The organism is Streptomyces sp. SAS_270, assembly GCF_052543295.1.
Genome location: NZ_JBMNDS010000010.1, coordinates 115343 through 173013, shown reverse-complemented (window position 1 = coordinate 173013; position 57671 = coordinate 115343). Strand labels below are relative to the sequence as shown.

The 57671-nt window shown below is 69.5% G+C and carries 44 protein-coding genes and 4 pseudogenes (1 of these 48 cut by a window edge); 23 read left to right on the top strand and 25 right to left on the bottom strand.

The genetic code is table 11. The features are described 5' to 3' along the window. Both ACN6LB_RS10050 and ACN6LB_RS10045 read left to right on the top strand, forming a co-directional pair. A protein-coding gene (locus ACN6LB_RS10050) for an APC family permease (RefSeq protein ID WP_445025500.1) crosses the window boundary here: on the top strand, positions 1–1535 show its 3' portion. 514 nt of this gene lie to the left of the window's left edge; only the last 1535 of its 2049 coding nucleotides appear in the window; its start codon lies off the left edge, out of view; the stop codon is at positions 1533–1535. Positions 1536–1610: 75 nt separating this feature from the next. Further along, entirely contained in the window at positions 1611–2939 is a 1329-nt protein-coding gene (locus ACN6LB_RS10045) for a class I SAM-dependent RNA methyltransferase (protein ID WP_445025499.1), read from the top strand. Positions 2940–3484: 545 nt separating this feature from the next. Here the strand turns inward: ACN6LB_RS10045 and ACN6LB_RS10040 are convergent. From ACN6LB_RS10040 to ACN6LB_RS10015, 6 genes are all read right to left on the bottom strand, one after another. Next, a complete protein-coding gene (locus ACN6LB_RS10040; protein WP_445025498.1) occupies positions 3485–4414 on the bottom strand; it encodes an alpha/beta hydrolase in 930 nt (309 codons plus the stop codon). A gap of 42 nt (positions 4415–4456) precedes the next feature. Continuing rightward, a complete protein-coding gene (locus ACN6LB_RS10035) occupies positions 4457–6163 on the bottom strand; it encodes a CocE/NonD family hydrolase (RefSeq protein WP_445025497.1) in 1707 nt (568 codons plus the stop codon). A gap of 35 nt (positions 6164–6198) precedes the next feature. Next, positions 6199–6951 (bottom strand): SDR family NAD(P)-dependent oxidoreductase, encoded by a 753-nt coding sequence (locus tag ACN6LB_RS10030; RefSeq protein WP_445025496.1) that lies wholly within the window; start codon positions 6949–6951, stop codon positions 6199–6201. Positions 6952–7020: 69 nt separating this feature from the next. Then, entirely contained in the window at positions 7021–7791 is a 771-nt protein-coding gene (locus ACN6LB_RS10025) for an SDR family NAD(P)-dependent oxidoreductase (protein WP_445025495.1), read from the bottom strand. Between the two features lie 2 nt (positions 7792–7793). Continuing rightward, positions 7794–8990: an acyl-CoA dehydrogenase family protein gene (locus ACN6LB_RS10020; RefSeq protein WP_445025494.1), complete on the bottom strand. Its 1197-nt coding sequence runs from the start codon at positions 8988–8990 to the stop codon at positions 7794–7796. A 54-nt stretch (positions 8991–9044) separates the two neighbouring features. Further along, on the bottom strand, positions 9045–10691 hold the full coding sequence (locus ACN6LB_RS10015) for an AMP-binding protein (RefSeq protein ID WP_445025493.1): 1647 nt from the start codon (positions 10689–10691) through the stop codon (positions 9045–9047). Between the two features lie 176 nt (positions 10692–10867). On the opposite strand from ACN6LB_RS10015, the gene ACN6LB_RS10010 reads away from it, so the two are divergent. After that, positions 10868–11725, top strand: a complete 858-nt coding sequence (locus tag ACN6LB_RS10010; RefSeq protein WP_445025492.1) for a response regulator transcription factor — start codon at positions 10868–10870, stop codon at positions 11723–11725. Between the two features lie 254 nt (positions 11726–11979). Here ACN6LB_RS10010 and ACN6LB_RS10005 read toward each other — a convergent pair whose 3' ends face one another. The 5 genes from ACN6LB_RS10005 to ACN6LB_RS09985 form a co-directional block, all read right to left on the bottom strand. Further along, positions 11980–13473: a long-chain-fatty-acid--CoA ligase gene (locus ACN6LB_RS10005; protein WP_445025491.1), complete on the bottom strand. Its 1494-nt coding sequence runs from the start codon at positions 13471–13473 to the stop codon at positions 11980–11982. 200 nt (positions 13474–13673) lie between these two features. Continuing rightward, positions 13674–14741 (bottom strand): oligopeptide/dipeptide ABC transporter ATP-binding protein, encoded by a 1068-nt coding sequence (locus ACN6LB_RS10000; protein ID WP_445025490.1) that lies wholly within the window; start codon positions 14739–14741, stop codon positions 13674–13676. After that, entirely contained in the window at positions 14738–16654 is a 1917-nt protein-coding gene (locus ACN6LB_RS09995; protein ID WP_445025489.1) for a dipeptide/oligopeptide/nickel ABC transporter permease/ATP-binding protein, read from the bottom strand. The genes ACN6LB_RS10000 and ACN6LB_RS09995 overlap by 4 nt, the downstream gene beginning before the upstream one ends. Next, positions 16651–17589 carry an ABC transporter permease gene (locus ACN6LB_RS09990; RefSeq protein WP_445025488.1) on the bottom strand — a complete coding sequence of 313 codons (939 nt, stop codon included), beginning with the start codon at positions 17587–17589 and terminating at the stop codon, positions 16651–16653. Before ACN6LB_RS09990 ends, ACN6LB_RS09995 begins: the two co-directional genes overlap by 4 nt. A gap of 28 nt (positions 17590–17617) precedes the next feature. Further along, the gene (locus ACN6LB_RS09985) at positions 17618–19207 is read right to left on the bottom strand and encodes an ABC transporter substrate-binding protein (RefSeq protein WP_445025487.1); all 1590 of its coding nucleotides are present in this window, start codon (positions 19205–19207) and stop codon (positions 17618–17620) included. A gap of 285 nt (positions 19208–19492) precedes the next feature. Here ACN6LB_RS09985 and ACN6LB_RS09980 point away from each other — a divergent pair, with 285 nt between their 5' ends. Then, positions 19493–20518 carry a LacI family DNA-binding transcriptional regulator gene (locus ACN6LB_RS09980; RefSeq protein ID WP_445025486.1) on the top strand — a complete coding sequence of 342 codons (1026 nt, stop codon included), beginning with the start codon at positions 19493–19495 and terminating at the stop codon, positions 20516–20518. Between the two features lie 8 nt (positions 20519–20526). Here the strand turns inward: ACN6LB_RS09980 and ACN6LB_RS09975 are convergent, their stop codons facing one another. The 4 genes from ACN6LB_RS09975 to ACN6LB_RS09960 all read right to left on the bottom strand — a co-directional run bounded on the left by ACN6LB_RS09975 (position 20527) and on the right by ACN6LB_RS09960 (position 24702). Further along, positions 20527–21474 (bottom strand): carbohydrate kinase family protein, encoded by a 948-nt coding sequence (locus ACN6LB_RS09975; RefSeq protein ID WP_445025485.1) that lies wholly within the window; start codon positions 21472–21474, stop codon positions 20527–20529. Positions 21475–21564: 90 nt separating this feature from the next. Beyond that, on the bottom strand, positions 21565–22401 hold the full coding sequence (locus ACN6LB_RS09970) for an alpha/beta fold hydrolase (RefSeq protein ID WP_445025484.1): 837 nt from the start codon (positions 22399–22401) through the stop codon (positions 21565–21567). A gap of 145 nt (positions 22402–22546) precedes the next feature. Beyond that, entirely contained in the window at positions 22547–23536 is a 990-nt protein-coding gene (locus ACN6LB_RS09965) for an alpha/beta hydrolase (RefSeq protein ID WP_445025483.1), read from the bottom strand. Positions 23537–23574: 38 nt separating this feature from the next. After that, positions 23575–24702, bottom strand: a complete 1128-nt coding sequence (locus ACN6LB_RS09960; protein WP_445025482.1) for a serine hydrolase domain-containing protein — start codon at positions 24700–24702, stop codon at positions 23575–23577. A gap of 165 nt (positions 24703–24867) precedes the next feature. Between ACN6LB_RS09960 and ACN6LB_RS09955 the strand changes: the two genes are divergently transcribed. The 3 genes from ACN6LB_RS09955 to ACN6LB_RS09945 all read left to right on the top strand — a co-directional run bounded on the left by ACN6LB_RS09955 (position 24868) and on the right by ACN6LB_RS09945 (position 28477). Then, positions 24868–25887 (top strand): LacI family DNA-binding transcriptional regulator, encoded by a 1020-nt coding sequence (locus tag ACN6LB_RS09955; protein WP_445025481.1) that lies wholly within the window; start codon positions 24868–24870, stop codon positions 25885–25887. Between the two features lie 186 nt (positions 25888–26073). Then, complete coding sequence (locus tag ACN6LB_RS09950) at positions 26074–27375, top strand: MFS transporter (protein WP_445025480.1); 1302 nt, start codon at positions 26074–26076, stop codon at positions 27373–27375. A gap of 124 nt (positions 27376–27499) precedes the next feature. Then, on the top strand, positions 27500–28477 hold the full coding sequence (locus ACN6LB_RS09945) for a glycosyl hydrolase family 32 (protein ID WP_445025479.1): 978 nt from the start codon (positions 27500–27502) through the stop codon (positions 28475–28477). Positions 28478–28486: 9 nt separating this feature from the next. Here the strand turns inward: ACN6LB_RS09945 and ACN6LB_RS09940 are convergent. After that, positions 28487–29140 (bottom strand): annotated as a pseudogene (locus ACN6LB_RS09940) (recombinase family protein); the annotation flags it as partial. A 367-nt stretch (positions 29141–29507) separates the two neighbouring features. On the opposite strand from ACN6LB_RS09940, the gene ACN6LB_RS09935 reads away from it, so the two are divergent. The 5 genes and pseudogenes from ACN6LB_RS09935 (at position 29508) to ACN6LB_RS09915 (ending at position 32664) form a co-directional block, all read left to right on the top strand. Then, the gene (locus ACN6LB_RS09935; protein ID WP_445025478.1) at positions 29508–30224 is read left to right on the top strand and encodes a DUF998 domain-containing protein; all 717 of its coding nucleotides are present in this window, start codon (positions 29508–29510) and stop codon (positions 30222–30224) included. A 302-nt stretch (positions 30225–30526) separates the two neighbouring features. Continuing rightward, positions 30527–30652 (top strand): annotated as a pseudogene (locus ACN6LB_RS09930) (helix-turn-helix domain-containing protein); the annotation flags it as partial. A 205-nt stretch (positions 30653–30857) separates the two neighbouring features. Beyond that, positions 30858–31145, top strand: a pseudogene (locus ACN6LB_RS09925) (transposase family protein); the annotation flags it as partial. 109 nt (positions 31146–31254) lie between these two features. Next, positions 31255–31431, top strand: a pseudogene (locus ACN6LB_RS09920) (DNA-binding response regulator); the annotation flags it as partial. 421 nt (positions 31432–31852) lie between these two features. Next, positions 31853–32664 (top strand): IS5 family transposase gene (locus ACN6LB_RS09915; protein WP_445025507.1). Its coding sequence is split into 2 segments (ribosomal slippage): positions 31853–32189 and positions 32189–32664, totalling 813 coding nucleotides; the frame shifts between segments, so codons are not numbered across the junction. 22 nt (positions 32665–32686) lie between these two features. On the opposite strand, the gene ACN6LB_RS09910 is transcribed toward ACN6LB_RS09915, so the two are convergent. After that, complete coding sequence (locus ACN6LB_RS09910) at positions 32687–32983, bottom strand: DUF2750 domain-containing protein (protein WP_445025477.1); 297 nt, start codon at positions 32981–32983, stop codon at positions 32687–32689. 419 nt (positions 32984–33402) lie between these two features. On the opposite strand from ACN6LB_RS09910, the gene ACN6LB_RS09905 reads away from it, so the two are divergent. Both ACN6LB_RS09905 and ACN6LB_RS09900 read left to right on the top strand, forming a co-directional pair. Then, positions 33403–34026 (top strand): pentapeptide repeat-containing protein, encoded by a 624-nt coding sequence (locus tag ACN6LB_RS09905; RefSeq protein WP_445025476.1) that lies wholly within the window; start codon positions 33403–33405, stop codon positions 34024–34026. Between the two features lie 92 nt (positions 34027–34118). Further along, positions 34119–36263 carry a hypothetical protein gene (locus ACN6LB_RS09900; protein WP_445025475.1) on the top strand — a complete coding sequence of 715 codons (2145 nt, stop codon included), beginning with the start codon at positions 34119–34121 and terminating at the stop codon, positions 36261–36263. Positions 36264–36355: 92 nt separating this feature from the next. On the opposite strand, the gene ACN6LB_RS09895 is transcribed toward ACN6LB_RS09900, so the two are convergent. From ACN6LB_RS09895 to ACN6LB_RS09885, 3 genes are all read right to left on the bottom strand, one after another. Next, the gene (locus tag ACN6LB_RS09895; RefSeq protein WP_445025474.1) at positions 36356–37093 is read right to left on the bottom strand and encodes a nucleotidyl transferase AbiEii/AbiGii toxin family protein; all 738 of its coding nucleotides are present in this window, start codon (positions 37091–37093) and stop codon (positions 36356–36358) included. 11 nt (positions 37094–37104) lie between these two features. Then, the gene (locus ACN6LB_RS09890; protein ID WP_445025473.1) at positions 37105–37473 is read right to left on the bottom strand and encodes a hypothetical protein; all 369 of its coding nucleotides are present in this window, start codon (positions 37471–37473) and stop codon (positions 37105–37107) included. Positions 37474–37986: 513 nt separating this feature from the next. Then, entirely contained in the window at positions 37987–39132 is a 1146-nt protein-coding gene (locus ACN6LB_RS09885) for an RICIN domain-containing protein (RefSeq protein ID WP_445025472.1), read from the bottom strand. A gap of 771 nt (positions 39133–39903) precedes the next feature. Here ACN6LB_RS09885 and ACN6LB_RS09880 point away from each other — a divergent pair. Further along, positions 39904–40581 carry a TetR/AcrR family transcriptional regulator gene (locus ACN6LB_RS09880; protein ID WP_445025471.1) on the top strand — a complete coding sequence of 226 codons (678 nt, stop codon included), beginning with the start codon at positions 39904–39906 and terminating at the stop codon, positions 40579–40581. Positions 40582–40604: 23 nt separating this feature from the next. On the opposite strand, the gene ACN6LB_RS09875 is transcribed toward ACN6LB_RS09880, so the two are convergent. After that, positions 40605–42086, bottom strand: a complete 1482-nt coding sequence (locus tag ACN6LB_RS09875) for a long-chain-fatty-acid--CoA ligase (RefSeq protein ID WP_445025470.1) — start codon at positions 42084–42086, stop codon at positions 40605–40607. A gap of 339 nt (positions 42087–42425) precedes the next feature. On the opposite strand from ACN6LB_RS09875, the gene ACN6LB_RS09870 reads away from it, so the two are divergent. From ACN6LB_RS09870 to ACN6LB_RS09860, 3 genes are all read left to right on the top strand, one after another. Next, positions 42426–43763: an extracellular catalytic domain type 1 short-chain-length polyhydroxyalkanoate depolymerase gene (locus ACN6LB_RS09870; protein WP_445025469.1), complete on the top strand. Its 1338-nt coding sequence runs from the start codon at positions 42426–42428 to the stop codon at positions 43761–43763. Continuing rightward, positions 43763–45088 (top strand): SGNH/GDSL hydrolase family protein, encoded by a 1326-nt coding sequence (locus ACN6LB_RS09865; protein ID WP_356139808.1) that lies wholly within the window; start codon positions 43763–43765, stop codon positions 45086–45088. The genes ACN6LB_RS09870 and ACN6LB_RS09865 overlap by 1 nt, the downstream gene beginning before the upstream one ends. A 98-nt stretch (positions 45089–45186) precedes the next feature. Beyond that, a complete protein-coding gene (locus ACN6LB_RS09860; protein ID WP_445025468.1) occupies positions 45187–45813 on the top strand; it encodes an RraA family protein in 627 nt (208 codons plus the stop codon). 31 nt (positions 45814–45844) lie between these two features. On the opposite strand, the gene ACN6LB_RS09855 is transcribed toward ACN6LB_RS09860, so the two are convergent. The 3 genes from ACN6LB_RS09855 to ACN6LB_RS09845 form a co-directional block, all read right to left on the bottom strand. Beyond that, complete coding sequence (locus tag ACN6LB_RS09855; protein ID WP_445025467.1) at positions 45845–47569, bottom strand: hypothetical protein; 1725 nt, start codon at positions 47567–47569, stop codon at positions 45845–45847. 115 nt (positions 47570–47684) lie between these two features. Next, entirely contained in the window at positions 47685–48104 is a 420-nt protein-coding gene (locus tag ACN6LB_RS09850) for a TOBE domain-containing protein (RefSeq protein ID WP_356139806.1), read from the bottom strand. A gap of 56 nt (positions 48105–48160) precedes the next feature. After that, positions 48161–52231, bottom strand: a complete 4071-nt coding sequence (locus tag ACN6LB_RS09845; protein WP_445025506.1) for a molybdopterin-dependent oxidoreductase — start codon at positions 52229–52231, stop codon at positions 48161–48163. Between the two features lie 323 nt (positions 52232–52554). Here ACN6LB_RS09845 and ACN6LB_RS09840 point away from each other — a divergent pair, with 323 nt between their 5' ends. The 4 genes from ACN6LB_RS09840 (at position 52555) to ACN6LB_RS09825 (ending at position 55361) form a co-directional block, all read left to right on the top strand. Next, positions 52555–52989: a cell division protein SepF gene (locus tag ACN6LB_RS09840; protein ID WP_356139804.1), complete on the top strand. Its 435-nt coding sequence runs from the start codon at positions 52555–52557 to the stop codon at positions 52987–52989. A 118-nt stretch (positions 52990–53107) separates the two neighbouring features. Further along, entirely contained in the window at positions 53108–54262 is a 1155-nt protein-coding gene (locus tag ACN6LB_RS09835) for an AAA family ATPase (protein WP_445025466.1), read from the top strand. Next, entirely contained in the window at positions 54259–54591 is a 333-nt protein-coding gene (locus ACN6LB_RS09830) for a nucleotide pyrophosphohydrolase (protein WP_356139802.1), read from the top strand. Before ACN6LB_RS09835 ends, ACN6LB_RS09830 begins: the two co-directional genes overlap by 4 nt. Before the next feature lie 296 nt (positions 54592–54887). Beyond that, the gene (locus tag ACN6LB_RS09825) at positions 54888–55361 is read left to right on the top strand and encodes a DUF6099 family protein (protein ID WP_356139801.1); all 474 of its coding nucleotides are present in this window, start codon (positions 54888–54890) and stop codon (positions 55359–55361) included. 555 nt (positions 55362–55916) lie between these two features. On the opposite strand, the gene ACN6LB_RS09820 is transcribed toward ACN6LB_RS09825, so the two are convergent. After that, the gene (locus ACN6LB_RS09820) at positions 55917–56105 is read right to left on the bottom strand and encodes a hypothetical protein (protein WP_445025465.1); all 189 of its coding nucleotides are present in this window, start codon (positions 56103–56105) and stop codon (positions 55917–55919) included. A gap of 238 nt (positions 56106–56343) precedes the next feature. Between ACN6LB_RS09820 and ACN6LB_RS09815 the strand changes: the two genes are divergently transcribed. After that, positions 56344–57267, top strand: a complete 924-nt coding sequence (locus tag ACN6LB_RS09815; RefSeq protein WP_445025464.1) for an LLM class F420-dependent oxidoreductase — start codon at positions 56344–56346, stop codon at positions 57265–57267. Positions 57268–57671 lie beyond the last annotated feature (404 nt).

Sequence of the window (57671 nt, the reverse complement as noted above, 5' to 3'; positions counted from 1 at the left end):
TCTTCGCGATCCCGACGTACGTCTTCGTGGCGGGCGTCTTCATCATGATCGCCTGGGGCGCGTTCCGCGGGCTCGTCCTCGACGACACCATGCGCGCGCCGACCGCCGACTACCACATCAAGGCCGAGCACGAGGGGCTCGCGGGCTTCGCCCTCGTCTTCCTGCTCCTTCGCGCCTTCTCCTCGGGCTGTGCCGCGCTCACCGGCGTCGAGGCGATCTCCAACGGCGTGCCGGCCTTCCGCAAGCCCAAGTCGAAGAACGCCGCCTCCACGCTGGCGGCGATGGGCCTGCTCGCCGTCACCATGTTCTGCGGCATCATCGCCCTCGCCATGACGACCAAGGTCCGGATGGCCGAGAACCCGGCCACCGACCTGATCCACAACGGCGTCGCGATCGGCTCCGACTACGTACAGAACCCGGTGATCTCACAGGTCGCCGAGGCGGTCTTCGGCAAGGGCAGCTTCCTGTTCATCGTCCTCGCCGCCGCCACCGCGCTGGTCCTCTTCCTCGCGGCCAACACGGCGTACAACGGCTTCCCGCTGCTCGGCTCGATCCTCGCCCAGGACCGCTATCTGCCCCGCCAGCTGCACACCCGCGGCGACCGCCTCGCCTTCTCCAACGGCATCGTGCTGCTCGCGGGCGCGGCGACCATGCTCGTCGTCATCTACGGCGCCGACTCCACACGCCTGATCCAGCTCTACATCGTCGGCGTGTTCGTCTCCTTCACGCTCAGCCAGACCGGCATGGTCCGGCACTGGAACCGCCACCTGGCGACGGAGAAGGACCAGGCCAAGCGCCGCCACATGGTCCGCTCCCGGGCCATCAACGCCTTCGGCGCGTTCTTCACGGGCCTCGTCCTGGTCGTCGTCCTCGTCACCAAGTTCACGCACGGCGCCTGGGTCGCCCTGCTGGGCATGTGCATCTTCTACGCGACGATGACCGCGATCCGTAAGCACTACGACCGCGTGGCCGAGGAGATCGCGGCCCCCGAGGGCCCGAGCGACGACAGCGTCCGCCCCTCCCGGGTCCACTCGGTCGTCCTGATCTCCAAGATCCACCGGCCGACCCTGCGGGCCCTGGCCTACGCCAAGCTGATGCGCTCGAACACCCTGGAGGCGCTCACCGTCAACGTCGACCCGGCGGAGACCAAGTCGCTGCGCGAGGAGTGGGAGCGGCGCGGCATCGACGTACCGCTGAAGGTCCTCGACTCGCCCTACCGCGAGATCACGCGGCCGATCATCGAGTACGTGAAATCGCTGCGCAAGGAGTCCCCGCGCGACGCGGTGTCCGTGATCATTCCCGAGTACGTGGTCGGCCACTGGTACGAGCACCTGCTGCACAACCAGAGCGCGCTGCGGCTCAAGGGTCGCCTGCTGTTCACCCCGGGCGTCATGGTGACGTCCGTGCCCTACCAGCTGGAGTCCTCCGAGCGCGCCAAGCTGCGGGCCCGCAGGCGCCAGGAGTGGAACGCGCCGGGTGCGGTGCGCCGGGGACCCGCGGAGGAGCGGGCCAAGGAGCACAGCGCGAAGCATTGAGGGGTGCCGTGAGCACGTAGACTGGTGGGCTGTTGTCCGGCCGTTCCCCCTTCTCTTTCCTGGAGTCACCCCACCATGCAGGCAGAACCGAAGAATTCGCTGGTGGGGGAGGAGTACGAGGTCGAGATCGGCCCCGTCGCCCATGGCGGGCACTGCATCGCCCGTACCGACGAGGGCCAGGTCCTCTTCGTCCGGCACGCGCTGCCCGGCGAGCGGGTCGTGGCGCGCGTCACGGACGGCGAGGAGGGCGCGCGCTTCCTGCGCGCCGACGCCGTGACGATCCTGACGCCGTCCAAGGACCGGGTCGAGGCTCCCTGTCCGTACGCCGGTCCGGGCCGCTGCGGCGGCTGCGACTGGCAGCACGCGAAGCCGGGTGCGCAGCGCCGCCTCAAGGGCGAGGTCATCGCCGAGCAGCTGCAGCGGCTCGCCGGTCTCACCCCCGAGGAGGTGGGCTGGGACGGCACGGTGATGCCCGCCGAGGGCGACAAGCTCCCGGCCGGCGAGGTGCCCGCATGGCGTACGCGCATGCAGTACGCGGTGGACGCCGACGGCAACGCCGGACTGCGTCGCCACCGCTCGCACGAGGTCGAGCCGATCGAGCACTGCATGATCGCCGCGCCGGGCGTCAGCGAGCTGGGCATCGAGGAGCGCGACTGGTCCGGCATGCAGTCCGTCGAGGCGATCGCCGCGACGGGCTCCCAGGACCGCATGGTGATCCTGGAACCGCGGCCCGGCGCCCGCCTCCCCTTGGTCGAGCTCGACAAGCCCGTCTCCGTGATGCGCGTCGAGGAGCACGACGGCGGCATCCACCGTGTCCACGGCCGCGGGTTCGTGCGCGAGCGCGCCGACGGCCGTACGCACCGGGTCGGCAGCGGCGGCTTCTGGCAGGTCCACCCGATGGCCGCCGACACCCTCGTCAAGGCCGTCATGCAGGGCCTGCTGCCGCGCAAGGGCGAGATGGCGCTCGACCTGTACTGCGGCGTCGGCCTCTTCGCCGGCGCCCTCGCCGACCGCCTCGGTGACAAGGGCGCGGTCCTCGGCATCGAGTCCGGCAAGCGCGCCGTCGAGGACGCCCGCCACAACCTCGCCGCCTTCGACCGCGTCCGCATCGAACAGGGCAAGGTCGAGGCGGTCCTCCCGCGCACCGGCATCACCGAGGTCGACCTGGTCGTCCTGGACCCGCCGCGCGCCGGCGCCGGCAAGAAGACCGTGGAACACCTGTCCGCCCTCGGCGCCCGCCGCATCGCCTACGTCGCCTGCGACCCGGCCGCGCTGGCCCGGGACCTCGGGTACTTCCGGGACGGCGGGTACAAGGTGCGGACGCTGCGGGCGTTCGATCTGTTTCCCATGACGCATCATGTGGAGTGCGTGGCGATCCTTGAACCGGTCGCGAAGGGCCTCTGACCTGCGACTTTGCGCGTGCGCAGTATGTGCGGTGTGGGCGTTACGGGCGATATCTTGACGCCGAAATGACGCTCGTGACGCTCATTTGACGCTCGTTCTGATGGGGTGTCAGGTGTTTTGTGGCTGGTCAGGGTGTGGACACCAGGCCAGTGTGGCGAGGCGCTGGGGGAGGGTGACGCTGAGCGGCGTCGCTGATCCGCTCGTGCCGAACGGCAGCAGGCTCTTTGTCTGCTTGCGGGCCTGCTTGCCGTCCTTCTGACCTGCGGCTCAGAGGTGGATCGTCTCCTGAGGGAGACGAGTTGGTGCGGTCCGCTGCTGGATGTTGGTGTGCCCGTGGCCGCGCGGCCACGGGCGCGAGACTGCCTGGTCGCCGTCGGCCAGTGATGGCCTTACGGAGTACCAGCTCCGCGAAGGCTGAGCGGGCCGGACAAGCGCTCAGGCCGCTGAACTGCTCGGTGAGCCGGGCGTCCCCTCATTGCGCACAAGCATGAAGGAGTTCGGCATCGGTCGGGTCGATCAGTTCTTCTTGCGAGAGGGGCTGACGGTCAACTGGACGGGTCGACTCGCTGTTGACTCCTTATCCAGGTTGCGGCCTTGTGTAGCGCCTCTTCCGCTTCAGGGAACACGCCGACGTGGAACTGGAAAACGTGAAATGCGTCATCCCAGATCTCGAGTTCCACAGAAACGCTGGCCTGCTCGGCCTTCTTGGCGAATCGTTTCGAATCGTCGAGCAGCATCTCCCGATCGCCTACTTGGATGAGCAGCGGGGGGAGCCCGTGCAGCTCGGCGTACAACGGGCTGACGTTCGGATCCTTTACGTCTTCGCCGCCTTGCAGGTAGTGCTGGGTGACGAAACCCAATGTTTCGCCTGTCATCATGGGGTCGGTATCCCTGCGGGTGCGTATGGATTCACCCGTTGCCGCGAAGTCGAGTGCGGGAGAGATCAGGTAGGCGGCGCGGGGAAGAGGCCGGCCTTCGTCGCGCAGTCGGATCAGCAGCGCTGCCACGATCGTTCCGCCGGCCGAGTCCCCGGCGAGGACGATGGCCTCCGGGTCGGTGCCCATGCTGTCGATCAGCCAGGTGTAGGCCGTGACCGCGTCATCGATCGCGGCGGGATATGGGTGCTCGGGCGCGAGCCGGTAGTCGATGCTGAGGGCCCGCAGACCGGCATGTATCGCCAGAGTGGAGACGATCCGTCGATGAGTGGTCGGCGAGTTCTGGATGAAACCGCCGCCGTGGAAGTACAGGAGTGTCCGAGCGTCGTCGCTCTTCAGCCCGGCGGGTGTCGTCCATTCCGACGGAACGCCCCCGGCCGACGTCTCGGTTATCTCCACGCCTTCGACTTCGGGGAAGCTGGCGAGGTAGCCGGTCGTGGCGCGCCGTATTTCCTCCACCTCCGGCATGGGCATGCCCGCGAGTTGCGCCTTGGCCTCCATCAACGACGAGACCACGCTTTTCAGTTCTGGGCTCGTCATCTATCCACTCCGTTTCGATAGGGGGCTTCTTAGCCGTTGCTGTCACGTCGAGGTGACGATCGGCAGGATCACGCGGCTGGGGTATTCAGGCCCGATCCGCAGCGTGTTGGTGGCGGCTACGGCGTCGTCGAGCGATTCGGTCGCGATGTCTCCGCCGGTGTTGGTGTTGCGGTCGTAGCGCGGGAAGTTGCTGCTGGAGATGTCGACCCGGATCCGGTGGCCGGGCAGGAAGACGTTCGCGGTGGCGGCCATGTCGATGGTCACCTCGTACACGGTGCCCGGCACCACCGGCTCGGGCATGGCCAGGCTCTTCCGGTAGCGCAGGCGGACGATGCCGTCGCAGAGGCCGATCGCTCGACCGTCGGGGTGGACGTCGATCAGGCGTGCGGTGAAGTCGGTGTCGCGGGCGTCGGTCGAGACGAAGAGTGTGGCCGACACGTGGCCGATTACCTCGACGGGGTGTGCCAGGGGGGCCGTTGCGAAGGACAGGACGTCGGGGCGCTCTTCGTCGCCGGCGTGATCCGACGGTTGGTAGGGAGCGGAGAGCCGTGACAGATCGCCGTGGCGTACGGGGTCTCTCGGGTCGTATACGTAGCTGTGCCGAATGTCCTGCGCGGGCGACAGAGGGGTGAGGAGGCCGTCATCGAGGTAGTAGGCGGCATCGCGGGTTCCGGGGAACGGCCAGGCATCCGCTTCGCGCCATTCATCCGTACCCATCACGAAGATCCTGACCCGGGGCGCTGGTTGCTGGGCGCGAGCCGGTTCGGAGGTGAGCCAGCGGTCGAAGTGCGCGAGGTGTTCCCCCGTGATGTCGGCTGCCTGGCCTGAGCCGCCGAGTCCGAAGTCCCGGTCCGGGAAGTGCGCGTTCATCTGCAGGTCGAAGTGGTCCCAGGGGCCGATGAGTAGGCGGGAGCCTTGGCGGGCATCGTCCGTGGCCGCCTCGTGCTGGAACCGGCGGAAGTCGCTGAGCAGTTCGGCGAGAAAGAAGTCGTACCAGCCGCCGATCATCAGCGCGGGTGCGGTCATGCGGTGGATGCGGAGGGAGAGATCGCGGGCCTCCCAGAAGCCGTCCATCGAAGGATGGGTGACGAACTCCTGGAACCAGAGGACCCGGCCGAGGGCAGGGTGGGAGGCGAGTGGTGCCGCCTCGGCCACGGCCGATCCGTCGACCACGAGCGAGGACAGCTCGGCCAGCTTCGCGGGATCCCCTTGGCCCCGCCGCATGCTGCGCACCTCGTCTGCCGCCTCCATCATCGCCGCCCAACCGGAGGCGATGGTCGGCGAGTAGGCACCTCCTCGGCTGTAGGTGGTGCCGCGGTACCAGTTCATGGCCGACATCATCGGGACGATCGCCTTGAGGGCGGGATGGCCGCTGCCCGCCGCGGCCCACTGCGTCATCCCCGAATAGGACGGCCCGTACATGCCCACGGCGCCGTTGGACCATGGCTGGCCGACGATCCACTCAAGCGTGTCGAACCCGTCGTCCGTCTCATCGACGAGCGGCACGAACTCACCCTCGGAGCCGTGGGTTCCGCGGCATTCGACCCAGACGACGGCATAGCCCGCGTCGAGGAAGGCGACGAGGCTGGGGATCGCACCGCCGTTGCCGGCCCAGGGCGATGCGGTGATGCCGTACGGGGTGCGTATCAGCAGGGCCGGGGCCTGCCCGGACGAGGGGCGGAACACGATGGCGGACAAGGCGGTACCGTCCCGCATCGCGATGGTCGACTTCTCGTAGAGATGACTCACAGGTCGCTCCGGGGGTGTTCATGCGGAGGTGATGGTCAGCGGATGAGTACGCCGCCGTCCACGACGACATCGGTTCCGGTCACGTAGGCGGATTCGTCGGAGGCGAGGTACAGCACGGCGTAGGCGATGTCATCGGGGGTTCCGATGCGTTTGAGCGCGGCCCGTTCCTCGATCGTTCTGCGGGAGTCCTCGGGTGAGGGATCGACATGGCGGCGCATCGCGGGCATCGCGCCGGGGAAGACGTTGTTGGCGCGGATGCCGTGGGCGCCGTACCGGCCGGCCACTGCGCGGGTCACACCGGCGAGACCCGCCTTGCCCGCGGTGTATCCGAAGTGGCCGGAGTCCAGGGCCGCGAGGGCCACCACAGAGCTGATATTGACGATGGAGCCGCCGCCGCGCTCGATCATGCTCGGCACGGTGGCCTGGATGCCCAGGAGCGGGGCCTGGAGGTTGATGTCGAGCATCTGGCGCAGCACGGCGTCGTCGTACGGGTCGTCAGTGATCGTGCTGCTGAGCCCGGCGTTGTTGACGAGGATGTCGATGCCGCCATAGAAGCTGTTCGCGTGGTCGACGATCCTGCTCCAGCTGCGCCGCTTGGTGATGTTGCACTCGATGAAGTTCGCCTGCCCACCTGCGGCGGCGATGTCGGACTCCAGTTGCTGCCCGCCTTCGGAAGCTATCTCGGCGTTGACGACACGTGCCCCCTCCGCAGCGAATACCCGGCTGATCGCCGATCCGAGGCTCCCGGTCCCCCCGGTCACGATGGCGACTTTGTCCTTCAACCGCATGGTGCCCTTCCTGTTCCAGCTCGGTGGTGCGCGGATGGACTTGGTCTGGATGCGCCGGTCAGGCGACGGTCACCGTGGGGCCATGCGGATCGCGCCGTCGAGGCGGATGACCTCGCCGTTCAGCATCGGGTTCTCGGTGATGTGGCGGGCCAGTGCCGCGAATTCGGACGGGTCGCCGAGGCGGGCGGGGTGGGGCACCTGCTGGCCCAGCGAGTCACGGGCTTCCTCGGGGAGGCCGGCCATCAGTGGGGTGTCGAAGAGGCCCGGCGCGATCGCGACCACCCGGATTTGGTGCCGGGCCAGTTCGCGGGCGAGTGGCAGGGTGAGCCCGGCGACGCCGGCCTTCGAGGCGGCGTAGGCGGGTTGGCCGACCTGTCCGTCGTACGCGGCGACGGAGGCTGTGGCGATGAGCACCCCGCGTTCGCCGTCCACGCTCTGCGTCTCCGCGATGCGGTGAGCCGCGAGTCGGAAGACGTTGAAGGTGCCGGTCAGGTTGATGTTGACGACGCGGGCGAAGTCGTCCAGAGGGAGCGGCCCGCTCCGGGTGAGCATGCGGCCGGGTGTCGCAACTCCCGCGCAGTTCACGACCGTACGCAGCGGTGCGGTCTCGGCAGCGGTGTCCACGGCCGCTTGGACGGCGTCGGTATCGGTCACGTCGCAGGGGACGAAGCGCACGGTGGGGCCGATGGCGGCGAGTTCGGCCGCGACGTCCTTTCCCGGAGACGAGGGGAGGTCGGCGATCACCACGTTCGCTCCGGCGCGCAACAGTTCGGCGGCGGTCGCGCGGCCGAGGCCGCTGGCGCCTCCGGTCACGAGGGCGGCGGTTCCGTTGAGATGCATGGTCAGTTCCCTTCGGGGGTGATGAGGTGAGCGGCGGGGCCTCGGCGGCCGCGGGCGAGTTCCCGGCTGATTACCAGGCGCTGGATCTGGTTGGTCCCTTCGAAGATCTGCATGACCTTCGCCTCGCGCATGTACCGCTCCACCGGGAAGTCCCGGGTGTAGCCCGCCCCGCCGAACACCTGGACGGCGTCGGTGGTGACCCGCATCGCGGCCTCGGTGGCGACGAGTTTGGCGATGCTGGCCTGGCGGCTGTACGGCAGACCGGCGTCCTTGCGCCGCGCCGCTGCCAGCAGCGTCGCGCGGGCGGATTCGACGGCGGCGTCCATGTCGGCGAGCAGGAACGCCAGCCCTTGGTGGCCGATGATCGGCCGCCCGAACGACTCGCGCTCCTTGGCGTAGGCCACGGCGTCGTCCAGTGCGCCCTGGGCCAGGCCGACGGCGACGGCCGCGATGCCCAGCCGGCCCGCGTCGAGACCGGCGAGCGCCATGGGTAGGCCCTGGCCCTCCGTGCCGATCCTGCGCTCCGCCAAGATCCGTACGTCGTCGAAGCGCATGGTCGCGGTGGCCTGCGCCGTCAGGCCCATCTTGCGTTCCGGAGGGTCGGCTGACAGGCCCGGCGCGTCGGCCGGGACGAGGAAGCAGGAGATGCCATGGCTGCGGTCGTCGCTGGTGCGCGCCATGACGGTGTAGAAGTCGGCGTGACCTCCGTGCGTGGTCCACGCCTTCTCACCACGCAGCACATACCCGTCTCCGTCGCGTACGGCGCGGGTGCGCATCGCGGCTGGGTCCGAGCCGGCGTGGGACTCCGACAGGCAGTACGCACCCAGCAGTTCGCCACCGAGCATGTCCGGCAGCCATCGCCCGCGCTGGTCGTCCGTGCCGTGGTGCGTCAGCGCGAAACAGGACAGCGCGTGCACGCTCACGCCGACGCCGACGCTGGCCCAGCGCGCTGAGATCTCCTCGAGCACCTGAACGTAGACCTCGTACGGCATTCCGGCGCCACCCCACCGCTCGGGGAAGGGGAGCCCGAGCAGCCCGGCGCGGCCCAGGGTGCGGAACACGTCGCGCGGAAACCGCTCGGCGGACTCGTCCTCGGCGGCTCGCGGAGCCAGTGCTTTGTCCGCGATCGCCCGGGTCAGCTCCAGGAGTTCGGCCGCCTCCTCGGTCGGCAGCAGTCGGGACACGGGGGCGTGGGACATGGGGTAGACCTCCACGGAACGGAACGGACGGAACAAGGGTGTGCCGAAGACGGGTCAGGACTCGCGGAGCTCCCGGGCCCGCTGCTCACGGAGCAGGAACCGCTGGATCTTTCCGCTGGGAGTCTTGGGGAGCCGGTCGACGAAGTGCACGGTCCGGGGATAGGCGTGCGCGGCGAAGGTGCGCTTGACCAGGAGCTGCAGCTCCTCGGCGAGAGCGGCGTCGCCCGTCGCCGCGTCGCGCAGCACGACGTACGCCTCAAGGACCTCGCCACGCAGCGCGTCCGGCACCCCGACGACGGCGGCTTCGACGACATGCTCGTGCTGCACCAGCACGCTCTCGACGTCGAACGGGCCGATGCGATACCCGGCCATGATGATCACGTCGTCGTCGCGGGCGGAGAAGAAGAAGTTGCCATCGGTGTCCCGGAGACCCGCGTCGCCCGTGAGGTACCAACGGCCGTCGGCACTGAAGCGCTCGGCGGTCTTCTCCGGCGCCTCCGCGTACCCGGAGAACCACAGCAAGGGGCTACTGGTGGCGTCGATCGCGACGCGGCCCAGGGTGTCCGGCGGCGCGGGCTCATCTCGGTCGTCGTGGAGCACCTCGGCCGACCAGCCGGGCAGCGGCCTGCCCATCGAACCGGCCGGAACCGAGGCCCGTACGGCATCGGCCCAACCGCCCACGATCACCATGCCGTGCTCGGTCTGCCCGTAGTGGTCGCGTACCGCCACCCCCAGGGTCTGCTCGGACCAGGAGACGACCTCCGGCGTGAGCGGCTCACCGGCCGAGGAGGCCCGCCGCAGCCGTACGCCCTCCGCAGCAGGGGCCGAGGCGGCCCTGAGACTGCGGTAAACGGTGGGCGCGGCTGTGAAGTTGGTGACGCCGAAGGCGTGGAGCACCTGCCAGGTGAGGGCCGGGCTGAAGCCCGCATGCAGCAGCAGACTCCGGGTGCCGGCGGCCAGCGGGCCGAGGACGGCGTAGTACAGGCCGTACGCCCAGCCGGGATCGGCGGCGTTCCAGAACACGTCGTCCGGGCGCACGTCGAGCCCGAACTCCAGGTACGCCTGGAAGGAGGCCAGTGCCTTGACCGGCACGGGAACACCCTTCGGCGCGCCCGTCGTGCCGGACGTGAACAACTGCACCAGAGGACCGTCGCCGCCGACCGCGACCGCCTGTCCCTGCGGCTCACTGCCGGTGTAGCGAGAGAGCAGACCGGCGAGGGAGAGGTCGATCGCGTCCGTGGTGTCACCGGCGACCACGGTCAGCCAGGGCGGTTCGGCCGGCATGTCGTCGCCGGGCGCGAGCTTGGCGCGTTGGTCGGCGTCGACCACGACGGCTTTCGCGCGGCCGGCGTCGAGCCGGAGTGCGATGGCGGGCGGGGCGAACGCCGTGAACAGCGGAAGGTGTACCGCGCCCCGCCGCCAGATGCCCAGAAGTGCCACGACCAGGTCGGCGGACTTGCCCATCAGCGTGGCCACCGCGTCCCCGGGCTCGACACCCAGATCGGCCAGCGCGGCGGCGAAGCGGGCGGACTCCCGGCGCAGTTGCCCGTAGGTGAGGTCCTCGGCGGAGAGGTCCGCGTCCACGACCGTGAAGGCCACCGCGTCCTCGGGATGACGGTCGCACAGCAATTCAGCGGCGCAGGCGTCCGGTGATGCGTAGAGATCGAGCAATTCCCGCACCCGGCGCTCCGGCGCTGCCACAGGACCAGGGTTCTCCTGCACATCAGCGGAATGACCCTGAGAGGTCATAACAATCCACTTCCTTTCTTGCCTACAGGGACTATTGCGGTGGCGTTACCCCGGCTTAAGCTGCGCGTTGCGGTCATATGCTGCGCGTTACGCTCGGCGCCGACTACCCCCGGAAAGGGGCAAGCGCAATGCACCCCAGCACGGACACCTCGCTGCGGCCCGACGACGGGGACGCGTTCCGGCAGACGCTGCGGGCGCTCCACCAGCGCTCGCGCTTCCCGGTCGTCTTCGGAGGCCAGGTGCGGGGGAACCTGCTGAACCTTTCGCAGTTCGTCGGTGCCCGTACTCCGGCGCTGCGCGGCCTCGACGTCCGCACGGAAGCCGGCCTCGGCGGACGGGTCCTGGCCAGCGCGCGGCCGGCCATCGTGGCCAACTACGGGGCGGACGAGTCGATCACGCACGACTACGACGCCCCGGTGCTCGCGGAGGGCATCCGCTCCGTCGTCGCCGTACCCGTCGTCGTAGCCGGTGCCGTGCGCGGCGTGCTGTACGGCGCCACGCGGGGCGCAGCACCCCTCGGGGACCGGGCGACGGACGAAGTCATGGGCGCGTCACGGCACTTGGCCGGTGAGGTCGCGGTACGGGACGAGGTCGACCGGCGCCTGAACCTGCTGCGCGTCGCGCAGAGCGAACCCGCCGGGGAACGGTTCACGGTCGAGGAGATCCGCGAACTCCACGCCGAACTGCGGCTGATCGCCCAGGCCGTCGAGGACGACGAACTCCGCGCCCGGCTGGGAGCAGCATCCCGGCGCCTGGCCGCTCTCGGCACAGCACCGGAGCCCGAGCCGGTCACACCGCTGTCCCCCAGAGAACTCGACGTGCTCGCCCAGGTCGCCCTTGGTTGCACCAACGCAGAAGTCGGTCGACGCCTCGGTCTCCGGGCCGAGACCGTCAAGGCGTATCTGCGCAGCGTGATGCGCAAGCTCGACGCTCGCACACGCTTCGCCGCGGTGGTCACCGCGCGACGGCAGGGTCTGCTGCCGTAGGGGCGTCGGCGACGAGACGGACGTCCCGGGGGCCGCATGGCCTGACCCAGTCACGGCAGGTGGCGCGGCGGGGCCGACGGTGAAGATCTCCGACGGCGTCGCTGCGTGGGAGATGCTCACACGGTTGTGTAGTTGGTGCCTGCACGAAGGAAATCGAGGATGCCGACAGATTTCCCACGATGGATACATCAGTAGCTACGCCTTTTTGGCTCTTGCGATGACCCGCATTCGCCTCGGAGCACCAAGTGCGCCCATCAGTTGACCGATACCGAGATCTCCCGCTTCAAGATTTTCCCGCTCGGTCCCATTGGCAGCGCATCCACCAGCCACAGATGGCGCGGGTATTTGTAGGGAGCCACCCGTTCCTTGACGAAATGCTGAAGTTCATCGGTTGTGGCCGAGGTTCCCGGGCGCAGGACGATTGCCGCCGCCACTTCCTCGCCCAGCCGTTCGTCGGGCACCCCGAGGACGGCGGCGAGGGCCACGGCGGGATGCTCGTTCAGGACCTCCTCGACCTCGCGCGGGTAGACGTTGTAGCCGCCGCGGATGACGAGGTCCTTCTTGCGGTCGACGATGTAGAGGTAGCCCTCGTCGTCCTGCCGGGCCAGATCGCCGGTCCGAAGCCAGCCGTCGGGGATGGCGGCGGCGGTGTCTTGGGGGCGGTTCCAGTAACCCTTCATCAAGTTCGGTCCACGCACCGCCAGTTCACCGACCTCGCCCAGTGCCACGTCCTGGTCGTCATCGTCGAGCAGTCGAACCTCGACGTCGCGGATGGGAGTGCCGATTGAGCCGGGCTTGCGCGGCCGGTGGGGCTGGTTGAAAGTGACCACCGGGCTGGTCTCGGACATGCCGAATCCCTCCAGCACCATGCAGCCGAAGCGTCGTTCGAAGCCGTGCAGAACCTCCACCGGCAAGGAGGCGCCGCCCGATATGCACATGCGCAGGCCGGACACGTCCGCATCCGCGGTGTCCGGACACTGGAGCAGAGCCGCGTACATCGTGGGCACGCCCTGGAAGACCGTTGCCCGGTCGCGGGCGATGATGTCGAGCACCGACTGCGCATCGAAGCGGGGGACGAGGGTGAGCAAGGCGCCGCTGTGCACCGCGGCGTTCATCGTGCAGACCTGTCCGAAGATGTGGAACAGCGGCAGGCAGCCCACGAAGACGTCCTGAGGTGTCGCCTGCTGCACATCAACGGCGTTGACCTCGGTGTTGTGACGCAGCCCCGCGTGTGTGAGGGCGGCCCCCTTGGGGACGCCGGTGGTGCCCGAGGTGTAGAGCAGCACAGCGACATCGTCTTCGGCCGTGGCAGCAACCTCGTGGCGCGGCTCCTGTTCCGTCAGCAGGGAGTCGAAGGCGGCGGGCTCGACCACGAATCGGCGAACACCGGCGGCGGCAGCGCCCTGGCCGCCCTCGCCCGGGGCCAGGTGCCACTCGACGAGCAGGACAGCACCGGAGTCACGCAGCTGGTACTCGGTCTCGCGTGCCTTGAGCAGCGGGTTCATCGGCACCACGATCCCGCCTGCGCGCAGGATGCCGTAGTAGAGGACCACGAACTCGGGCACGTTCGGCAGCATCAAGGCGACCCGGTCGCCGTCCCGCAGCCCCTGAGCACGCAGCAGTGCGGCGGTCTGCGCGCTCAGCCGGTCCAGTTCGGCGTAGCTGGTGACCGCCGTACCCAGCCGGAGCGCGGGTCGCTCGGCATACCGGCTCGCCGTCCGAACCAGGAATTCCGCCAGATTGGTCATGATGCCTCCTTGCGCTCATGCTCTGTGATGCTTACGAAGTCGCCCGTACTGCGGGGCTTGAGTCGTTGCGGGTTCAGGACGATGAGCGTCGCCCCGAAGACCGTGGAGAGTGGCCGGCGACCGCGGTGATCAGGTCATCACGGATCCAGGCGCGAAGATCTCCTCGACCACGGCGCCCCGGTCTGCTGGTGGATGTCGTATTAGCCAGGCCGATGCAAAGCGCTGGAAGTCGGCGGTCCACAGGCGGCGTTCGGGGACTGGGCCAGTGAGGCGCTGTCGGGAATCTCGCGTTGCCATTCCGGGTAACGATGACAGGCCACGATCCGCCCGTCGGCCAGCGTGCGGGCCTCCGGTCGGGTATCTCGGCAGCGTTGCTGGGCGAACGGGCAACGGGCGGCGAATGGGCAGCCATTCGCCGACTGCGGCTCGGCGCTGGCAGATTCACCTGCCGCGGTGCTCGCGCGGCGTTGCCGTTGCGCGGTGGGGTCGGCCACCGGGGCGGCGAGCAGAAGTGCACGCGTGTAGGGGTGGGCGGGTTCGCGGGTCACCAGGCGGGTGGACCCGGCTTCCATGACCTGACCCCGGTACAGGACCGTGACGTCGTGGCAGATGTGCCGGACGACGGACATGTCGTGCGAGATGAACAGGTAGCCGACACCGTGCGCGTCCTGGAGGTCGGCCAGGAGGTTGAGGATCTGGGCCCGGACCGACAGGTCCAGAGCGCTGACGGACTCGTCACAGATCACCAGTTGGGGCTCGGTCATCAGGGCGCGGGCGATGGAGATGCGCTGGCGTTGTCCTCCTGAGAAGTCACGCGGGTACTTGACGGCGGCTGCCGGGTCCAGACCCACGTCCTCCAGCATCCTTGCCATACGACGCGCGATGACATCCCGGGAGCGGATGCCCTGGGCCCGCATCGGCTCGGCCAGGCTGCGGCCGACGGTGTAGGAGGGGTTGAGGGAGTTGTTGGGATCCTGGAAGACGGCTTGCAGGGAGCTGCCGAGTTTCCTTCTGTCCGTCGGTTTCAGGTGGGTGGTGTCTCGGCCGAGCAGGCGCACGCTGCCGGACTGCGTCGGGACGAGGCCCAGCACGGCCTTGGCGAGGGTGGACTTGCCCGATCCCGACTCGCCCACGAGCCCCATGGTCGTGCCGCGCGGGACGGTCAGGCTGACGTCGTCCAGGGCTCGCAGCAGCGGGTCGCGGCGCCTGCGCCGAAAGCCGACGCTGATGTTGCGTACGTCCAGGAGCGGAGGCTGTTCCTGGGTCATCGTGGTAGTGCTCCTTCCCGGACGAGGTCCTCGGTACGGATGCAGCGGGCGGCGGTGCCGTCATCGATCTGCACCAGCGGAACGGGTCCGCGGGTGCACTGCTCGCGCGCGTGGGCGCATCGGCCGGAGAACCGGCAGCCGGACGGCCAGGCCCCGGGGGGCGGCACCCGGCCCGGCAGCGTGGGCAGCCGCGTCCCCTCCTCCGCGGTGCTCGGGTCGGCGGCCAGCAGTGCCGCGGTGTAGGGGAAGCGAGGGGTGCGGAACAGCCGGTCGACACCGGCCTGTTCGACGACCTCGCCTGCGTACATGACGACGGCCCGGTCGGCGATGTCGGCGACGACCCCCCAGTCGTGGGTTATCAGCAGGATCGCCATGCCGGTGCTCTGCCGCAGTTCGCGCAGCAGGGCGAGGATCTCGGCCTGCACGGTGACGTCGAGCGCGGTCGTCGGTTCGTCGGCGATCACGAGTCGCGGCCGGCCGGCCAGGGCGAGGGCGATGTTGACGCGTTGCGCCATGCCACCGGAGATTTCATGCGGATACGCGGTGAGGACCCGGTCGGCATCGAACAGCCGGACCTGGTGGAGCAGTTCGACAGCTCGCGCGTGTGTCTTTGATGCGGAGCTCCGTTCGTGGTGGCGGATGACTTCCTTCAGGTGGCTGCCGATCGTGTGGGTGGGGTCGAGGCTGCCGAGGGCGTCCTGGGCGACGTAGGCGATGCCGGAGCCGCGGACGGCACGGTAGGCCCTGGGCCCGCCGTCCACGAGGTCCGTACTGTGAAAGAGAACCTCGCCACCCGAGACATGCACGCCGTCTGGCAGCAGCCCGAGCACCGCCAGGGCGGTCATGCTCTTGCCGCAGCCGGATTCCCCGACGAGCGCCACGGTCTCCCCGGCGCCGATGGCGAAGGTCACGTCGCTGACCAGGGTGGTGTCGGGGCCGGCCGTCACGGTGAGTTCCCGGACATGCAGCAGGCTGTCGTCCGGCTGTGACTCGGCTGGTTCCTGCCGCGTCGTCTTCGTGCCATGGCCGTCTGCCTTCGCCTTCGAGCGCCGACGTGGAACGGAAGGCGTTCGTACGCCGACTGTTTCGTCACGGATGGAGTCGCCGAGCACGCCGAAGGCCAGGACGGTGAGGGCGATCACCACACCGGGCGGAACGAGCTGCCACCCGCTGGTGGTGATGACGGCGGCGGCCTGGCTGATCATCTCGCCCCAACTCGCCCGGTCGCCGCCGGACATGACGCCGAGGAAGGAGAGCGCGGCCTGAAAGCCGAGGCCGACGCCCGCGAACACCGATGCCTGAGCGAGGACCGGGCCGAACACCCGGCGCAGCACGTGGCCGCTCATGATGCGCACCGGGCGCACTCCGGCGACTTGGGCAGCGGTGATGAACAGTTCCTCGCGCACCACGAGGGTGGTGCCTCGCACGAGCCGTAGGAGACCCGGTGCGCCGAGCACACCGAGGCTGACCATGGCGGCGGTGGAACTGGAGGAGGAGACCCCGAGCACCACCAGGACGATGATGATCGCGGGAACGCCGATGACCAGTTCCGCCGCCCGGCTGATCGCGGTGTCAAGGCGGCCGCCCCGGTATCCGGCCAGGATGCCGAGCGGCACGCCCACCAGCAGGAACACCGTCAGTGCGATGAGCGTGTTCGTCAGCGCGGGGTCGATTCCGTACAGCAGGCGGCTCAGTACGTCGCGGCCCACCGTGTCCGTGCCGAGCCAATGTGCACCGGAGGGGCCGCTGAGGACGGTGCTCAGGTCCTGTTCCTCCGGTGGATACGGTGCGATCACGGAGGCGAGCAGTCCGGCCAGGACGAGCAGGGCCAGGTACGTCGCTGCCACGGTACCCAGCGGTTGTCGGCCGGCGAGGCGGCGCAGGCGCTCCAGGTTCATCGACTTCGGCGTCATGACGTGCGCACCCTCGGGTTGACGAGGTGGTAGGCGACATCGACGAGCAGGTTCACCGCGATGACGATCACCGTGAAGTACACGACGACTCCTTCGATCAGTGGCAGGTCGTGGGAGGCGGTCGCCTGGACGGCGGTGCTCCCCAGGCCGGGGATGGCGAAGATGGTCTCGACGGCCACGGTCCCGCCGAGCGCGCCGACGAACACCGTGCCGATCACCGTCAGGATCGGCACCGCTGCGTTCTTCAGCGCGTGCCGGTAGACCACTGTCCGTTCCGGGATGCCGGCCGCGCGCAGCGTCCGTACGAAGGGCTGGTCGAGTGCGGTCGCCACGGCGTCGCGGCTCTGTTTGGCGATGACGGCGGTGGCCGGGACGGCCAGGGTGACGACCGGCAGGACCAGGGAGTTCAGCCACGCCGTCGGATCCTCGGGCAGCGGTACGTAGCCCGTGGGTGGGAAGAGCGGCAGCTGCACCGCGAAGAGCATGACCAGCACAAGGCCCAGCCAGAAGTCGGGAAGGGCGAGGCCGATGACCGAACCCGACGTGACCACTTTGCCCAGGGTCCCTCGCTGTGCGCCGCGTACTCCCAGCAGCATCCCGATGATGGCGGCGACGAGCGTGGAACCGATGATCAATGATAGTGACGGCGCGAGCCGGTCGTTGAGTTGAGCTGTCACCGGCTGCCGGTTGATCAGTGAGGTGCCGAAGTCGCCCTGCAGCGCCTTGACCAGCCAGCTCCAGTACTGCGACCACAGGGGCTGGTCCAGACCCAGTTCGTGCCGGGCAGCCTGCACCTGGGCCGCGGTGGCGTTCTGCCCCAGCAGGGAGCGGGCGGCATCGCCCGGCAGGAACGCCACGAGGACGAAGGAGATCATTGAGGCCACGAGCGCCAGCGGCACGGCCCAGGCCAGTCGGCGCAGGACGAGTCTCAGCATCGCTCACCTCTGTTCACGCGCGGGATCATCAGTGCCCCGGGCGGAGGTCGGTGAGCCAGGGAACTCCGGAGTTGGCCGTCGTGGCCGCCAGGCCGGTGAGCCCCTTGGCGTGGTAGTAGCTCAGTGGCGCGCCCACGACCGGAAGTGCCCATGCCTGGTTCACGAGGCGGGCGTTGATCTGCTTCTGCAGCCCGGCGCTGTCCTTCTCGTCCGCTGCGAAGTAGCGCTTGTACAACGCGTCGAGCTGGGCGTCAGAGGTGTGGAAGGGGTTGAACGGGCCCTGCGGGTTGACATATCCGGTGTGCAGCGTGGCCATGTTGGCCAGGCCGTAACCGACCGCGGTCGCCGGGTACTTGCCCGACGTCATGGCGACGAAGTAGTCGTTCGCGCTCGCCTTGGTGGTGATCTTGAGTGTGACACCGACCTTCGCGAGCTGACCGGAGACGGCCTGCACCATCTTGTCGAGCCCGACAAGATTGGCGCTGAGCACGGGAAGCGTGAAGCCGTTCGGGTATCCGGCCTCGGCCAGGAGGCGCTTGGCCCGCTTCGGGTCGTACGGATCGGCGGCGTCGAGGGACGCGTCGTACCCGGCCTGCCCGGGGAGCGCGTACTGGCTGAGGGTCAGCTTCTCGTTGCCGTACAGCGCCTTGGCGATGGCCTTGCGGTCGACCGCGTCGTTCAGTGCCTGCCGCACCCGGACATCGCCCAGCGGCTTGCTCAGTTTGCCCTTGCGGTCCACCAGGTTGAGCCCGGTCAGCGCCTGCGGCGGGGCCGTGACGGTAAGTCCGGCGCCCGCGGCCGCCTGCAGCGTGGTGGCATCGCCGAGCGCGGCCTGGACCTGCCCGGCCCGCATCGCCTGGATCATCGACGACGAGTTGGGGATGACCCGGATCGTGACCTCCTTCCAGTGCTGCCGGCCCTTGTTCCAGTAGTGCGGGTTACGGACGAAGGTGTAGTGGTCCGCGGCGACCGTCCGGCCGGCGTCCAGCATGTACGGGCCGGCTCCGGCCGTGCCGTTGTCGAGTGAGGCGGGCTTACCGACCGCCTTCGGGCTGGCGATGTTCCCCGCGCCGAACGCCTGGGCGAAGCAGAACGTCAGGTTGGGATCGGAGGCGCCCAGTTCGAGCCGCACGGTCAGAGGCCCGGTGACCTCGATGGACTGCACATTGGCCAGCATGGCGGCCGTGGAGCCGCGCTTCTCAGACCTCTCGTAGTCCAGGTACGTCTTCAAGGCCTTGGCGTCGAGGGCTGTGCCGTCGCTGAACTTGACGCCCTTGCGCAAGGTCAGCGCGTAGGTGCGGTTCCCCTTCCCGATGTAGCCCCACTTGACCGCGAGACCGGGGCCGAAGCTTCCGTCGCCTCGCATGACCACCAGCGGGTCGTACGCCCACTGGTAGAAGGAGGTGTAGGCGGGGTCACCGACGCCGGGGTTGAGACTGGGCGGCGACGTGGGGGAGCCGAAGGTGAGCGCCTCACCCAAGCTCTGGGCACTGCCCTTCGAGGATGCGCCCCCGGAGCAGGCGGTGAGGACCAGTGCCGCGGCGACAGCTGCGGCGAGTGCCGCGCTGCGGTGCGGCCGGACGGCCGGGATGATGCGATGGAACAGAGGGTCGGGCACGTTCTTCTCCAGGCGGCTCAGGAGTGCATCGATTTAGCGCGAGAAAAGTGCGTCTGAGTGGCCGGCATGTTCAACCGGCGGCAGGACGAAGGGGGTTGCTCGCACGAGCACGCACGAGGCGTTCACGGCTCCACGAGCTTGTGCCGCTTCCCACGGTGGCGGGTACGCGGTGTACGGTGCTTAAAGGTTTTAGCAGGATGCTCCACAATGGATGCGCTGTCTACCCCCGAAAGAGGGGCGTCGATGATGCCGACCGGACGACGCACGTCACAGATGGAGGAACACATGCCCAAGCCGCGGGTGACGCTGGCCGACGTGGCCCGGCGCGCCGGTCTGTCCACGACCGCGGTCTCTTTGGTGCTGAACAAGCGGAAGGGCACACGCCTGTCCGAGGACGCACGGCAGCGTGTCCTCGCCGCCGCCGAGGAACTGGGCTACCGCCCCAACGCCATGGCACGCAGCCTGCGCACCCGCAAGAGCGCCACCATCGCCTTCGTGTCGGACACGGTCGCCACCACGCGTTTCGCCGGGGACATGATCCGCGGAGCCCTCGACGCCGCACGGGACCAGGGCCATGTGCTGCTCATCGCCGAGACCCAGGGTAACGCCGACCTCGAGCGGGAGGCGATCGAAGCGATGCTGGACCGCCAGGTCGACGGCGTCGTCTACGCCGCCATGTACAGCCGAAGGCTCTCGGTTCCTCCGGAGCTCCTGGCCCATCCCACGGTGCTCCTCAACGCCACCTCAGACGACCCGCTGGTCTCCGTACTGCCGGCGGAGGAACAGGCGGGGCACACCGTGGCCACCGCGCTGGTCGATCACGGGCACCGGCGGCTCGCCGTCATCGGGCGATCGCAGGCGAAGGAACGTGACCCGAGCGATTCGATCGCGGCGGGACTGCGACTGCGCGGCATCCGACGGGCTCTCGCCGACCGGCGGCTGCGACTCATCGCCTCCGCGCACACCGAGGAATGGGAGCCGTCGGACGGCTACCAGGCCATGACCGCACTGCTGGAGCGCCCCAACCCTCCGTCGGGCATCGTCTGCATGAACGACCGGCTGGCGCTCGGCGTCTATCAGGCGGTGGCCGAGGCAGGGCTGCGTATCCCGGCTGATGTCTCGGTCGTCTCCTTCGACGACGACCCCCTCGCCGCCTGGCTCCGCCCCGGCCTCACCACAGCCGCCCTGCCCCACGAGGAGATGGGGCGTCTGGCCGTCCAACTGGTCCTCGACCCCGATCCCGGTCCGGGCGTGCGCTGGGTTCCGATGCCGCTGCGTGAGCGGGCGTCCATCGGCGCCGCGCGGCCCTGACGGATGTGTCAGTCGCCTGTACGGGGCGGCGTCGCACCGGCCACGGAGCAGGTCAGGGCCGCGATCCGGGCAGCGTAGGTGCAGGCGTCGGTGAGGTCTTCCAGGCTCAACTTGTCGAGTCTGCCGCCGAGTTGGCCGAGCGCCGCGAGGCGATGGAGCAGTCCGGCGGTGAAGGAGTCCCCTGCTCCGACGGTGTCGACGACGTCGACCGGTGGGGCGGGGACTGTGACGCGGCTGCCGTCGAGGGAAGCCAGGGCACCGTGTGGGCCGCGGGTGATAACGACAAGAGGTGCACCGGCGGCGTGCCAGGTGTCGCACGCTTCCTCGGGAGTGGCGCCGGGCAACAGGTGGGCCAGGTCGTCCTCGCTGAGCCGGAGGATATCTGTCAGTTCGCACCACCGGGCCATGCGTTCGCGGTAGAGGGCCGGCGGCACGAATTGGGGGCGGACGTTGGGATCGAGGGACACGGTCGCCTGCATCCGTGCCCTGGCCAGAAGGTCCTCGATCGCGCTGCCGCCGGGCTCACGTATCAGCGCCAGGGATCCGGTGTGCAGGCAGACGGTGTCGTCGTCGAGGGCCGGGGCGAGCTCGTCGGTGGTCCACTGCCAGTCGGCGGCGCCCTCGGCGTAGAAGGTGTAGGTGGCCTGGCCGGTCTCGTCGAGGGCGGCGACGGCAAGCACGCTGGGTTCCGGTGCGCTGACGCTTCGGCTCAGGTCGACTCCGGCCTGGAGCAGGCGATTGCGGAAGAGGTCACCGAAGATGTCGTGGGAGAGCCGGGCGTGAAACCGGGTCGGAGTGCCAAGTCCGGCCAGGGTCACGGCCGTGTTGGCGGGGCCGCCTCCGGGCAGGGCGCGCAGGGCGAGTTCATCGGGTCCAGGCCCGGCAGGGTCGGTGAAGACGTCGGCCACGCACTCGCCGAGGACGGTGACACTGCCCGGGATGTCGATACGGGTCATGGTGCTTGCTCTGTTTCTGTGGTGAGGCACTCGTGGCCGAATCGCCGTTGTGCGGTTCGGTGGAGCCTGGTGGCTCGGTCGCCGAGGGCCTCAGGCCCTTCGCTCCGCGCTGCTCCGGTGGGCGGTGTCGCTGATGAGCCGCACGAACTGCGGCCACAGTGCCGGGTTGATCTCGTGTCCCAGGCCGGGGAACACGTGCAGCTCCGCGGTGCCGACTGCTTCGGCGATGGCGGTGGAGGCAGCGGGGTCGATGAGCAGGTCCGCGTCACCGGTGACGACCGTGACGGGCCCAGCGAGTCCACGTCGTAGTGCCGGGAGGCGGTCCGGCGCCTCCTGAATGGCCGTCATCTGAAGGACGTCGTCACCGAAGTACGAATCGCGCTCCGCCGCTTCCTCAGCGAGGGCCCGCAACCAGTCGGTGTCCTGGGGGTAGCCGCTGGAGGCGCACAGCGCGTTGGCTTCGAGGAATCGCTCGACCCTGTCCTGCCGGGTGAGCGGGCCGGCGGGTGCAATGTGGAGCGCCTCCGCGACGTCCTTGATGAAGGACGGGTTGGGGGCGGTGTAGAAGAGCGTGAGCGAACGCACCGACTTGGGCCAGTGGAGGGCAAGTTCCTGCGCGATCATGCCACCCATCGACTGCCCGACGATGTGGGCGGAGTCCAGGCCGAGCGCATCGATGAGGCCGGCCACATCCTGCGCCATGTCCCGCAGGGTATAGGCCCGGTCGAACCGGTCGGAGCGCCCGGCGTCACGGTTGTCCATGCGTACGACGTGGAAACCCTGCTCCACCAGGAGAGCGCAGAACTCCTCGCGCCACCCGATCATTTGGGCGCCCAGGCCCTCGATGAGGACCAACGGGGCGCGTCCGGTGTCCCCGAACGTGTCGTAGAACAGTCGCGTTCCGTGGGCGGTGGATATGTGGGGCACGGGCGGATCCCTTGTTCCATCGGTACTGCGTCGGTTCTTCGTCGCACATGGTGCTGATGGCCGTGATCGGCGCTGTGGCGGGGCGACACGGACGAGTGCGGGGCGGCGATTCGAGCCGACCGCCCCGCATCCGGACGTGTGGTCGTCAGTGGCTCTCGTCGGCAGACGACGAGTGCAGCGGAAGGCTGAGGGTGCCCGCGTGCGTGGCCCGCAGCACGTCGAGTACTTCCTCGCGCCACGCCCGTGCGCCCGCCATGATCTTCGTGAACGTGGACGACGGGTGGACGTGTCCGAGCTGGAGGGAGGACTGAGCAGGCACTCCGGCCTTGTTGAGCGCGTCGGCGTACGCCGGGCCGTTGTCGCGGAGCAGGTCGAACTCCGCGGGCATGATGTACGCCGGCGGCAGGCCGGCGAGGTTATCGGCCAGCAGCGGGGACGCGTAGGGGTGGGTAGGGTCGCCGTCCTCGCCGAGGTAGTAGCGGGCGACGCGTTCCACGTCCTGCCGGTGCAGCGCGTACTTCGTCCCAAGGTCCGGGTCGGAGTAGGAGGGCAGGCTCATGGTGAGATCGACCGGGGGCACCTCAAGGAGTTGCAGCGCGATGGCCGGACCGTTCTCGTCACGCAGCTTCAGGCAGAGCGCGGCCACGAGGTTGGCGCCGGCGGAACCGCCTCCCAGAGTGATCATGTTCGTGTCGATGCCGAGTTGCTCGGCGTGTTCGATCGCCCATTCCAGAGCGGCCTGGCAGTCCTGGAGCGGGACGGGGAACGGGTGCTCGGGCGCCTTGCGGTAGTTCACCGTGATCACGACGCAGTGCGCGCCCACAGCGCGCTCGCGCGCGATGATCTCGGTGCTGAGGCTGAGCCCCGACCCGCCGACCCATCCGCCGCCATGCACGTACATGTGGAGCGGGAGCGTCTCGTCCGCGACGGGGCGGAAGATGCCCAGTTCGATGGTGCCGCCGCCGACGGGAATGGTCTCGACGCGGCGTTCGGCGACGTCGGGACCGGGCTCGGCAACCTGGTTGATGAGCGCGTCGCCGCCCGCTGCGTCCTGGGCGCGGAAGGCGGGGAAGTCGATGTCGTCGGGCATCGGAGCGACGGGCAGGAACGGCAGGAGTACGGGATCGACGGGCATGGAAACTCCAGTTCGGGGTGCGAAAGGGAAAGAGGGGTTCAGAGGGAGGACCGCAGAGCGGCAGAGAGAATTTCCGCGCGGATGTCGTCGTCGCCGCCCGCTTGGGCGGTCTGGAAACCGAAGCCGAGGCGGAGGCCGGGGTGGGCGAAGGCGAGCTGGCCACCGGCGCCGTCGTGGCCGAAGCTGCCGGGCCCGGCCATGCCGCGCCGCGTCGAGTGGACCATGAAGCCCGTGGCCCAGATGTGGCCGGCGTCCGGCCCCAGGAACGGCTTGCCGAAGGACAAGGGCTTGCTGGCCTCGGCGATGACGTCCGAGCCGGTCAGCCGGATTCCGTCGACTTCGGTGACCGTGGCGCTGTACAGGCGTGCGAGATCGCGGGCACGGGTGACCAGGTTCGCGGCGGGGCTCTCGGTCCCGAGATACACCGAGCGGTTGGCGGCCTCGAACACGTCCGGACCGTAGGCGCTGCTCATGAAGGCACGCTCCTGCAGCTGGAGGTCCTCGACGTCGATGGGTACGCCGTCGCCCTCGTCGGCCGGATGGCGGATGGGAGCGAGATTCTCGTCTGCGGGGTCTGCGCCGTACGTCGTGGCCAGGCCGAGCGGCCCTGCGACCTCCTCGGCCAGCCACTGGGAGGGCATCTTGCCGCTGACGCGCCGCAGCACTTCGCCCGCGAGGTAGCCGAGCGTCAGTGCGTGGTAGGCGAAGTCGGTGTTGGGCTTCCACAGGGGTGCCTGTGCGGCCAGGCCGTCCACCACCGGCCCCCACGCCTTGAGGTCCTCGGGAGTGTGCTCGATGTCCGGGGCGACAAGTCCCGCGCGGTGGGCGAGCATCTGCCGGACCGTGACCCGGTCCTTGCCGTGCGTGGCGAACTCGGGCCAGTAGGTGGCGACCGGTTCGTCGAGGTCGAGCAATCCGCGCTCGGCTGCCATGAGCAGGAGGATCGTCGTGACGCCCTTGCTGACCGAGAAGACGACACTGCGCGTCTGCTCACTCCAGGGCCGACCCGGGCGGGACTCTCCGCCATGGATGTCGACGACCGGCTTGCCGTCGATCATGACCGAGCAGGCGGCGCCGCGCTCACCACGCTCAGTGAAGTTCGCGGCGAACGCGTCCGCGACGGCCCCGAACCCTGGCGCGACGTATCCCTCGACGGTGGATCCCACCGCAGCCTCCTTCTGTGCCGTTTACCCCATTACAGGGCCCCTGTGATGGGTGCTCCGTTCGAGCTAAAACCTTTTAGCGATGATTCCACCTTCCGCAGGAAGCGGAAGGTTGTCAAGCCGACGGCCAGGTGGAGTTAACTGGCTGCGACCGCGGAGGATGGAGCAATGAGCTCACGAGTCACCTTGTCCGACGTTGCCGACCGGGCAGGTCTGTCCATCACGGCCGTGTCCCTGATCCTCAACGGCAAGACCGGGACCGGGCTGAGCGACGACGCCCGCCAGCGCGTCTTCGACGCCGCGCTGGAATTGGACTACCGGCCCAACCTGATGGCCCGTGGGCTGCGGACCGAGAAGTCCGCGACGCTGGGGTTCGTCTCCGACCGCGTGGCCTCCACCCGCTATGCGGGCCCGATGATCCGCGGCGCTCTGCGCGCGGCCCGGGAACGCTCACACACCATGTTCGTCACCGAGACCGAAGGGGACCCGGCGGAGCAGAACCACGCCATCGAGGCGCTGCTGGACCGCGGCGTGGACGCACTCGTGCTCGCTACGGTCACCGGCCGCATCCAGCTTCCCGAGCAACGGCCCGGCGTACCCGTGGTCCTGCTCAACGGGGCCAGCCCTGACGGCAGCCACATATCGGTCCTGCCCGACGAGACGGCGGGCGGCCGGCAGGCGGCGGAGCACCTTATCGGCCTGGGCCACCGCCGAGTGCACCTGCTCGGCGTGCCGGTACACCTGGACGATCCCGAGCGCGTCATCACGCAGGTGCATCGGCGCATCCACAGCCTCCTGAACACGTTCCGCGACGCCGGAGTCGACGTCGTTCCCGTGTCGTACGAGCGTGAGCACTGGGACGCTGACGCCGGTTTCGACACGGCTTCGCGTGCACTCCGGGACGCCGCTCCGGTGAGCGCCGTCGTCGCACTGAACGACGCGATCGCGGCCGGCGCCTACGAGGCGTTCCGGTCGGCCGGGCTGCGCGTCCCGGAGGACGTGTCCGTCGTCTCGTTCGACGACGACGAGATCGTTTCATTCCTCCGCCCACGCCTGAGCACCGTTGCCCTGCCGTTCGAGGCGATGGGCCGGCGCTCCGTCGAGCTCGCACTGGACGGCGCCGCATCGGGTGAGTACCTGGAAGCGATGCATCTGCGCGTTCGGGCATCGACTCGTCCCGGAGCCTGAGCTCCTCCGGCCTCCCTCCGGATCCCACCTCCCTGCGGCCGCCGGGCTCCGGCCGTCATCTATTGACACGTTCCTCCCCTGGTCTGCATGCTGGCTAAATCCTTTTAGCCACGTCTCGCGGTTGGCTTGAATCCGAGCTAAAACCTTTTAGCGCGTGGCTCTTGTTCGACATCCCCGGAGAAACCGATGGAAAAGCTGGGCCTCAATGACGCGGCCACTGCCGTGCAGCCCGCACCGGACCCAGGCGCTGGATCGGTGACCGACCCGCGTGATCCGATCAAGCTCGGACGCCTGCTGACCTTCGTCTTTCCTGCGGTGACGATGCTGTACGCCGCACAGAACGCGATCGGCGCGGTGCTGCTCCCGGAACAGATCGCCGACATCGCGCCAGGGAACAAAGTCGGGGCACTGGCCACGGCGGCGACCATGGGCGCGGTGATCGGCCTGTTCGCTCTGCCCGTCGGCGGCGCCCTCTCGGACGGCACCCGGTCCCGCTTCGGCAAGCGCAACCCGTGGATCTTCGTCACCGGACTGCTCGGGACGGTGGTGGCGATCGCGCTCGGCGCGGCTCCGTCACTTGCCACCGTCACGGCCCTGTTCGCACTCTCCGCACTGGTCTTCAACGTCTACGGCGGCGCGATATCGGCCATCCTGCCCGAGCGGGTCCCCGAGACCCGTCGCGGCATCGCCTCCGCGATCTTCGGACTGGGTACCCCGGTGGGCATCCTCGTCGGCGTGAACATCGCCGGAGCGCTGAGCCGCACGGCGGCCTACTGGACGCTCGCCGTGCTGTTCGCGGCGTGCTCGGTCGTGCTGGTCATCGGCGCGAAGGAGCCGGATTGCACCGGGGTGCCCAAGCCGACGCGGGAGCGGGGGCGGGTCGAGTGGCGCAAGCTGCTGTCAGCTTTCCGCTCCCACGACTTCACCTTCGCCTTCATCTCCCGCGCGGCGTTCTTCCTCGGCTACGCGGTCGTCAACGGCTACCTGCTCTACACGCTGTCGGACTTCATCGGCGAGGAGAACCTTCCCGGGCATAGCGCCGCGACCGGCGTCAGCATCATCACGACGATCTCCACAGTGATGTGGCTGGTCATCGCCACGACGATGGGGTGGCTGGCCGACAAGCTGAACCGGCGCAAGGCGTTCGTGGCCGTCGCAGCCGTCGGGCTCGGCGCGACCATGTTCATCCCGGTCCTGTTCCCGACCTGGCCGGGCATGCTCGCCTACGGGTTCCTCTCCGGCGGCTTCATCGGAACGTACTTCGCCGTCGACCTCGCCCTGATGTCACTGGTGCTGCCGGACCCGGAGAACCAGGGCCGCGACATGGGCATCCTCACCGCTGGGCTGGCCCTGCCCGGACTCTTCGCCGGTGGCCTGGCCGGCCTGATCATCAGTTCCCCTGGCGGATACACCGCCCTGTTCTGCTTCGCCGCCGCCTGCGCGGCCATCGGCGGGATCGCCACGTGGCGTATCCGCGGCGTGCGCTGAACGGCCCTGCCACACCCGCCCGTACACACCGGACCGGGTGCGGCACCCAAGACACTCCACCCCCACTGCACGCCGCACGCCCGGCGAGCAAGCTGCACCAGCACCGACCCTGAAAGGCCCCCTCATGTTCGCTGCCACTGACCGCTGGGTCTGGGACTTCTGGCTCGCCCACCACGACGGCGTGCATCACATGTTCTATCTGCAGGCGCCCAAATCCCTTGGCGACCCCGAACTGCGGCACCCCAACGCCACCATCGGGCACGCCACGTCAAAAGACCTCGTCTCCTGGGACGATCACGGCACCGTGCTCACCCCCGGGGGCCCCGGCACCCTCGACGCGACGGCGACCTGGACCGGGTCGGTGGTGCGCGGCGACGACGGACTGTGGCGGATGTTCTACACCGGCTCCGTATGGGGCGAAGGAGGCAACACCCAGACCATCGCGCTGGCGACATCGACAGACCTGTTCACCTGGCACAAGCGCGACGACTTCGCCCTGGCCGCCGACGCCCGCTGGTACGAGCGCCGCCACACCTCATCCTGGCCGGAGGAGGCATGGCGGGACCCGTGGGTGTACTTCGGCCCGGACAAGCGCTGGCACATGCTGATCACCGCCCGTTCCCACACCGGGCCGGTGGAGGAGCGGGGAGTCATCGGCCATGCCGTCTCCGACGACCTCGACACGTGGGAGGTCCTGCCGCCGATGACCGCTCCCGGACACGGCTTCGGACACCTCGAAGTGCCCCAACTGGTCACCGTGGACGGGCGGTCCGTGCTGTTGTTCTCCACCGCGCGGGAAACCATCACCGATACCCGCGCCGAACAGGGCGGCAGGACCGGCGTGTGGTGGGCCCCCGTGACAGACGGACTGATCGATCTCGGCCATGCCGCTCCCGTGACAACAGAGGAGCTCTACAGCGGGCGGATGGCCCACGACGAGCACGGGCGATCCGTGCTCCTGGCCTTCGCGACTGGCATGGGCGCAGGACGATTCGAGGGAAAGGTCGTCGATCCGATGCGTGTCTCCTGGCACGTCGATCAACTCCACGTCGACGCTCCCACAGCGCCACGCGGCCCCTCCCTGCGGGCCGCATACAGCTGACCTCGGGCCTCAGGGAGCTGCTGCCCGGCGAGTGAACAAGACCTCAGAAGGCTCCTGCGACCGGCTCGGATGAGGCCCGCTGGGCAGCCCGTCCCGTGCGGCGATTACTGCCGAGGGGTTCTTCCCTTTGCGTTTGCTGGTGGGGATGGTCAGGTCGGGCTGGATCTGCTCCACCGGCTCGCCGTCCGCCTTGCGGCGCAGGATGGTGTGGAGCATGTCGTCGGTGATGACCGGGGGCCGGCCGCCGTGGTTGCCCGTGCGGGCCGCGGTGTCGAGCCCTTCCAGTGTGGATTCGCGGAGGGTCTCCCGCTCGGTCTCCACCATGGCGGCAAAGAAGCTGAACAGCTGCTTGCCGGAGCCGGTGGGATCGAGGATCCCAGCGAGCGGGCCGACAAGCATCTCCGGCACCAGGCCGTGCTCAGTCAGATGGTCCGCGAGGGCGGTGAGCTCCGCGGCGTCGCGTCCCAGTCGCTTCATCTCGTTCACCGCGAAGATCACCCGGTAGTGCGGGGCGTGTGCCTTGATCTCCCGAGCTGTCTTCAGCGCGGCCTCGGACTGGGGGCGGACCGTGATGCGGGTGCTGATCGTCTCGCTGAAGATCTTGTCTCGGTGGATGCCGCGCCCCGCGGGCGCGTCGAACTGCGAGTCGCGTTCCTGGCTGAGGTGCGAGTAACGGACCTAGCCGATGCGGATGTCCGTGCTCGACAGGCCCGGGTCGATGGCCGCAGGCACTGGCTTGCCGGGCCGCCACGGCTGTCCCGGGCTTCGGTCAGCCGACGTCTGGACCCGCGGCTTCTTGTTGAGCTTCGGCACCTTCGTGAAGCGGCCAGAGTGCGAGACGGCACCGGTCAGCGCGCGTGACTAGCGAGCATGCTGTAACGTTTTATCACGCGTGCTAAAACGATTTAGGTAGATCGCGTTCTGCCCTGCGCTCGGCTTGATCACCTCCGGAACAGTGCGACCTACGCACCATCGAGGCTCCGGGGCACGCCTCCCCCACATCTGAACCGTCACTACCAGGAGACACGGCATGGCCACAACGCAGTCAACCGACGCAACGACGCAGTCGACCGACCACAGCAAAGCCGGTATCACCCCCGGCATCGCGATTGCCGGAATACTGCTCGGCATCGGAAGTCTTTGGTACCTCTTCGCTGAGGCGATTGCTGCAGCGGGGTTCCCGGGATACAGCTACGCGAACAACTTCATCAGCGACCTCGGCGTTCCAGAAGTGGGCGTCGTGTTCGAAGGGCGTCACCTGGATTCGCAACTTGCGATCGTCATGAACGCGGGATTTCTCGGCCAGGCACTCGCAGTGACTCTCGCCGGTGTCCTGTTGTGGTGGTCCCTGCCCGCTGGGCGTGGCAGGAATCTCACCCTCGTCTTCGCGATCGTGCACAGTTTCGGCATCGCCCTGGTTGGCCTTGTCCACGGAAGCCCGGCGAACAATGACGCAGGTTTCATGGTCTACCACGGTCTGGGTGCGGGCATGGCCATCCTCGGGGGCAATGCGCTGGCCATCCTCGCCGGCCGGACGACCTTCCGCTCTCTCCTCGGCCCCACCCTTAGCCGAGTCAGCATTTGGCTCGGCGTGTGCGGGCTGCTCAGCGAGGTTGTTACCTTCGTCAGCAAGCAAAATGGCGTAGTGGACGGACTCGGCCTATCCGAGCGAGGAGGGGTCTACTCCATCATGGTTTGGCAGCTCATCGTCGCGGCCGTGGTGCTTCGCGCACGCAGGGTTCGCTGACATCCAAGTCCCGATGCGGCCCTTGCAGAATGAGGTTGTCCAGCGACTGCGGCTCACTGGCCGCCACCGGGAGCGTCCAGCTGGTTTCATCGAACCGCGGCGGAGGAGTCTGCCCATTCGCCGGACAACACTCGGCGGCTGGAGGAACTGAGCTTCTTCGGGGTGGCCACCGATCAGGTGACGGTCCCCGAGCCGCAACGAGCAAGGCCCTCGGGCTGTTGATCGAGATGTCTGACGTCTCAATCACGCTGCTCGGGGGCCTCGTTGGTCGTCTATCCTGCCGCACTTGACCTGCCCCATGCGGGATCAGCGAGTCCACCGCCCACGCCTACACCGGCGCGGTTATCCACCTGCTCGCCGAACGAGCACCGGGTCTGCTGAAGGTCCTACGCGAGGCCGATACTGAGTTCGTCTTGCTGGACGGCACCCTCGCCGAGGTCGTGTCCCCCCTCGTGGTGTAGCCGATCAAGGTCCGTCGCCTCCGCTTCGCAGCCGCCCGATGCGTGCCGCTGCGGGCCGTCGTACGATCACCGCTGGTCCCGGCTCGGCGAGCCCCAACGGGGCCCCCGGCGAGGCCGATTGGCGCCGCGACCTGCAGATTCCGCAGGCTTGATCGGCTACACCACTCGGCGGGACACCATCCTCGCCGAGTGCGACCGTGTCGGCGACTCGTGCGCGGACTACTCCCGCAAGCACCGCCGGCGCGGCGTGAACGTGCAGGTGGTCACCGATCCGGACGGCCGACTGCTGTGGCTCTCGCCCGTGCTGCCGGGCAGGGCTCACGACCTGACCGTCGCCCGCACTTACCGGATCATCCGCATCTGCGAGCGCCAGGGCGTCCCCATCCTGGCCGATCTCGCTTACCAGGGCGGCGGCCCCTGGCTGACCATGGGTATCAAACGCCGACCCCTGCAGGAGCTGATTGACCGGCGAATCATGATCCTTCCAGACCCGGAGCCCCTGGTAGGGCGGCCCACGCCCCGCGCAGATACACCACGAGCGCGTCACCGACCCTGATCCGCGGAACGTACGCCCTCTCCGCCGAGCCCTGTGCTGTGGCGCCACCTACGAGGCGGCCGCGCGGGAGCTTGGCATGTCCCTGTGTACCTATCGCCGCCGCGTCGCGGGACTGCTCGTCGTCCTCGACGCGGGCTCGCGATTCCAGGCCGGATTACGGGCGGGGGAACTGGGCTTGACCTGCACGTAACCGGTACTACCAAGGCTTCAAGTCAGATCAGGTACGAGTACGGAGGAGTGGTCCTGTACCGCTGGCTTCTTCCTACGTGGCGGCGTTGATGAAAATTCGCTCGGCGCAACGTCGTTGAGCGATCCAAGTTCTGCCATATCGCCGAGTGCTTCACATGCCTGGTGTGGTGCAGTGGTGGTGAGAGTAACTCGCCACAAAATGCGCCTACTTGGTCATTCCATGCGTGGCTTTATCCACAGGTAAAGCGCAGATACATCAAACCGTCTCTCATTCCTCATCGTGAGGCCGGGGCTTGATGGCCATCGCGTGCACCGACAGAGCAGGCGTTACAGCGGCTAACACAATGAGCTGGTTCGATCCTGCTGGCCGTGTCCATGGGAGGAGTTGAGCGTTCAGCCCCGTATGGGGGGCGTCGCCTTGGATCGTGCCGGATGAGTTGTGGGACAGCTTGGAGCCGCTGCTACCGAAGCGGCCGAGGCGGTTCAGGCATCCGGGACGGAAGCCGTTGCCGGACCGGGAGGTCTTGTGCGGGATCTTGTACGTCCTGCACACCGGCATCCAGTGGGAACACCTCCCTCAGGAGCTCGGGTTCGGCTCGGGGATGACGTGCTGGCGCCGGCTCCGCGACTGGAACGAGGCGGGCGTGTGGCAGCGGCTGCACGAAGTGCTCCTGGCCGAACTGAACGCGGCCGCGCGACTGGACTGGTCGAGGTGCGTGGTCGACTCCTCGCACGTTCGGGCGTCAAAAGGGGGCTCCATACGGGGCCGTCGCCGGTCGACCGAGGTCGGGCCGGGTCGAAACACCACGTGATCACCGACGGGTACGGCACTCCGCTCGCCGTCCTGCTGACCGGCGGCAACCGCAACGACGTCACTCAGCTCCTGCCGTTGCTCGACGCCGTCCCGCCGGTGCGCGGCAGGGTCGGACACCCCCGCCGCAGGCCCGACTCCCTGTTCGCCGACCGCGGTTACGACCACGACGTCTACCGCGACCAGGTCCGTGCCCGCGGCATCGTTCCCGCCATCGCCCGACGCGGAACCCTGCACGGGACCGGCCTGGGCACCTACCGGTGGGTGGTCGAGCGAACCATCGCCTGGCTACATGGCTTCCGCCGGCTCCGTATCCACTGGGAACGACGAGCCGACATCCACGAAGCCTTCCTCAAGCTCGCCTGCTGCCTGATCACCCACCGGCAACTCAGGTCATTGTGTGAGCCGCCGATAGCCGGTTAAGAACTTCGTTGGGGGTGAGGCTTCAGCCGACCAGGCGCGGCCCGCTCCAGTTGATGCCGATCACGAGTCCATCCCGGGCGGCGTCGGGCAGTACGCGATCGCACCAGGTGTCCAAGGGCATGGGCTCAAAGCGGAGCCCATGCCCCCAGATCTTTGCTGCCCTCTGGGCGCGGGGTGAGGTCGACCAGAAGGGAAGACTTCGCGTGCCGTCCGAAGAGAGGTGAGTCGGGCTTCCGTCGTCGTCCCGGACAAGCCAAACCACACCGCTTTGGCGGACGTCTCGGAAGAATGCCGCCGCTTGCGAACCGCTCTGACTCATGGCCGCCGAGCCTACCGTTCTCCACCACTCATTTCGTTAGGAGTTCTTAGCCTCGCCGGTCGGCCCGGCGGACGAGCCCAAGCTGTTCCATCTGTCCGAGGCGGCGGGTATTTCCGGCAACGCCCTGCACTCCGCCCGTCTCCGCCGCGTTTGCTCCTGATGGGACATCACTCCTGCGCAGGCGTCTGGCTCCGCGGGGCAGGCGTTCTGCTCCCCGGGGCCGGTACGCGCCGCACTTCTGGTCCGTCTGGATCGTCGCCCCCCTGGCCCTCGCCATCGTCGGCGCCCTGGCCTTCGGGCTCTACCACGGCGTCTACCACCTGCTCGCGGATGCTGCCCGCAATCAGAAGCCGGGCAAGCCGGTCAACATCAACGACGTCATCAAGACCACCGTCACCGTCCTGACCCTGGTCGGCGCCGTGCTTGCCGGTATCTACGCCTACCGCAAACAGCTCCTCGCCGAGGCCGATGCGCACCGGGCCGATGCAAGCCAGCTCGCCGACCGCTACACCACTGCCGCCGGACAACTCGGCCACGACCAGGCCGCCGTTCGCCTCGCCGGTGTCTACGCCCTCGCCCGCCTCGCCGACGACTGGCAGGAACAACGCCAGGTCTGCATCGACGTCCTGTGCGCCTATCTGCGCATGCCCTACCAACTCGACCCCGCCGCCCTCGGGCACAAGGAAGGCGAGCGCGAGGTCCGGCTCACCATCATCCGCGTCATCCGCGACCACCTCCAGCAACCAGACGCCCCCACCTCCTGGTGCAAGCACTCCTTCGACTTCACCGGCGCCACCTTCGACGGCGGCGACTTCACCGGCGCTACGTTCAGCGGCGGCAACGTCTACTTCGACCGTGCGACGTTCAGCGGCGGCAACGTCGCCTTCTTCGGCGCGACGTTCAGCGGCGGCCAGGAGCGGCGGTCTCCTGGGCATGCACACCTCTCGCTCCCGCGTCAAACACCGGCGTACAGATGGCGCAGGAGCCCTATCGTCGGTGCCCGGGCAACCGGTCATGATGAGAAAGCGATGGTCCAGGTGTGAGGTTGCTGTTCGATCCCGATCCCGATGGGGACGCCGCTGGTGCGGGTGTTGGGGGTGACGACGGTGATGGCTTCGAGGCCACCTGCGAGATTATGGTCCGTCTCACCTCCGAATACGACGAGCAACGGCGGGGGTTCGAGGCCGGCAGCCTGGACGAGTTCACGGTCGAGCAGGCGCTGGAGTACCGGCATCGTGGCACGGCGGACGGGCGGCTCGCGCTGTGGCGCGAGGAGCATGTGCGGGCGCTGCTCCTGGAGTGGCTGCCGCGGAACGTGACCGTCCTGCCGGAGGAGATCGAGGAGCACGACGCGCCCGGTGCCGTCGCCACGCTGGTGGAGTTCCTTGCCGCTTCCGGCCTGCTCGACGTCCGCTCGGACGACCCCGCCCGGCTGCGGGAAGTGGCGGAGTTACTGCGCCAGGCCCACGCGGAGGCCATGGAGGATCCTCGCTTCATGAGGCCCGCCAAGTTCTGGATGCTGACCGCGGCCCGCAGCGGTGTCGACGTGCGTGACGAGCGGGCCCTGGGCCGGTTCATCGCCGATGTCCGCACGGGGCGGGTCGAGTACGACGAGGCGGCGCTGGCCAAGGTGATGGGCAATCAGTTCCTGGGTGGGCTCTTGGGTGCGGGGCCCGATGGCCACAGCCTGCTGGAGGGGCGGACGCTGCCGCTGTCGGTCGTTGATCTCGGCGACGAGGAGGCCCTGCGCGAGGCGGCTGCCGGCGTGGACATCCTCGGGCAGCTGGCCGAGGTGGCCAGGTGGCTCGGCAAAGAGGGCCGGCCGCTCACCAAGACCGGCCGGCTGAAGACCGCCGACGCCCTCGAACTCGCCTGCCATCTGGGCACCGACCGCGGCTTGGGCGCGGCTGCGGGGCCGCTGAAGCATCTGGCCGGCGACGGCTTCGACCACATCCGCCGCGCCGATCAACTCCCCTACCTGCGGCTCCTGGTGGAGTGGGCGCGCGAAGCCCGCCTGGTGCGGGCGTACCGCGGCCGTCTGGTCGCGGTCGCTGGCGCCCGTACCGTACGCGAGGACCCGCTCGCACTCGCCGCCCGCGCGCTCACCGCCCTTCCCGCCCTGCGCGATTCGCTGCTCATCGGTCCGGTGTGGGACGTCCCCTCCCGGCTCCATCCGCGCTTCGACCTGCTGCTCACCGACCTGTTGGCCGCGCTGTACGGCATGCCGGCCGGCACGCCCTGGCCGATGCTGTGGCGTACGGTACGGGCGGGGCACCTGGACGACGACCGGTGGCCGGGCGAGGGAGAGGACACATACTCCCCGGCGGAACTTCGCGTGGTCCTCGACCTGCTCGTACGCACCGGGGTGATCGCCTTCGAACGCGGGCCGGTCGACCCCTCGGTCCTCGATGGCCTGCGATCCCTGGCCGCAGAGGACGGGAGCACCGGGCCTGCCGCGCTGCTCGGCGCCGACGACCCCGACGGCGCCGCACACCTCCGCGAACTCCTGCGCTCGTGCGAGGGCGACGACGTCGAGCTCCTCCGGCTCACCCCGCTCGGCACATACGCGGTCCGCGAGCTGCTCACCTCGCTGGGCCGCTCCGCCCCGGCCCTCGGAGACCTGCGCACGGCCGACGCCACCACCCTCCTCGCCACCCTCTTCGACGAGTACGACGACCAGCACACCCGTACCGAACTGGCCGGCTGGATCGAGGCGGCCGGCGGCTGGGACACCGCCCGCCCGGCCCTCGCGGACGCGCTGAAGCGGGTGCGCCTGCACGCCCGCCGCAACGGCCTGCTGCGGATGCTGGTGGCCGAACTGCCCGACGGATACGGCCCGGACCTGCTCCGCCACCTGCGTACCGACCCCGAACTCGCTCCCAGCGCCCTGTTCGTCGGCCAGGAACAGGCGGCCGAGGCGACGCTGCTCGCGGACAAGGCGACCGAGCACGGCCCGGACGGCATGGAAGACATGGACGACCGCGAGTACGCCCTGGCCGCCACCGAGAGCCTGCTGCTCATGCGCGAACTCGACGGCGAGACTGGGCTGTTGGATGCCGTCGGCCACACCAGAGCCGACGCCGAAACCCTCACCACGATGCTCCGCGTCGCCCAGACCTCAGGCCACCCGGATATCTCCGGCCTCGAACGCCTGGCGGCCATCGACGTGGCAGCCCTGCGCGCCCGCTCCTCCCACCTGGGCCGACTGCGCGCGGATGCCGCACGCAAGCGGAAGAGCGGCAGCGCCAGGAAGAAGGGGAAACGGAGGAAGCGCCGCTGATACGAACTGGTGCCGCCGCTGCTCTCTCGAGCGGCCCGGCCGATGGGATGTGCTGGACAGGCGCGTTCGGCGACGCTATGCGGGTGGGGAACTCAGTTCTCGTACGCGTCCGGGTCGAAGCTGTCGTACGGATCTTCCTGTACGGATCCTGCTTCGCCGTACTCCTTCTCGTACGGGTTCTCGGCCGCGGCCCGGCGTCCCATGGCATCGGACCAGTCGCGGGCCCAGGTGCGCAGGTCGGCGATGGTCTGTTCGTCGAGTCCGTACGCGGCGAACTCGGTGTCGTCGATCCAGTCGGCGCCGACCAGGCGCGCCTGGAGTTCGGCGGCGCCGAAGAGGGTGTCGGGGCGGGCGTGGCGGCGGCCGAATTCTTCCAGGTCGGCGGTGGTCCAGCGTTGGGAGGCGGCGTAGACGTCGATGAGGTCGCGGGCGGCGCCGCGTTCGGCGATGGCGCGGACCTTGGCGCCGATGACGTCCTGCTCGGACAGGACGGGACCGTAGGAGGTCGGGACGGTGGGGTGCCAGAAGACCTCCTTGAGGATGTCGACCTCGCACTCCTGACCGCTGTCGGGATCGGTGACCAGGAAACGGGCGGAGAGCGGGGAGACCTCGATGGTCTCGGCCCGCCATCCGAGCCGGACCAGACCGCCGACCAGGTCGTGCGCGATGTCGGCCATGGGGGCGGGGTTCTGGGTGGCGACGTCCCGGTCCTGGCTGGGGCGGTCGACGAGTTGGTGAGCCTGGACGGCGTAGCCACCGGTCAGCACCAGCGGGTAGGGCGAACCGAGGGCGAGGACGTCTTCGAGGAGCCGGGCGTGCAATTCCGGCATCGGTGGTTTCTTCACGCGGCGGTGGTCCGGCCGGCTTCACGCAGTTCGGGGAAGGCGCCCTCCCAGGCGTCACGGACGGCGGTGCCGATCAGGGTGCGCAGAGTCGGCCATAGTTCGATGAGCAGGTCGGCGTCGAGGAAGCGGCACAGGTCCTCGCGCATGCCCTCGGACAGCACCGTGCGGTACAGGCTCATCCGCAGCCGCGGCCGGTCCAGGTCGAAGGAGCGCAGCCCGGACCAGGCCACCGTCAGCGGCAGCTCGACCACACCGTGCACCGGCCCGCGCAGTTCGTGCAGGGAGCCGGGCAGCCGCCGGACGAACTTGATCCGGTACGGGTTGGTGACGCCCGGGGCGAGTGCGGCGGCTTCGGAGAGCGACATGGGGTCGATTATCCCTGATGGAGGTCCGCTGGCGGGAACGCTCGGACGTTCAGGTCCAGCTTGCTCGGGAATCTGGTGCAGCGGGCACAGGCTTCCGTGGCCCTCTGCGCCAACGCGCGGTACGACTGGCAGTGCACCTCCATCATGGCTCCGGAGTGAGGCGGGGGAGGGCCGGAGTGGCGGTCGGTCCGCCCGCCGTGACGCTCGTGGCCCCTGTGAGCCCGTCGGCGAGGCGGAAAAACCATGGTTGACCTGCTGTTTTCCCTGCTCCCGTCCAGGCCGACACCTTCCCGATGACGCATCACGTGGAGTGCGTGGCGATTCTGGAGCCGGCGGCTAAGGGGTCCTGACCTGCGGCTTCGTGGGCAAGCAGGCGGCGTTTGCCGAGGCGCGCAGTGGTCATGAGGCGCCGGTCGCCGCCTGCGGCGCACCACGAGGTGGTACGGCGCAGGCGGCCGCCTGGTCATGAGGTCGGGCGCGCCGAGCCTTGACGCGCGACGCGACGCGACGGCGCTAGTTCTGCGTCCAGACCTGGTTGGGCTGTGTTCCGCCGCCGTAGCAGTCCCATATCTGCAGGAGCGCGCCGTTGGCGGAGCCGCCGGCGTCCAGGCATTTGCCGGACCGGGGGTTGGTGACGGTGCCGTTGGCGTTGAACTGCCACTGCTGGGCGCTGGTGCCGTTGCACGACCACAGCTGCACCTTGGCGCCGTTGGCCGTGGAACCGGAGGCCACGTCCAGGCACTTGCCGGACTGCGGGTTGACGAGGGTGCTGCCGGTCCGCTTCCACTTCTGGTTCGAGCCGGTTCCGCAGTCCCACAACTGAACGGGGGTGCCGTCGGCGGTGCCCCAGTCCTTCAGGTCAAGGCAGCGGCCGCTCTGCTGCCCGGCGATGGTGCCCAACTCACCGCCACCGCCTCCGCCACCGCCGTTGGAGTCGTAGGAGAAGGAGTTCACGGCCAGGCCGGGGCCGCCGACCCAGGGCTCGAAGCCGAACTGCACGCTGGTCATGTACCACGCCGACGAAAGGTAGTTGCGGCTGATCGAGTCGTTGGTGAAGTCCTTGATGTTCACCGTGATCGCGTGGGTGGGCTGCTGTCGGACGTAGGAGACGGTGTTCCAGCCGACGCCGTTGTTCTGGCGGCCGTACCAGACGTCCCAGTTGGCGTTCTCGATCCAGACCGTCCCGACCTTCGAGCCGAACGGCGTGGGCGACCCGGAGTGGTTGGCCCAGATCATCATCTCCTCGCCGTTGTTCTGGCCCGACGGGTCGGCGCCGGTGTCGAACCAGATGTCGTAGGCGGCGTCCCACTGCCCGTCGGCGGTGGAGAAGTCGACGCTCGACTGCGGGTTGCCGAAGGCCGACACCTGCAGCGGCAGCCCGTTGCCGCTGGAGCAGTTGCCGTAGTGGCAGCCGGCGTAGATCGACGGATACGCCGCCGGAGCGCCGCCGGTGCCCACGTCGTGCCAGCCGGTGGTGACCTTGAAGCCGTTGTCCCACACGTCGATGCACTGGGGGATCGAGTCACCCCACTCGTTGTTCTGGACGACGTACTTGCCGCCCGAGACCTTCATGCTGTCCGTCTTGCCGCAGAGGGTGGTGTTCGCGGACGCCGGTGAAGCGCCGGTCAGCGAGAGGGCGACCAGGAACAGGGCAGCCACGAATGCCGCGACTGCCGCGGAACCGCGGCGCGGACGGAGATGCGGGCTTCGGCGCTGCTTCCCGCGCGGTTCGAGGTGTGGTTCGAGGCATGGCTTGAGGCGCGATCCGTTCATGGGAGTCCTTTCGATCGCCGGGTGGCTTCTGCGGCACCCGGTCGGTGGGGGGATGGATCCGAAGATGTGGGAGCGCTCCCATATGCGGCAACGCCGACGCCGGAATCTTCCGGAAATGAAATGAGGGGCCTCGGGGCAGGACGGCCCAGCAGAGCCGTCCCCGAGGGGGAACCCGTACACGGCATGCGAGCTCGCCCAGCTCACTCACGCCGCGACAAATGAAGCCAGCGAGGTTGATGGGGTGTCAAGCGGTGTGCGTGCGTTCACTTTGTGAAGGCGACGCGGGATGCTTCCGACGGGCGCGAACGGGACGATCGTGCGCCGCTTTTCCGGCGAGACGGCTGTGTCTCTTGCCGATGGATCCGGGCGGGGCTAGGGTGCCGCTCGGATAAGTCACTAGCTAGTAGCTACTAACTAATTCGCCCTGGTAGCCAACTGGCGAGCGACGAAGAGGCAGCTCGCGGCCGGACTTCGGGAAGGGGTGGGGACGCTTTGGGTTGGTGCCGGACAGCGGCGCGGCGCAGGTTGTCGCAGCGTCGCGCAGGATGAAGTCGGCCTCGCACGGCTGTTGTTGGAGGCGGCCACTCGTGTGCCGTACAGTCCCCGCAGTGTTGTCACGGAGTGATGGCGGCGCCCGACGGAAAGGTCTTGGCGAAGATGGCTGACGGTGCGCCTGGCTATCGGCGTGACCGGCCCCGGTTGCCGGGCCCCGAGCGACGGCGCCAGATCATCGACATCACTTCCGCACTCATTGCCGAGCGTGGTTTCTGGGGCCTGTCGATGCAGGATGTGGCCGACCGGTGCGGGCTCACCGTGCCCGGTGTGCTGCGCCATGTCAGCTCCAAGGCCGGCCTGCTCATCGCGGTGCTGGAACACCGGGACGCCGAGGACGCCCGATCGCTTCGGGCACAACTCGGCGTCGGTGAGGACGAGATACCGGACGAGTGGTCCGTCGACGGCCCCGAGGGAGTCGGCCTGCGGCAGTTGTGCTCCGCGACCATGCGGCGCAATGCGGAGCAGCCGGAGATCGTACGGCTCTTCACCGTGCTCGAGGCCGAGTCGCTGACGCCGAGCCATCCCGCGCACGCCTACTTCGCCAAGCGGCAGAAGCAGGCGACAGCGGCCTTCGCGTCCCTGGCCAAGGGCCTCAGCGACCGTCCTGAATCCCTCGCCCGGCACATCATGGCGATGATGGACGGCCTGCAGATCCAATGGCTGCGCGCGCCGGAGACGTTCGGCCTGGTCCGGGAATGGGAGGCCGCCGCCGAGGTGCTGTTCGGCGCACCGGAAGGTGATGCGCGTGGGCAGGAACGGCAGCGGAAGCGGAGCGACTGACCGAACCGACGCCACGCGGTGGGTCAGCGCGGGAAGGTGATCTCCCGTTTGAGGATCTTGCCGCTGGCGCCCTTCGGCAGGGCGTCGAGGAAGAGAATCTCGCGCGGATACTTGTACGGGGCCACGCGGTCCTTGACGAACTGCTGGAGTTCGGTGGGGTGTTGCCCGGCGCCGGGGCGCAGGACCACCGCGGCGGCGATGTCCTCGCCGAGGGTGTCGTGGGGGATGCCGAGGACGGCGGCTTCCAGGATGTCGGGGTGTTCGTAGAGGACTTCCTCGATCTCGCGCGGGTACACGTTGTAGCCGCCGCGGATGATCATGTCCTTCTTGCGGTCGACGACGAAGAGGTAGCCGTCCTCGTCCTCGCGCACGAGATCGCCGGTGCGCAGCCAGCCGTCCACGATGGTCTCCGCCGTCGCCTCCGGAAGGTTCCGGTAGCCCTTCATCACGTTGTGGCCCCGGACGGCCAGTTCGCCGGTCTCGCCGCGCGCCACCGGTGTGCCGTCGGGGCCTATGACCTGGACCTCGACCCCTTCGATGGGGGTGCCCACGGAACCGGGCTTGCGCGGCCGGTCCGGGTGGTTGAAGGAGACCACCGGTGAGCACTCGGACATGCCGAAGCCCTCCAGGATCGCGCAGTCGAACTGCTTCTCGAAGGCGTGCAGAACGGGAACGGGCAGGGACGCACCGCCGGACACGCACAGTCGCACCGACGAGGTGTCCGTCCCGTCGGGCCGCTGCAGCAGGGCGGCGTACATCGTGGGAACGCCCTCGAAGACGGTCACCTGGTCCCGCTCGATCGCGCGCAACACCTCCGCCGGGTCGAACCTCGGGACGAGCACCAGACACGCGCCCTGTCTGACGGCCGCGTTCATCGCGCAGCCCTGCCCGAAGATGTGGAACAGGGGCAGACAGCCCAACACCACGTCCTGCTCGGTGAGGTGGAAGAGCCGGGTGACCACCTCGACGTTGCGCGCGAGGTTGTCGTGCGACAGTTCCGCGCCCTTGGGGCGGCCGGTCGTACCCGAGGTGTAGAAGATGGCGGCCGTCGCGTCATCGCTCCGCTCGGCGACCGTGGTCAGCGGCTCGTAGGACCCCGCACCGGCTGTCGCGTCGGCCACGTCGACGCGGACCAGGCGGGTGCCGGTGGCCTGTGCGGCCGGTTCCGCCTCGGACAGGGAGAGGTCCGTCGTGAAGAGGCGGACCGCGCCGGAGTCGGTCAGGTAGTACTCGATCTCCCGCGCCTTGAACAGCGGGTTGACGGGGACGACGATGCCGCCGGCCCGCAGGATGCCGTAGTAGAGGATGACGAAGGCAGGCACGTTCGGCAGCATCAGTCCGACCCGGTCGCCGGGGCGCAGTCCGTCGGCGGCCAGGGACGCCGCGACCCGTGCGGACATGTCGTCCACCTCGGCGTACGTCCAGGTCCGCTCGCCCAGCCGCAGGGCGGGCCGGTGAGGATGACGTGCGGCGGCGAGCACGACGTTGTGCGCCAGGTTTGCCATGATCTACAGCTCCTCGATGGGGCGGCGGCCAGGGTCCGTCCCGGGATGGTTGCACATCCCTGTGCAGGCAGGCGTGTGCCGTGTTCCGGATCACACGCCACGGGCCGCGGTGTTCGCGGAGCGCGCTCGGCGCAGCGAACGGGAAGCGCTTTCGAGCCATTGCGTGGGAGCGCTTCCATGGCCGTCGTGTCCATGCCACGATGCTTCGGGCGTTACCCGTTCCGAGGGGCGAGGCGTGTGGATTCCGCGTGCGCGCGCCATGGTCGCTCCTCCCAACTCCCTTGGCGCCCAAGCCTGTTCCCCCGAGCAATTCCTCCTGCTGACGGATGGGGCAAGGACGTGTCCACGACTGCCGGCAACACCGCACACCGCCCGAGGAGAACGCTGCGCAGGCTGCTGGTGGCGCTCCTCGGAGCACTGCCGTTACTCGCCGCCGCACTCTTCGTCGCGCCCGCCGCTTCGGCCGCACCCGCGGCCCCGGCCCGCACCGAAGCCGCCGCCGCGGCCCTCACCGAAGTGACGAACTTCGGCACCAACCCCAGCAATCTGCAGATGTACCTGTACGTGCCGAACAGCGTCACCGCGCACCCCGCGGTCGTGGTGGCCGTGCACTACTGCACCGGCTCCGGCCCGGCGATGTACTCCGGCACCGAGTACGCCTCGCTGGCCGACCAGTACGGCTTCATCGTCGTCTACCCGTCCGTCACCCGCGCCAGCAAGTGCTTCGACGTCTCCTCCCCGCAGGCCCTGCACCGCGACGGCGGCAGCGACCCGGTGGGCATCAAGTCGATGGTCGACTGGGTCACCCGTACGTACAACGCGGACACCAGCCGGATCTTCGCCACCGGGATCTCCTCCGGCGCGATGATGACCAACGTTCTGCTCGGCGACTATCCCGACGTGTTCGCGGCGGGCGCCGCGTTCTCGGGTGTGCCGTTCGGCTGCTTCGCCACCACCGACGGCTCCGAGTGGAACAGCGCGTGCTCCGGAGGCACGGTGATCCACACCCCGCAGGAGTGGGGCAACCTCGTACGCGGCGCCTACCCCGGCTACACCGGGCCCCGGCCGCGCATGCAGGTCTGGCACGGCACCGAGGACGCGACCCTGACGTACCCGAACTTCGGGGAAGAGATCAAACAGTGGACCAACGTCCTCGGCGTCAGCCAGACGCCGTCGGCCACCGACACGCCCCAGTCCGGCTGGAACCGCACCCGCTACGGCTCCACAGGCGACCGCGCCCCCGTGGAGGCGATCAGCCTGCAGGGCGTCGGACACAACCTGTACACGTGGGGGATGGGGGCCCGCGTCCTCACGTTCTTCGGCCTCGACGGCGGCGGCACCGTGCCCCAACCCCCGGCCGGCGCCTGCAAGGTGACGGTCACCACCAACGCCTGGAACACCGGTCTGACCGCCTCCGTGACCGTGTCCAACACCAGCACCTCGGCCGTCACCGGCTGGAAGCTGGGCTTCACCCTGCCCTCCGGCCAGACCATCACCAACGGCTGGGGCGCGACCTACGCCCCCGCGAGCGGCGGCGTGTCCGCCACCGACGCCGGTTACAACGCCTCGATCGCCCCGGGTGCGAGCGTCGGCATCGGCTATCAGGCCACGCACACCGGCAACAGCGCCGCACCCACCGCCTTCACCCTCAACGGAACGGTCTGCACGGTCACATGATGCCGAAACCGCTGCCGAAGCGCTTCTCGCGCGAGGTACCGCTCGTCCACCTCCTCACCGTCTGCATCCTCGCCCTCGCCCTGGTCTGGACGTCCTCCGCCGTCCAGGCCACGGGCGGGAGCCCGGCGCCGGGCCGGAGCTGGGTGAACACCTGGACGGCGATGCCGCAGCTCACCGAGCCCGCCAACCTGCCGCCCGCGCCGTTCACCGGGAGCGACGCCACGCTCGTCGACACCACGCTGCGCCAGACCGTTCATGTCTCCACCGGCGGCACCCGGGTCCGGCTCCGCTTCTCCAACACCTTCGGCGGGACCCCGCTGCCCCTCACCGCGGTGACGGTGGCGCTGCCGTCGCAGGGGCGGGCCGGTGTCAGCGCCGTCGAGGCCGGTTCCGTACGACGGGTGACGTTCGCCGGGCGGGCCTCCGCGACCGTACCGGCGGGGGCCCAACTGGTGTCCGACGCCCTGGACTTCGACCTGCGGCCGGGGTCGAATCTGACGGTCACGGCCTACCTGGCCGAGGGGCAGGCGTCGCTGGCCCTCACCTCCCACCCGGGCTCCCGCACCACCTCGTACCTCCTCAAGGGCGGCGACCACACCGAGGACGCCGACCTGCCGCAGGCGACCCCGGTCGACCACTGGTACCTGCTCAGCGACGTCGAGGTCCTCTCCCGCCCCGGCACCGCGGCCGCCGCGGTCCTCGGTGACTCCCTCACCGACGGCCGCGGCTCCACCACCAACGCCAACAACCGTTGGCCCGACCAGCTCCTGGACCGGCTCCGGGCCCACCCCGCCACCACCGACGTCGCGGTCCTGAACCAGGCGGCCGGCGGCAACCGCGTCCTCAACGACGGCCTCGGCCCCAACGTCCTCGCCCGCCTCGACCGCGACATCCTGGCCCGCAGCGGAGTCGCCTGGCTGATCGTCTTCGAGGGCGTCAACGACATCGGCACCGCCGACGCCACCGAGGCCGCCCAGCGCCGGGTCGCCACCGAACTGACCGCCGCCTACGACCAGATCGTCGTCCGGGCGCACGCCCAGGGCATCCGTGTCTACGGCGCGACCCTGCTGCCCTTCGGCGGCAACACGCCGTACGACGACGCGGGCGGGCTGCGCGAGTCGACGCGGCAGACGGTCAACAGCTGGATCCGCACCAGCGGCCGCTTCGACGCCGTCATCGACTTCGACCGCGCGGTACGCGACCCGGACAACCCCCGGCGCCTGCTGCCGACCCTCCAAGTCGGCGACTGGCTGCACCTCAACCCCGACGGCTACCGGGCGCTGGCCGCCGCCGTACCCCTGGGGCTCTTCCCCGACAGGAAGTGAGGAGCACGGCGGCCCTGTCCGGTGAGGGCGCGGCCGCCGTCCGCACGGCCTGACGCGCATAGCATTTCCTCCGTCCGCAGCAGGACCCGAGGAGGAACATGAACGCCGTCACCGGATTCGAGCACGTTCCCACCACCACCCTCGCCGATGTCGTGGGACGCGCGCAGGTCATGGACATCGGCCTACGACCGCTGTGGTCCCCGCCGCCGCGCGTGGCGGGCCCGGCGTTCACCGTGCGGTGCGCTCCCGGTGACAACCTCATGCTGCACGCGGCCATCTACCGCGCGGCGCCCGGCTCGGTCCTCGTGGTCGAGACGGGCGGCGACGTGGACTACGCGCTCGCCGGCGGAAACGTCTGCGCGATCGCCCAGCGCCGGGGGATCGTCGCCCTTGTGGTCGACGGCGTGATCCGCGACCTCGCCGAGGTGCGCGAGCTGGGCTTTCCCGTGTTCGCCCGCGGAATCATCCCCGTGCCGGGGGTGAAGAAGGCCGTCGAACCGCTCAACACCCCGGTGCGGTGCGGCGGTGTGACCGTGCACCCCGGCGACATCGTCGTCGCCGACGAGGAGGGCGTCGCCGTCACTCCCGGCGCCCGCCAGGAGGAGGTGCTGCGTGCCGCCCGGGCCGCGTTGGCGAAGGAGGCCGACGAAACCCTCGACGCGTGGGAGGCGGCACACCGGGCCCGCGTCGACAGGCTTCTGGCCGACAACGGCTTCGAGGACTGAGCCACGTCGAACCGGGCGCCGCCGGCATCGCTCAGGGCCCGGCGTCGCTGCGGGCCGTCCGTAGGTCCGCGCTCGACAACGTCATCGGGCTCGCGGTGAACGCCCGTACCCGGATGCGCACTCCGGGCCGCGGCAGCGGGAACCGGCCGTCGGGCGGCCGGAGTTGGTACCGCGCCGTGGCGTGCCCCTCCAGCGTGGCCGGACCTGCGACCAGCGTCCAGAAGCGGTTCATGCCCTGCCCCGTGGTCAGCGTGAAGTGCGGGCGCAGGGCCGAGTCGCCGGCGTTCGTGATGCGCAGGGTGAGTTCCGTCAGGGCGCCGTGGGAGCGGTGCGTGCCGAGGACCCGCATGCGCAGCGGTGGCGCCCCCGTCGCCGCCACCGTGACGGCCACCAGCGACGGGCACAGCAGGAGCACGACCGTCGCGAGCCGGGCCCGGCGGCGCCCCGGCCCGTCCAGGAAGGCGGGCCGCGGCTGCCACGCGGTGGTGAACGACGTCGGCGGCGCGGTGACGGCCGCGGCCAGCCACAGCGGGGTCATCAGCAGGTAGTAACCGTCCTGGGAGCGCGTCGCCGCGAAGAACGCGCACCACGGCAGCACCGTGGCGGCAGGGCCCAGCCGCCGTACGAAGAGGACGAAGAGCGCCAGCAGCGCGGCGGCCAGCAGCAGACTCGCGTGGGAGTACCAGACGAGCCGGTCGCTGCCGTCGGTGAAGTAGAGCGAGAGGCCCACCAGGCCCTGGCCGTGGATGACGGCGCCCTGGGTGAGCGGGAGCGCGATGCCGGAGAACCAGGCACTCGGCTCGCTCACCAGGAAGTAGGCGTTGACCAGCAGCCAGGTCGCCGCGGCGACGCCGACGATCCGCCCCACGGCGGCCGCGGCGCCGCGCGGCCCCAGCTCACCACGGCGCAGTGCGTAGACCCCGGCGAGCAGGAACGGCGCGAGAAACCAGGGGAGTTGCTGCGCCGCACACGCCGCGCCCAGACAGGCCGCCCGCACCCAGTCGCCGCGCCCGCCGCCGCCCAGCCGTGGCCAGCCCGCCACCACCGGGATCAGCAGGGCGAGCGCGACCACCGCCGGATAGCCGAGCCGGGCGTAAGTCGGCAGCAGGCCGAAGCCGAGGCAGACCAGTGTGGCCGCCGAGCGCCACGGCGTGGGCAGCAGCCGCCACATCACGATCGTCCCCACGACCAGCGCACCCGTGCTGACCAGCGTCGCCGCGGCCGCCCCGTGGCCCAGCCACAGCAGGGGCGCGGTCAGCAGCACGGACAGCGGCGGATAGCCGTACGTGAAGTCGTAGCCGCCCGTCACCGTCGGGGTGAGCGCGACTCCGTGGCCGAAGAGCCAGGGCCACGGCTGCCCGTAGACCGGGTGACCGGAAAGGAGCTGGTGGGCGGCCTGCGTGGTGAGGACCGCCTCGTCGCTGCCGGCGTGCCTCATGGCGTACGCGCACAGCGTCAGCGTCACGGCCGTCACCAGGACGACCAGGTCGAGGCGGGCCAGCGTACGGCCGCCGCGCACGACCAGGGCCAGGACGCCGGTCACGAGAATGCAGGCGTAGCAGAGCGAGATGGCCGCGGCCACGACGGGACGGTGGCTCGCGGCCTGCACCCAGATGTCGCGCGTGCCGATGAACAGGCTGATGTCGGCGAGCAGGGTCAGGACACGGTGCCACTGCGCCGGGGTCTCGTCCGGCGTCCACTTCCGCGCGGGGTTCCACCGAGCGGTGGGCGAGGGCCTTGTCTCTGCCAAGTACACGGCAGGGGACGCTAATTCCCGCAGGTGAGCGGGGTGTGGCCGGACGTGAAAAGTCCGGTGTGAGGCTGGTAAGAAGCGCGGGCCCGGCGGAGCCGCCGCCCCGCCGGCCCTTGTGTCAGGCGTTGGAGAGGGCCACCTCGGTCGATTTGATGAGCGCCACCACGGGGGTGCCGGCGGTCAGACCGAGCTCCGCGACCGCGTCCCTGGTGATCGCGGAGGTCAGCTCGCCGCCCGTGACGTCCACCTTGACGCGGGCCATGGCGCCGCCGGTGGCGACGTCGGTGACCGTGCCAGGGAGCTGGTTGCGGATGCTCACCCCGTCCACCGGGCCGACGGCCAGGGACACCTCCGTCGACTTGACCAGGGCGCGGACCTTGGAACCCGGGGCGAGCCCCAGGTCCTCGACGGCCTCCAGGGTGATGGCCGCGGTCACGTCCTGGCCCCCGTCGAGACGGACCCCGACCGTCGCCATCACCTCGCCCGGGGTGACGGTCGTGACGGTGCCGGGGAGCTGGTTGCGGATGCTCAGGCTCATGAGGGACGCCTCGATTGCGGAGGAAGGTGCCGGTTTTGCTCAATTATGTACACGTCTCAGTACACGTCGCGCACATACCGCTTGTCCGCCGCGAGTTGCTTCACGTACGCGGCGGCCTCCGCCTCGCCGAGCCCGCCGTGCGCGACGGCGATGTCCCGCAGCGCCCGGTCGACGTCCTTGGCCATACGGGAGGCGTCCCCGCACACGTAGAAGCGGGCGCCGTCCTGGAGCCAGTGCCACAGCTCGGGCCCGTGTTCACGCATCCGGTCCTGGACGTAGACCTTGGCGCGCTGGTCGCGGGAGAACGCCGTGTCCAGCCGGCTGAGGGTGCCGTCCTGCCTGAAGGCCGCCAGCTCGTCCTCGTAGTAGAAGTCGGTGGCGCGGTGCTGCTCGCCGAAGAACAGCCAGTTGGGCGCCCGGTGCCCGAGCGCCCGCCGCTCCTGGAGGAACCCGACGAACGGCGCGACTCCGGTACCGGGACCGACCATCACCATCGGCGTCGACGGATCCGCCGGCGGCCTGAAGTGCGGCGACCGCTGAACGAAGACCGGCACGGCGATGTCCGCCTCGGCGTCGGCGAGAAACGGTGAGCAGACCCCGCCCCGGGGTTGTCCGAGCAGGTTCTCGTACCGTACGACGGACACGGTCAGTGACACGCGGTGCGGATCGACGAGCGGGCTCGACGAGATGGAGTACAGGCGCGGTTGGAGCCGCTTGAAGACTCCCGCCCACTCCTGCGCCGAGGCGCGCACGGGATGCTCGGCCACCGCGTCGACGGCCTGCCGCCCCCAGGACCACTGCGCCAGCCCGTCCTTGTTGTCGGGCCGCAGCAGCTTCTTCAACTCCCGGTTGTCGTGGACGCGTTCGGAGAGGAAGCGAAGCAGGTCGGGGGTGATCCTGGTGATGTCGAGGTGCCGCTCCAGAGCCTCGGCGAAGGGAACTTCACCAACTCCACCGACATCTACGGCAGTCGACCGGTCGATCCCGGTCACCGCGAGCCATTCCTCCACCAGTCGCGACGAGTTGACCGGCCGCACACCGAGCGCGTCACCCGTCTCGTACGACAGTGATGTTCCGCTGGTGTCGAAGGTGAACCGGCGGACCTCCTTGCCCGCACCGGGACGACTGAGCAGCCGGTTCCCGGCGAGGCGGACGGTGGCGGGCGCGGGCTTCGGGGCCCGGGGCGCCGGTGGTGGGGCCGGCGCTGCCACCTCGGCCGGGAGCGCCGACGGGGGCGCGGTCCCGGCCGAGCCCAGCGCGCCGATCACCTCGTCGAGCCACGCGTCCGCGGAGGGTTCGTAGTCCGGCTCCAGGTCCGTACGGGGCGCGAGGCGTACGGCGCCCAACTCGTCCAGGCGCGCGTCCAGTCGGCGTCCGTGGCCGCAGAAGTCGGCGTAGGAGGAGTCCCCGAAGGCCAGCACGGCGTAGCGCACCCCGTCGAGGCGGGGGGCCTCCCGCCCGGACAGGGTGTCCCAGAAGCCGGAGCCGTTGTCGGGAGCGTCGCCGTCGCCGAACGTGCTGGTGATCAGCAACAGGTCGGCGCCTCGCGGGAGTCGGGCCAGATCCGTCTCGTCCATGCCGGCGAGGCTCGCGCGATGCCCGGTCGCGGCGAGTCGCTCGGCGGTGGCCACCGCGAACTCCTCGGCGTTGCCGGTCTGCGAGGCCCACAGCACCATGACCTCGCGTACGTCCTGCCGAGTGGCCGGCTCCGCCGACCGGGAGTACAGGCCGGCGAGGACACCGTTGACCCAGAGGGCGTGATCGGGGCTGAAGGGGGCGTCCGCGGGGAGCACGGGAACGCCGGGGGCACCGGAGCCGAGCCCCGCGAGGAAGCCGGTGAGGTACTGGCGCTCCTGGGCGGAGAGGACGGGTGGCGAGACCGGCTCCAGGCCGAACACCGCGGCCCCCGGGCTCACTTGAGCCGCCCCGGCGTTCGCGACCCCCGCCAGGACGACCTCGCCCACCGGAGCCGCGGCGGACGCGAACGGAGCCGCAACCGATGCGGGCGCAGTCGCAGCGGGTGCGGGCGGAGAAGGCGAGGAGACCCGCGCCACCGCCACCGCACACACCTTGAACCCGGGCTGGAACGACACCGGATCCACCGCGTCGCTGGTCACCGCGTTGATGCTCAGGTACTCGCCGAACAGGTCGTTCCAGTGGAAGGGAGCGAACAGGCACCCGGGCCGCACCCGGTCGGTGACGACCGCGGGCAGCACGGCCCGCCCCCGCCGCGAGGCGACCTCCACCGAGTCGCCCTCCGCGACGCCCAGCGCGGCCGCGTCCCGCGGATGCACCTCCACGAACGGCCCGGGATTCAGCTTGTTGAGCTTGGCGACCCTGCCGGTCTTCGTCAGCGTGTGCCACTGGTGCTGCACCCGCCCGGTGTTGAGCACGAACGGGAAGTCGTCGTCCGGCAGTTCCTCCTCGGGCAGGTGCGGCCGCGCGAAGAACACGGCACGTCCGCTGGGCGTGGGAAACGCCAACTCACCCCCGCCGCCGCCCACATACCGGATCGGATTGCGCGCGGGACCGTCCTCCTCGGCCGACGGCCACTGCACGGGCGTCTCCCGCAGCCGCTCGTAGGTGACACCCCGCAGGTCGTACCCGGTCCTGGGGTTCCAGGCCTGCTTGATCTCCTCGAAGACCTGCTCGGCGCTGTCGTAGGAGAACCCCTTCTCGTACCCCATCTCGCAGGCGACGGCCGCGATGATCCGCCAGTCCGCCCGTGCCTCCCCGGGCGGTTCGACGGCCGGCCGCGCGAGGGTGAGCGTGCGCTCGCTGTTGATGAGGACGCCCTCGGTCTCGGTCCACAGCGCGCCCGGGAGCACGACATCGGCGTACGCGTTGGTCTCGGTCTCCGCGAAGACGTCCTGCGTGACGACGAACTCGGCGGCTTCGAGGCCCTCGATGACCGTCCTGCGATTCGCCACCGAGGCAACGGGGTTGGTGCAGATGATCCAGCAGGCCTTGATCTCGCCGTCGGCCATTTTCCGGAACATCTCGACGGTGCCCTTGCCGACCCCGTCGGCCCGGATCGTGTCCGGCGGCAGCCCCCACAACTCCTCGGTGAACGCCCGCTCCTCGTCGACGAGCACGGACCGCTGGCCGGGCAACCCCGGGCCCATGTAGCCCATTTCGCGTCCGCCCATCGCGTTCGGCTGCCCGGTCAGCGAGAGCGGGCCGCTGCCCGGGCGGCAGATCGCCCCCGTCGCGAGGTGCAGGTTGACGAGCGCGTTCGTGTTCCAGGTGCCGTGCGTGGACTGGTTGAGGCCCATGGTCCAACAGCTTGTCCACTCACCGGACTCGGCGGCCTGCCCGATCAGGCGCGCCGCCTCCCGGATGTCGTCCTCCGCGATTCCGGTGAGGTCGGCGACGACGGCCGGCGGATAGTCGGCGAGGAACTCGGGCATCGCCTCCCAGCCCTCGGTGTGCTCGGCGATGAAGCCGGGATCGGTGTGGCCGTTCTCGTGCAGCAGGTGCAACAGCCCGTTGAGCAGCGCCAGATCGGTCCCCGGCCTGATCTGCAGGAACAGATCGGCCTTGACGGCGGTCGCGGTGCGCCGCGGATCGACGACGATCAGCTTGGCGCCCGCCTTGACCCGCTCCATGAGCCGCAGGAAGAGGATGGGATGGCAGTCGGCCATGTTCGAGCCGATGACGAGAAAGAGATCCGCCCGGTCCAGGTCGTCGTACGATCCCGGCGGACCGTCGGCGCCCAGCGACAGCTTGTATCCCGCACCCGCACTCGCCATGCACAGCCGGGAGTTGGACTCGATCTGGTTGGTCCGCACGAACCCCTTGGCCAGCTTGTTCGCCAGATACTGCGCTTCCAGGCTCATCTGCCCGGAGACATAGAAGGCGACGGCGTCCGGACCGTGCTCGTCGATGATTCGGCGCAGCCGGCGCGCGGTCTCCCGGATCGACGCGTCCACCGGGGCGGGTACCGGCTCCTCGCCCCGGTCGTCCCGGACGAGGGCGCTGGTCAGCCGGCCGGGCGCGGCGAGCATCTCGGCGGTGGTCGCGCCCTTGGTGCACAGCCGGCCGGCGTTCGCCGGGTGGGCCTTGTCGCCGGACGCCTTCAGTACCGTACGCCGCCCGTCGGGGCCCAGGCCGATGTCGAGGAGCATGCCGCAGCCCACGCCGCAGTACGAGCAGACCGTCCGCACCGTGCGTATCTCGGCATCGGCGCCGACCCTCCGCGGGCCCTGTGCGGCCACGGGCAGCCCCTCTCCGACCGGAAACGCTGACGTCGGCCGGTGCCGGCCGACGTCACCGGACGTCGTCCGACGTCCTCTGTTGTCGCCGAGCGTACGAATTGCCCGTTACGCGGATGTCACATCGTTCGATCATGAGGGGTTACGCCGTCTGCACAGCCGCCCTGCGGCCGATGTGAGGCCGAGGCGTGGCGGACCGTGTCGCTGTTGGGCCGAACGGGTGACCATGCGTAAGAATGCACCGTGCAGATATTGAGTGCGAGCCAGGACGGGGTGGGCCAGTGAACAGCCACGACGTCACCGATGAGCAGTGGGAAGGGCTCGCCCAGGTCGTTCCCTTGCGCGGCCGGGACGCCTGGCCCTCGGCGGTCGGTCACCGGTCGATCCCCGAAGCCGAGACCGAGACGCGGCGCCGTTTCGTCGTCCTGCGGATCAATGTGTTCGCGGACGCCCGCGAGGTCGCCGAGACGCTGATGGCGGGCATTCCCGTCCTGCTCGACCTGACCAGCGCGGAAACCGAGGTGGCCAAGCGGGTCCTGGACTTCAGCACGGGCGTCGTCTTCGGTCTCGCGAGCGGCATGCACCGCGTCGACCGGAACGTGTTCCTGCTGACACCGCCTGGCACGGAGGTACGGGGGCTGATGGAAGGCGCGGGGATCCCGGAGAGGTAGCCCAGAGGTCCCCGGGGGCGGTCCCCGAGGCCCGGTCTCCGGTGTGCGGGTCGCTCGATCGTAGGAAGGTCACCAAGACGGAACGGTTCGCCTTTCTGCGGCGGCCTACCGTCCGGATATGACTCTGACATCTCCGGAGGCCCCCGCCGGGCCCGGGGCGCGTCCGGACCGGCCGAGCATCACCGAGCTGAGGCTCGCCGCCTTCGCCGGGCACCGGCGCGCCAGGTTCCCGCTCGGACCGCTCACCCTCTTCGCCGGGCCCAGCGGCAGCGGCAAGACCGGTGCCCTGCGGGCGTACGAGGCGCTGGCGCGACTCGGCGGCGGCGCCGGACTCCACGAGGTGTTCCCCGACCCGGTCGCGTACGTTCCCGAACGGGCCCGCCCCGACGCCCAGCGGCGCCGCGGCTTCCGCATCGGCTGCACGGCCGACGGCCCCGAAGGACCCGTACGGCTCGACGTCGCCGTACAGGCCGAGCCCGATCTGCGCATCGTGGGTGAGCGGCTGACGGCGGGCGGCCTGGTCCTCCTGGAGACCGCGTTACGGGACCCGGAACGTCCCGTCGTCCAGGCGGCCTGGCACACCGCCGGCCTGCCCCCGGTGACCCGGGGACCGCTTCCCGACGACCGCCTCGGCACCGCGCTGCTGCCGCTGCGCGTCGCGGGCCGCACGGACGGGGAGCGCCAAGTCCTCGCAGCCGCCGAGCAGATGGTGGTCGCGCTGCGGTCGGTCTTCGCCTGCGACCCGGTCCCCGACCGCATGCGCGCGGCCGTTCCGCTCGGTGCGGGACGGCTGCTGCGCGGCTGCGACAACCTCGCCGAAGTGCTGTGGCGCACGCGGTCGGAGTGCAGCCGACGGCACGGGCAACTGGTCGCGGCGGTACGGGCGGGATGCGCCGGGCCGGTCACGGAGGTGTTCGCCGAGCAGTGGGGGGACAGCAGGGTCCGCGCCCTCCTCGACCGGGGCGACGGCATCCGGACACCCCTCGGACTTCTCGGCGACGGGGAGCTGCGATACCTGGCGCTTGCCCTCGTCCTGCTCACCGGCCCCGGAGTACTGGAGGTCGACCAGGCCGGAGAGGTCCCGGCGGCTCTGCAGACACTGACGGTCCTGGCCGACGGCCTCGACCGCGGCCTGGACGTCCGGCAGGCGGGGGAACTGGTCCGGCTGGCGGTACGGATGTGCGAGCGCGGGCACATCCGGCTCGTGGGCACGGTGAGCGATGCCCCGGCGGCGGAGGCGGCCGGGGCGACGGTGGTACACCTGAGGCCGTGACAGAACTGGACGTAGCGAAGCTGCAGCGCAGGCTGGCCGAGTTCGCCGCCGCACGCAACTGGCAGCCCTACCACACCCCCAAGAACCTGGTCGCCGCGCTGAGCGTGGAGGCGTCCGAACTCGTCGAGATCTTCCAGTGGTTGACCCCGGAGGAGTCGGCGCGCGTCATGGACGACGCGGACACCGCGCACCGCGTCACGGACGAGGTGGCCGACGTCCTGGCGTACTTGCTGCAGCTGTGCGAGGTGCTCGGCATCGACCCGTTGTCGGCCCTCGATGCGAAGATCGACCGGAACGAACGGAGGTTTCCGGCACCGGAGGGGCCGTGAAAGGCCGCGAGGGGTCGTGAGGGGTGCGGGTAGCGGGGCGTTGAGTAGCGCCGGGTAGCGGGGCGTTGAGTAGCGCCGGGTAGCGGGGCGGCGAGTGGCGCGGGTAGCGGGGCGGCGAAGGCCTGGCACCTGATTCGGTCACTCTCCGGAGTTACGAAGTTGTCCACACCCGACTTCTTGTCCACAGAATTCGGGCTACCTCTGGCTTTTCGTCGCATGGAAGCTCACTCTGGGTAGTGGACAACGGAGTTCGGGCGGACGCGCGACAACGCGTCGGGACAGAGCGGGGGCAACGCGTGGACGCGATGCGGCTCATCATGGTGAGCAGGGATGCCCTGGCGGGGAGCGGCGACGCACCGGAGGTCATGGCGGAGGTCTGGCAGGCACAGGCCCTGGCCCAGGCGATAGGCAGCCGCTTCGCGGTCTCCGGCCCGCCCGAACTCCGCGGCGAGGCCCTGGGCCTGACCGAACTGGCAGGCAGAGGCTGTGGCGTCCTCGAAGCCTCCGCCGCCGACATCAACACCTTACGAGCCGCCCGGCTCACCGAGTTGGGCGACGCCCGCGAGGTCCTCCTCTGCCTCGGCGGCCTCCTCGGCGAGGTCGGCATAGCCCTGGTCGGCGTCGCCTGCGCCGCGGACGACGAGGCGACGTACTGGCAGTGCATGGAGGCGATCGACGCGGCGGACGAGTCGAGGGACCGGGTCCTGGAGATGCTCAGACGCCTGGCAGCGAGAGACCAGGGGAGGGGCTTCAGCGCGTCCGGGGTTTGAGGGCGGGGGCTCGCGATGTTTCTCCGGAACGCTGCCGACGGCCGTCCGGTGAAGATCGTTCCCTCTGCCTGTGGCGGGTGTGGCGGGTGCGTGTTCCGCTTGCTCGTTGACGATGTCGAGGGCGGAGCCGAGCGGGTGTGTACTGGTTGCGGTGGCCGCGGGTTCATCGCTGATAGCGAGGAGTTCTGGGAGGACGCGGATCCTGGCGAGGCGGGCTGTCCGTGCGGGGGCGAGGAGTTCGAGACGGCAGTCGCGTTCGCCCTCGCCGAGGAGGGGTCGGTCCGCTGGGTGACGGTTGGGCTGCGGTGCCAGAAGGACGGTGCGGTGGGGGTCTATGTCGACTGGAAGATCGACTACGGGCCCACGGATCACCTCCTGACCTTGGTCCAGGTCTGCGGAGCGACTGCACGAACGGGCTGGGGGCCGTCGATGCCTCCGAGCTCGATGACACCGCCCCCCGGATCATCAACAACAAGGGGGAAGTCATGCCGGACCGAAGACTGGAGGCCCCGGTGCGGAGCCACGAAGACGGGAACGGGGGGAGGAGGAGCCCTCTCAGACCTGGCCGACGGAGCCGGCGTCCACCCCCGAGCTCTCGGTCCCCGGCCGCCCCGTAGAGGACTGCAGATCCGCGTCGAGCTGCGACAGGTCCGCGTTCAGTGCCGCCATCAGCTCCTCCATCTGCTGGAGCAGCCCCTTCGGCGGTGCGGGCACGGTCTGCTGCGGCGCGGCTTCTTGGGACATGACGGCCTCCTCGGCCTGTGGCCCCGTGAGAGGGCCGGCGCGGGTGACGCCCCGGCAACCGCCGGCGACGGGATGGCCGGGCGGTCCGGCTCCGCACGAGCCAACGATCATCGCCGACCGCGGTCACTGGCACGGACCCGCTGCGCACACGCGGTTGACGGATTTCACCCGACCGGGGTCGGGAGGGCTCGGCGGGACCGATGGGGTTGACCGGCAGACGACCGTGCAGGATGGATGTATGGACCTTCGAATTTTCACCGAGCCCCAGCAAGGGGCCACGTACGACACCCTGCTCACCGTGGCGAAGGCCACCGAGGACCTTGGGTTCGACGCCTTTTTCCGCTCTGACCACTACCTCCGCATGGGCTCGGCCGACGGCCTCCCGGGGCCCACCGACGCTTGGATCACGCTGGCCGGGCTCGCCCGGGAGACCAAGCGCATCCGGCTCGGCACGCTGATGACCGCGGGCACCTTCCGGCTGCCCGGTGTTCTCGCGATCCAGGTCGCGCAGGTGGACCAGATGTCCGGCGGTCGCGTCGAACTGGGGCTGGGCGCGGGTTGGTTCGAGGAGGAGCACAAGGCGTACGGCATCCCCTTCCCGAAGGAGAAGTTCGCCCGTCTGGAGGAGCAGCTGGCGATCGTGACGGGACTGTGGGCGACCGAGGTGGGCCAGACGTTCAGCCACCACGGCACCCACTACGACCTGACCGACTCGCCCGCCCTGCCCAAGCCCGCCCAGGCGAAGGTCCCGGTCCTCATCGGCGGTCACGGCGCGACCCGCACTCCCCGGCTCGCCGCCCTGTACGCGGACGAGTTCAACATGCCCTTCGCCTCGATCGAGGACAGTGAGCGCCAGTTCGGCCGGGTTCGCACCGCGGCAGAGGAGGCGGGCCGCAAGGGCAGCGACCTGACGTACTCGAACGCAGTGGTGGCCTGCGTCGGCAAGGACGCCGACGAGGTGTCCCGGCGGGCCGCCGCGATCGGCCGCGACGTCGAGGAGCTGAAGGCCAACGGCCTGGCCGGCTCCCCGGCCGAGGTCGTCGACAGGATCGGCCGGTACGCGGAGATCGGCTCCCAGCGGCTCTACCTCCAGATCCTCGACCTCGACGACCTCGACCACCTGGACCTGATTTCCTCCCAGGTCATGTCCCAGCTGTCCTGAGGACCTCCCTGCCAGGATCCCGCCGCTGCACAGGTGTGGGGCCGCAGTGCACGCAGGGGCCGTCGCACCCGGGCCAGGGTGAAATTCCCTGGTCGGCGCGGCGAATATCGCCGCCGCGCCGTCGTTGGCCTGGAAACCCGTGCTCGTTGCTGGCTGGCCTCCCATCGCGCTGTTGCTCTCGGTCGAGTTGCTGGCCCACCGAGTCGGCGGTCTGTCGGAGCATCAGTAGCGGTGGCCAGGGGTGCGACGTCGGTGGGGGAGCTGAGCCGGATTCGGGTGATCCGCTGCTGGAACGGGCTCGGCGCATCGACGCGCGGCATCGGGAGTTCCATCAGCGGCCGGTCTCCGCGGACTCATTGCGTAAGGAGCTGCGGGTCGGCGCGGACGGGGCGAGGCAACTGGTT

Excerpts from the sequence above, each read along its gene's own strand:
- ACN6LB_RS10025 (WP_445025495.1), bottom strand. The coding sequence starts at position 7,791 with ATGCATCTCAACGGAACCGCCGCCCTCGTGACCGGAGGCGCCAGCGGC.
- ACN6LB_RS09975 (WP_445025485.1), bottom strand. The coding sequence starts at position 21,474 with ATGACCCGTATCGACATCCCGGGCAGTGTCACCGTCCTCGGCGAGTGC.
- ACN6LB_RS10030 (WP_445025496.1), bottom strand. The coding sequence starts at position 6,951 with ATGCGGTTGAAGGACAAAGTCGCCATCGTGACCGGGGGGACCGGGAGC.
- ACN6LB_RS09990 (WP_445025488.1), bottom strand. The coding sequence starts at position 17,589 with ATGCTGAGACTCGTCCTGCGCCGACTGGCCTGGGCCGTGCCGCTGGCG.
- ACN6LB_RS10000 (WP_445025490.1), bottom strand. The coding sequence starts at position 14,741 with ATGACCCAGGAACAGCCTCCGCTCCTGGACGTACGCAACATCAGCGTC.
- ACN6LB_RS09965 (WP_445025483.1), bottom strand. The coding sequence starts at position 23,536 with ATGCCCGTCGATCCCGTACTCCTGCCGTTCCTGCCCGTCGCTCCGATG.
- ACN6LB_RS09880 (WP_445025471.1), top strand. The coding sequence starts at position 39,904 with ATGGCTGACGGTGCGCCTGGCTATCGGCGTGACCGGCCCCGGTTGCCG.
- ACN6LB_RS09890 (WP_445025473.1), bottom strand. The coding sequence starts at position 37,473 with ATGTCGCTCTCCGAAGCCGCCGCACTCGCCCCGGGCGTCACCAACCCG.
- ACN6LB_RS09910 (WP_445025477.1), bottom strand. The coding sequence starts at position 32,983 with ATGAGTCAGAGCGGTTCGCAAGCGGCGGCATTCTTCCGAGACGTCCGC.
- ACN6LB_RS10020 (WP_445025494.1), bottom strand. The coding sequence starts at position 8,990 with ATGTCCCACGCCCCCGTGTCCCGACTGCTGCCGACCGAGGAGGCGGCC.
- ACN6LB_RS10040 (WP_445025498.1), bottom strand. The coding sequence starts at position 4,414 with ATGACGAGCCCAGAACTGAAAAGCGTGGTCTCGTCGTTGATGGAGGCC.
- ACN6LB_RS09935 (WP_445025478.1), top strand. The coding sequence starts at position 29,508 with ATGGCCACAACGCAGTCAACCGACGCAACGACGCAGTCGACCGACCAC.
- ACN6LB_RS09860 (WP_445025468.1), top strand. The coding sequence starts at position 45,187 with ATGAACGCCGTCACCGGATTCGAGCACGTTCCCACCACCACCCTCGCC.
- ACN6LB_RS09895 (WP_445025474.1), bottom strand. The coding sequence starts at position 37,093 with ATGCCGGAATTGCACGCCCGGCTCCTCGAAGACGTCCTCGCCCTCGGT.
- ACN6LB_RS09955 (WP_445025481.1), top strand. The coding sequence starts at position 24,868 with ATGAGCTCACGAGTCACCTTGTCCGACGTTGCCGACCGGGCAGGTCTG.
- ACN6LB_RS09815 (WP_445025464.1), top strand. The coding sequence starts at position 56,344 with ATGGACCTTCGAATTTTCACCGAGCCCCAGCAAGGGGCCACGTACGAC.
- ACN6LB_RS09835 (WP_445025466.1), top strand. The coding sequence starts at position 53,108 with ATGACTCTGACATCTCCGGAGGCCCCCGCCGGGCCCGGGGCGCGTCCG.
- ACN6LB_RS10005 (WP_445025491.1), bottom strand. The coding sequence starts at position 13,473 with ATGACCAATCTGGCGGAATTCCTGGTTCGGACGGCGAGCCGGTATGCC.
- ACN6LB_RS09900 (WP_445025475.1), top strand. The coding sequence starts at position 34,119 with ATGGTCCGTCTCACCTCCGAATACGACGAGCAACGGCGGGGGTTCGAG.
- ACN6LB_RS10010 (WP_445025492.1), top strand. The coding sequence starts at position 10,868 with ATGCACCCCAGCACGGACACCTCGCTGCGGCCCGACGACGGGGACGCG.
- ACN6LB_RS09820 (WP_445025465.1), bottom strand. The coding sequence starts at position 56,105 with ATGTCCCAAGAAGCCGCGCCGCAGCAGACCGTGCCCGCACCGCCGAAG.
- ACN6LB_RS09995 (WP_445025489.1), bottom strand. The coding sequence starts at position 16,654 with ATGACGCCGAAGTCGATGAACCTGGAGCGCCTGCGCCGCCTCGCCGGC.
- ACN6LB_RS09865 (WP_356139808.1), top strand. The coding sequence starts at position 43,763 with ATGCCGAAACCGCTGCCGAAGCGCTTCTCGCGCGAGGTACCGCTCGTC.
- ACN6LB_RS10045 (WP_445025499.1), top strand. The coding sequence starts at position 1,611 with ATGCAGGCAGAACCGAAGAATTCGCTGGTGGGGGAGGAGTACGAGGTC.
- ACN6LB_RS09840 (WP_356139804.1), top strand. The coding sequence starts at position 52,555 with ATGCACCGTGCAGATATTGAGTGCGAGCCAGGACGGGGTGGGCCAGTG.
- ACN6LB_RS09845 (WP_445025506.1), bottom strand. The coding sequence starts at position 52,231 with ATGCTCCTCGACATCGGCCTGGGCCCCGACGGGCGGCGTACGGTACTG.
- ACN6LB_RS09950 (WP_445025480.1), top strand. The coding sequence starts at position 26,074 with ATGGAAAAGCTGGGCCTCAATGACGCGGCCACTGCCGTGCAGCCCGCA.
- ACN6LB_RS09980 (WP_445025486.1), top strand. The coding sequence starts at position 19,493 with ATGCCCAAGCCGCGGGTGACGCTGGCCGACGTGGCCCGGCGCGCCGGT.
- ACN6LB_RS09945 (WP_445025479.1), top strand. The coding sequence starts at position 27,500 with ATGTTCGCTGCCACTGACCGCTGGGTCTGGGACTTCTGGCTCGCCCAC.
- ACN6LB_RS09850 (WP_356139806.1), bottom strand. The coding sequence starts at position 48,104 with ATGAGCCTGAGCATCCGCAACCAGCTCCCCGGCACCGTCACGACCGTC.
- ACN6LB_RS09875 (WP_445025470.1), bottom strand. The coding sequence starts at position 42,086 with ATGGCAAACCTGGCGCACAACGTCGTGCTCGCCGCCGCACGTCATCCT.